Raw genomic sequence first — 57,671 nt, forward strand, 5'->3', positions numbered from 1 at the left:
TGTCGAAGGGGGAGCTTCCGGGGTGTCTTTCCCAAGCTGGAGCTTGGGAAAGAGCGTGATCAATTAACTCAAAACGGCGGCATAGCCTCTATCGAAAGTCGGAATGTGACTTTCCAACCAACTCTTAACCATTTGCCCCACTTCATCGGTTACATCGGCTTCGCCGGCATGGAATTTTTTTTGTAGATCGGCGCAAGTCCCTACTAAGGCCTCATGTTCGGCCTTATGTGCCGCCAAACCGCCAAAACCGGCCGCTTCCATTTCCTTTTCTTCATGCGCGAAATGCCCTACGACATAGGCAATCAAATCATCGAGTTGCGCGCCGATTGCGGATCTTTCAGCACCGCCTGTCGCTAAATCGTAAAGTTTATTGAGTTTGTCGAACAAAACTTTATGTTCATCGTCGGCAAAACCGACATTGGTGCCGAATTGATCGGCCGTCCAAGTGATTAAAGCCATAATTTCCTCTCCTGTGTTGATTGCCTTGTTTGAGCCTTTTCACTCGTCAAGGCTTTGAATTATGAGAATGCGGCGCTTTCGCCCTCCCCTTGCATTGCAAACTATTTTGCATGCCGAAATAACCGCAAAAGAATTATGGTTTATTTGGAAATTAATTTCAATATTTTTTATAAGGTTTTCACGAATGCCGCCGACAGCTCATCGAAGTCGGGTTCGGGCATAAAAGGAAATACTCCTAGCAAAGGTGTGTCGATCATTGCCTGAATCGTGGCGATATTTTCCTCGCGCAACAGCATGTTGTTATCGGAGCAAACGGCTATCCAACCGACGCAAGCTTGACCGGACCGCACAATCGACTCATAAGTTAATCTTGCATGATTGATACAACCTAGTCTTATCGCAACCACCATGATGATCGGCAAGCCCAGTACGCGCGCCAAATCGGAGACATCGGAATCGGCATTCAACGGAACCTGCCAACCGCCGACGCCTTCGACCAAAACGATATCGGCATTTTGTTGCAACGTTTGAAAAATCGAACATATATCATCCAAAACCGGCGGATGCTCTACTCCAGCCAAATGCGGCGAAACCGGCATGCGATAGGCGTAAGGATTAACCCATTCGTATTGCACCGGTATCGAGGCGTTTTGCTGTAATAGCAGCGCATCTTCGTTTCTCAGTTTGCCGTCGATTTCGAGACAACCCGAGGCGACCGGCTTCATGCCGATAACCGTATGCCCTTGATTTTTAAAATGACGCATCAACGCGACCGTCGCCCAGGTTTTTCCGACACCAGTATCTGTGCCGGTTATAAATAGCCCTTTAGTCATTGTTTTCTACTCTCGCCGAAACGATAAAAACCTCAAATGTCGCCTCAATATTGGCATCATTAAGCGGATAAGCTTCGATCATGCTTGTCATTTCCTGTTTTGTCGTTAGCCTTTTATTGCGTCCGGAAGACACATTATGCGCACCCATCGATTTAAGCTCTTTCATTAAATCCAATACGGAACCGTAAACCGGTCGACAGATTTCGGATTGCACCGCTATTTCCTTAAACCCGGCGTCGGCCAGGCAACGCCTGATTTCAGTTTCGCGGTAAAACTCGTTGACATGATGATAGTCGTCGACTTCGGCCCATGCCCTTTTTAACTCGCGGAGCGTTTGCGGGCCGAAAGTCGAAAACACCAATTCGCCATCGGCCTTGAGAATACGATGCAGACCGCAGAAAACCGCCGTTAAATCGCGGCACCATTGCAAGGCAAGATTGGAAACCACCGTATCGACCGCGCTCGTATTTAACGGCGGGCTCTCCGCATCGCCGCAAATATAATGCAAACGGCCTGTATCGCCGAGCTTTTGCCTTGCCGCATGCAGCATCGGCAAAGCAATGTCGAGCGCAACAATTCGCTCGATATTTTCGACATCGAGCAACGCTTTAGTCAAAAAACCAGTACCGCAGCCCAAATCGACAACTGTGCCTGTCAATCGTGCCGGTTCCACTCTTTGTAATAGATTTAAGCCAACCGTTCTTTGCAAACCGGCAACACGATCATAAGACAAACTCGCCGATCCGAACGATTCTCTGAGCTTGGTTTTATCCAGTTCAAATACCCCGCTCATGGTTGTGCCAAAAACTCGTTAAGACTCTCGATCAATTCCGGGCGATGCGATAAAAACGGCACATGCCCGGCATTTTTAATCACGCTCAAATGCAGGTCCGGGTTAATTGCCTGCATTGCTTCACCGATCCTAACCGGAACCAAAGTATCTTTTTCGCCCAACATCGCCGCGACCGGTAAGCGAAGCTCGGCAAGCGCCGGCCTTAAGTCGGCCTGCTTTAAAACGGCCAAGCCGTCCTGCAGCGTTTTTGCCGTCGGCATGCGGGATTCGCGAAGCGCTGCGGAAAGTTTTTTAGACAATTTCTTAAACTCAGGTAACCCGTTGATTTGCAGTGATAAGAAGCGTAACAGCGTCGACTCGCAATCGACACAAAGATTCTCGGCGAATAGATCGAGCTGATTTTCCGGCATACCCGGCCAATCCGCGTTTTCGACAAAACAAGGATTGCTGGCCAGCAGAACGACCGACGAGACGGCGTCCGGAAAGAACTTAGCCATTGCCAAAGCCACCGACCCGCCCAATGACCAACCGATCCAACAAGCTTTACTGTCGACGATTCGGCTCAACTGCTCGCATACCGACTCAAGCGTAAACTCGGGCATTTCGGCGCTTAAGCCGTGCCCCGGCAAATCGACGCAAACGACGCGACGGGTTTGTGCCAATTGCTCGGCAAAATCGCGCCAAATGCCTGAATGCATCGCCCAACCATGAACCAAGACGACTGGCTCGCCTTCGCCGTAAATTTGATAATGAATAGTCATTGCGATATAGATTTTGCCAAGGATTCGAGCAAACGATCGATTTGCTGCGCTTCGTGGAGCGTTGAAATAGTCACGCGTAGTCGAGCGCTGCCTTGCGGAACGGTAGGCGGTCGAATTGCGCCGACCCAAAAACCGTCATCGAGCAAACACTTGCCGATTTCGACAGCGCTGCAACTATCGCCGATTAGGATAGGCTGAATCGGCGAATTCGACGGCATCAACGGAAAACCGAGCTGTTCGGCGCCTCGGCGAAATCGCCGCACCAAATCGTTTAATTTCTCCCGGCGCCACTGTTCTTCGATAACAACGTTCAAAGCCGCACGGGTTGCTACAGCGACGGCGGGCGGCAATGCGGTCGTGTAGATATAGGTTCGAGCCTTTTGAATCAAGGTCTCGATCAGCGTTTCGGAGCCGGCGACAAAGGCGCCGAAAGTACCGAAAGCCTTGCCGAGCGTTCCGACTAATATCGGCACTTGCTGTTGCGTCAAGCCGAAATGCTCGACGATTCCCCGTCCTTTGTCGCCAATCACGCCCAAACCGTGCGCATCGTCGACCATCAACCAAGCATCCTGTTCATTTGCGACTTTCGACAACACATCGAGCGGCGCAAAATCTCCATCCATGCTGAACACGCCGTCAGTCACGATCATCGTCCGCCCTTCGGCTCTACTCAAACTGTCAAGCAACCCGTCCGTATCGGCATGTCGGTAACGTTTGAAGCGCGCGCCCGATAACAAACCGCCGTCCAGTAACGAGGCATGATTCAAGCGGTCTTCGAAAACCGTATCCCCCTTGCCCGTCAGCGCCGATATCGCGCCGATATTGGCCATGTACCCGGTCGAAAACAACAGCGCACGATCGCGGCCGGTAAACTCCGCAAGCTCTTCTTCCAAGGCATGATGGGCACGGCTATGTCCGCAAATCAAATGCGCGGAGCCGCTGCCGACGCCGTAACGATCGGCACCGTCTTGAAAAGCCTTGACGACCGACGGATGATTAGCCAAGCCGAGATAATCGTTGCTGCAAAAATTGATCAGCTTTCGTCCGCCGCACTGCAATTCGACGCCTTGAGCGGATTCGACGACTCGGCGCGATCGGTATAAATCTTCTCGCGCCAGGCGCTCGAGCTCGGCCTCCAGCCCGGAATCAATACCGATCATTGAACGTGGCAAGACCCGCCGGAACGCACGCCCAAGCGTTCGAATAACGCTAGATCTTGATTGGTCATCGGATTGTCGGTCGTTAACAGTTTTTCACCGTAGAAAATCGAATTGGCGCCGGCGAGAAAACATAGAGCCTGCATTTCGTCGCTCATAGCATTACGGCCGGCCGACAAACGCACGCGGGAAGTCGGCATTAGGATACGTGCGACCGCGATCGTTCTAATGAATACGATAGGATCCAATTTTTCGGTACCGTTCAGCGGTGTACCCTCGACCTGAACCAGCATGTTGATCGGCACGCTTTCCGGATGCTTCGGTAAATTAGCCAATTCGATCAACAGTTTCGCTCTGTCCTGTTCGCTCTCGCCCATGCCGACAATACCGCCGCAACAGACATTGATACCGGCATCCCGAACCCTCGCTAAGGTATCGAGACGATCTTGATAGCTACGGGTCGTGATGATTTCCGAATAATAGTCTTCAGAAGTATCGAGATTATGATTGTAATAATCGAGCCCGGCTTCCTTGAGCGTCGCGGTTTGAGTGTCGGTCAACATACCCAAGGTCACACAGGTTTCCATGCCCAACGCTTTAACGCCTTGAATCATTTCGACAACACGCGCGACATCTTTGTCTTTCGGCTGACGCCAGGCTGCGCCCATGCAAAACCGAGAAGCGCCTTCGTCTTTCGCGCGCCGCGCCGCCTTCAACACGTCATCGACCGGCATTAACGCTTCCGGCTGCAAATCCGCATCATAACGGGCGCTTTGCGGGCAATAAGCGCAATCTTCCGAACACGATCCGGTTTTAATACTCAATAAGCTGCTAATCTGAATTTCGTTCGGATCGAAATGTTCGCGATGAATCGATTGGGCGCGAAATATCAAATCGTTGAAAGGCAGTGCGAATAAGGCTTGGACCTCCTCAGGGCGCCAGTCATGGCGAATCGTGCTTATTGCTGGGTTTGCTGACATTCTGTTAATCTCCGGATTATAAAAATTGAGCGATATCGATCAGGCTTTTGTCGGATTCGAGCTGCACCCGGTACCGATCTTTTTCAATGACACACTGCTTGTCAACCTGACAACTTTAAAATGGTAAACAACTGGCTCGATATTATACAGAATTACTTATTGCCGCCCACCTGCATTTTATGCGGCAATCCGGGACAGGCTTCGAGGGATATTTGCGGGCCTTGCGCGGAGCTATTGATCACTAACCCGTATTGCTGTTACCGCTGCGGCATCCCTTTCGAGCACGCGCCAACCGGGCCGGTATTGTGCGGCGATTGTCAAAGACGCATGCCCGACTTCGACGAAACACATGCGCCTTTTAAACATCAAAGTGCTATCCGTTTTTTAATCTCAGGATTGAAATTCCGCCGCCAATTCAAAAATGCGCGGCTGCTAGGATTGTTGATGGCGGACTACTTGAAAATATCCGCTGAAATGCCGGACTGCCTGGTACCGGTACCGTTGCACCCTCGCCGTTACCGGGAACGCGGCTTTAATCAGTCGATCGAAATTGCTCGCACACTAAGCCGTGAACTAGCGATACCAATTGATCTCGACTGTTGCATTCGCAGTCGCAACACGCCACACCAAATCGACTTGCCGGCCAAAGAACGGCGTAAAAACATGAAAAACGCATTTACCGTCAACGGACCGCTAAGATTCGATCATATTGCAATCGTCGATGACGTGATGACCACCGGCACGACCGTTTCCGAACTGGCGCGAGCGTTAAAAAAAGCCGGCGCGGTCCGAGTCGATGTTTGGGTTTGTGCACGAGCATGAGAAATAGCGATTTCTAAAGGCTATCTTCGCGTTAATAGTCGCTCTTTCCCAAGCTCCATCTTGGGAAAGAAACCCCGGAAGCTCCAGCTTCCTGTGACCGACACAACATCCGTACATTTTCAATCAACCCTGACTCGCTTGTTCAATTTTTCTTGATTGTCGGGAAATTAGAGCTTGCTGAACAGGTTAGGAACGAGCATGAAAAACTTAGACAACTGTTGGAAGGGGCTTCGGTGGCTCGATTGACAGTTGTCGGCGGCAGGGATAGCCGTCGTCAAGCCTACATGGAAGTATTCACCCAGCACCTAAATTCCATAGTCCATTGGCTATGTTTAACTATCTTGGATAATTTAGGTGCTGGGTTCACGGCGTCCTGTCAACCGAGTCACCGAACCACCGCAAAGTCTACTAATTGTAAAAGTTATTTTGTGCATATTCCTTACTCAAGCTGGAGCTTGGGTATACCTTTCGCACTTCAAATTTCGGCAGTGCCTGAGGAGGCGCCAGGGTGTGCGGCCCCTCACCTAACGCTAGGTGAGGGGCCAGCATGGAGCTGGCATAGAGCCTACAGGGATGTATTCACGGCGTCCTTTGACGGACAACCTGGTGCCGAATTTTGATCTGCGATGGGTATAACCGCATAAAAACGACCTAGCGATAAAGAAAAGGGCCGCTTTAATACTTGGTCAACAACATTGCCCCAGCAGCGCCTCCTGCTTTTATGCTGCCAATGTTTCTACGATATTACCCCGACGCTGTAATACGGTAATGCCTTGTTCTAAAGCCATTCGCTTAACATCTTCTTCCACGGCAAAACTCGCTAATGCTAAATGAATTTTGTAGTCCCGGTATTCAGGAAATAATTTTATAAAATTAGCTCGTTTACGGCCTAATAAACACGCTATATCTTTAGGATGTAAGCGATATTTAACTTCCACAATAAATACGTCTTTACCATTGACCAGCAATAAGTCGTATTCTTCTTCAATATCGCCTTTGCTTCGCGTGACATTCTTCTCAATAAAATCAAACTGAATACCGTTGAGTTCCAGCTTGTGCTTTAGCGAATTATAATAAAACTCTTCTGCAACTTTGCCTTGATTATTGCCGACTCCCCCATACATATCGGCCAGTTTGCTCAATTTAGCATCTGTTTTTGCCAACAGCGCATCTGTCTTAGCCAGCTGCGCATCCGTCTTAGCCAGCTGAGCATCCGTTTTGGCTTGGGACAGCGCTAAATTAGCAACAATTTCCCGCAATTCATCATCGGTCATAGCTACTTACCAAAAAAATTTCATTCATTATATACCTTTCGCACTTCCAATTTCGGCGAAGCTTTAGAAGGCGCCGGGGAGCTCTGTCGCTCACCTAACGCTAGGTGGGCGACTGGCATGGAGCTGGCATAGAGCCTACATAGATGTATTCACCCAGCACCTAAATTCCATAGCCCATTGGCCATGGTTAATTGTCTTGGATAATTTAGGGCTGGGTTCATGTCGTCCTTTGACGGGCACCCCGGTGGCGAATTTTGATCTACCATAGGCATAAAGTAAGGGCGCACCTGTTACGGAGGATCAGTTAGGCATTTTTTTCACTTACCCCAATTATCTAAACACATAAACACCTGTTCCGGTTTTCAATTTAATGATTGTAAATTAAAGCCCCCCTTTCTTCTAACCAGGACCTTTTATGCTTTTGTACCGAAACAATGAATCGTAAAGTTTTTGTCATACTTGCTACCGTATCCGCTATAAACCCAGAATAGCTCAAACCATCTACGGAAATCGACTACAGTTTCAAACCAGTATTCGCCATAATTAGGGTCAAAAAAACATACGTCTTGGGCAACCCAGGCAGCTGTTGCATGAGCCCCACCTGCACTGGAAAAACTTAACTGCTTATACATCGCGCCTCCCATCTTGTAATCAGGAGCCAACACAGCAGCAATTTCTCGTCCACGACCAAGACTTGTGCCACTGGTTAATGCTTGCTGGTTGGTTGAAAGACTTCCGCCTGTCGCAGTAGTACGTGGAATTACACCTGCCTTAGCCAATTGCTTTCGCATAAATTCAACTTTGGATAGACCTGAAATCTCTCGAGTAGGAACATCACCGTGGTCGAGTCTACTGCTATAAGAACCATGTAGATCGCAAATAAACCCGGCAACCTCAACATCGACATCACCATTTGGGCCAAATAGCCATCCCCAAAAGTCCTCGTCATTAGCATGGAACGCAATCCAAAACATACATAGAGCCTTACAGACACCGCTCCATTTTACGCCCGGTGATTTCATCCGCAGATGGTAAATTGACCCTACACCTTTGTTTTTTTCATCGCTTCCCTGACTGAATTTTTTGGTACATGCGCCACCATGAGTTAGTGCAACAGCATGAATTCGTTGATGTTTAAACGGCATATCAATTTCCCAATCAATAGCCTGAGCATAGGGTAATACAGAAGTTCTAGCCATTTTTTTTCCTCATGAGTTGTTTGACATTTGCGGTTATTAAAAAAAGGGAGGGGTAGATATCAAATTTAAGGCCCGATCTCCGAGCAACTAAATTTCCCAAGCTCCTGCTCTTGCTGTTATACGCATTTCTTTGAGATACTTTGTTGGTCATCCTGCGCGAAAATTACGTAATCGTTGGAACTCCGAAGTGTACGCCGTGCGCACCATGGATACCCCTCCAATATTAATCAATGGCTACCTTACCTCCAGTATCCATGCAGTCGTCTTTTTGAAAGAGGGAGACTGAATTTTTACTTAGGAATGCTTTATATCAGTATAAAAACAAGCTTTGTATCGCTGTTTGAACGTGAAGCGGGAAAACTAAGGCGAATGCCGTTTCATTAACTATAGGCATTGTAAAACTGCTTTGCGGTTCGACCGCTTTTCGATGCCCTGAGCTTGGCAAATTCTAGGGCTTCTTGATGCAATTGTTCGCGGTCGCCGTCATAACCGGTAAACAAACTATCGACGATTTCCAGAAAGGTTTCGGTATGCGGCGGGTAAAACGACAACCACAAACCGAAGCGGTCGGAGAGCGATATTTTTTGTTCGACCGCATCGGAATAATGAACTTCGCCGTCGACCAAGCGGGTGTCGAGATTGTCGCGCATCTGTTCCGGCATCAAATGGCGCCGGTTCGATGTGGCATAGAGCAATACATTTTCCGGCGGCAATTCGATGGAACCTTCCATGACGCTCTTCAATGCGGTATACAAGCCGTTATCGGCTTCGAAGGAAAGGTCGTCGCAATAGACGATGAAACGCTGCTCTTGTTCGCGAATGTCGTCGACGATTTCGGGCAGATCGATCAAATCTTGTTTGTCCACTTCAATGACCCGCAGACCCCGATCCTTGTATTCATTGAGCAAGGCCTTGATCAACGACGATTTACCGGTACCTCGCGCGCCCCAAAGCAAGGCGTTATTGGCTGGCTTTCCGGCTAAAAAGCGCTCGGTATTGTCGATCAAGCATTGCTTTTGCCGATCGATACCGAGTAAATCATCGAGCCGAATCGTATCCAGTTTTTTGACCGGTCGCAAACATTCTTTCCGCCGCCGCCAAATGGCTGCGTAAGTTTGATTCCAATCGATCATGACAGCTCCTCCTTCGATTAGAGCTTAGGGTTTGGTCGTAAATTACTTCCCAATTTTAGGAAGGATTCGGTTGCTCGATTGGCAGGTGTCGGCGGCACGGAAAGCCGCCGTCAAGCCTACACGGACGTATTCACGGCGTCCTTCCAAGCGAGTTACCGAACCCTCAACAAAGCCCATAGTTCCAAGACGTTATTTATCACGAAATCCTTAATTCGCCGGTTGACAAAGCAATTCCAAACGCACCTTGCGCTCGCTGATGTGCTGGGTCAATTGCCTGGCCAAGTCGCCGAGCGGGTCTTCACCGCTCACTTCGGCTTCGCCGACCGTGTTCATCAATTCGTATAATTCCGTTTGCTTTTGTTCGCTGAGCTCCTGTTCGGCTTCGGACAAACGCCGGCGCAATTGTGCGATACGGCGAATCACTTTGACCAAGCGCGCGCCGGTATCGCTACCTTCGACGGCTTCCGAATCTTCGCCGAAATCGATAATCAATTGTTCGATTTCCGCTAAGTCGCCGGCCTCGTAGGCACGATTGACGCGGGCCATCATGATTGTGCGACGTTCGCGTTCGATCTCGTTGGTGGCGCGGTCGGGGTGCATCAGCTTCGTCGCTTTACGGTAGGCTTGTTTGATTTCCGGCGTAATTTTGGCCGGCGGCACCTGGTTTTCGGTTAAACCGGCTTCTTCGGCCGATCGCCTCGCCTGCTGCTCGGCGTCATGAGCCTGCTTTTGCAACTCGATATTGTCGGGATAGCGCTCTGCCTCTTCCGATGCAATTCGGGCATCCAACTCATCCATTTCGACATACAAATACCCCACCAGACGGTAGTAGCGATAATGAAACTGCGACATTTCAGTTTTTAACGTTTCCAACGCCAACTCAGAGGATGCGACCTGCTCCTCGAGCTCGGCTTCTTCGGTCTCCAAACGCTTGAGTTCTTGTTCTTCCGGTAGCATTATCGATTTTTCCAATTGATACCGAATTTCGACAGAAATTCTTGCGTTTTCACATGCCCACGACCGGCAATCTTGCGATACCAATACAAGGCTTGCTGATCGACGGTTTCAACCGCCGGACCGTTCGGATAAACTCGATGCAGCATATCTTGCGCTCTCGGCGCACCTTGCTCGGCGGCTTGTCGATACCAAAACACGGCTTTTTCATAATTTTGCGCCACGCCAAAGCCGGACCAATACAATTCGCCTATAAAATCTTGCGCATAAGGATGACCTTGCTCGGCCGCTTTTCGATACCAAAACGCTGCTTGCTCGCCATCTTGCGCCACACCGACACCGAACTCATAGAGCGCCCCCAGTTCGATTTGCGCATAAGCGTAGCCTTGCTCGGCGGCGCGACGGTACCAGAATGCGGCTTGCACTGGGTCTTGCTCGACCCCGTAACCACATTCGTAATTCAAACCAAGGTTGCATTGCGCTCCGGCATAGCCTTGATCGGCCGCCTTTCGGTACCAAAAAACGGCCTGAATTGCATCCTGCTTGACACCTAATCCGTATTCTATTTTTAAACCCAAATTATATTGAGCGCAGGCCAGACCTGCTTCGGCAGCCTTGCGGCACCATGACAATGCCTGAACCAGATTCTGTTCAATGCCAAAACCATTACCGTACATTTCTGACAGATCCATCCAAATTTCCGGATCGGCAAGCGCTTGATGAGCCGTACACCAGTTGAACGCCATGCGCATATAATATTCGGCTTTTTCGACATTTCGAGGAATCCCTTGTCCGCCCAAATACATTCTCGCAAGCGGTAAATAGGCCTTGCCGTAACCTTGATCGGCTAATTCTTGGAACGTCGAGAAATCTTGTTTCAGCTGCTGCCTCATCGAAAACAAGGGCCGCAGCGATTCGCTTTCATTGCCGTTTATGACTTTAGCCGTCGCATCGCAGTTAAATCGGATTTCATTGCCATCATCGGTAATGCGATTATAACTATCGCGAGCTAAGCGGTAACGCTCGTCCATATTGACCTCAGGCTCATTGGCTTGAGGATTACGGATGGCCTCCAATCCGCGCCCGACCATGCTTGTCGATGACGAAAAAGGGGAAGAGAGATTACGCTGCACGCTGACAGAGGGCAATCGTTCATCCATGTCTATTTCCTCGGTAATGCTTCATGATTAGAAAACTTGAGTCGTTTCGTAAAATAGGCGGTGTCGGCGTGCTCCGAGCTTAGTAATTGTTTCAAAATAATTACCCCGTTTTATCGGCCAGTATCAGGTAACGCTTCCAGAAGACGCCGTGAATATATCCCTATAGGCTTGGGCGTGGCGTCCATGCCGCGCACACTTCTTCCAGCGTTACCTGATACTAGCCAAATCGGGATATAAATTTTGGACACTTACTTAAAATGGACAATCAATTAAACTTTAGCAATTTCAAAGATTCTGCAACCCCAGTCTCTCGCCCCGGTAACTGCCGTCCAATACATTGGCCCACCAGGCTTTATTATCGAGATACCATTGCACGGTTTTTCGCAGACCGGTTTCGAAGGTTTCTTGCGGCTCCCAACCCAATTCGCGTTTGATTTTACAGGCATCGATCGCATAACGCAGATCATGTCCGGGACGATCTTGAACGAATTGCATTAAATTTCTATGCGGCCTGAAATTCGAAACAGGCATTAATTCGTCGAGCACGGCGCAAATCGTTTCGACGACTTCCAAGTTGGTTTTTTCATTGTTGCCGCCGATATTGTATACCTCTCCGATACGGCCTTTTTCGAGCACGGTCTCGATCGCGCGGCAATGATCCTCGACATACAGCCAGTCGCGCACATTCAATCCGGCCCCGTAAATCGGCAATGACTTTCCGCTAAGCGCGTTCAAGATCATCAACGGAATCAGTTTTTCCGGAAATTGATAAGGTCCGTAGTTATTCGAACAATTGGTCGTCAATACCGGAAAATCGTATGTGTGATGATAGGCTCTGACCAAGTGGTCGGACGCAGCCTTCGACGCCGAATACGGCGAATTTGGTTGATATGGCGTTTGCTCGGTAAATTTGCCTTCCGCGCCGAGCGACCCGTAAACTTCATCGGTCGAGACATGGAGAAACCGAAAATTTTGCCGGTCTTCGCTATCGAGTTGCCGCCAATAATTCTTGGCCGATTCAAGCAAGCCATAAGTGCCGACCACATTGGTCTGAATAAACGCACCGGGGCTGTCGATAGATCGATCGACATGGCTTTCGGCCGCGAAATTGACGATGGCATCGGGTTGATAACGCGCCAACAAATAATCGACCAGGCTTTTGTCGCCGATCGACCCGAGTACGAAACGGTGATTGTCGTTACCGTCCAAATCCGCCAGGGTTTCCAAATTACCGGCGTAGGTCAAGGCATCCAGATTGATGACTTTGCTAGCGCCTTTTCCCACTAAGCTGCGGACGAAATTGCCGCCGATGAAACCGGCACCGCCGGTTACCAAAATTGTTTTGTGTTGCATTAGGCGCCCCCTCCTTTTCGAGTCATCATGCCTTTCGATGGGTTATAACCCAGTATGGCCGCCGTCATGAAGATGACAAAGGCCGATAGTGTGTAGATAAAAGCCTCTTGATTGAATTGGTTATACAACGCAAAACGAATCAATTCCACCGCTTGCGAAAACGGATTGTACCGAGCAATTTCATGCAGCAATTCGCTGGACTCCTTGATTTTCCAAAGCGGATACAACGCAGTCGACATGAAAAACATCGGAAAAATGACGAAATTCATCACGCCGGCAAAGTTTTCCAATTGTTTGATGAACGACGACAGCAATAAGCCCAATGCGCCAAGCATCATTCCGGACAACAACAAGGCCGGCAATACCCACAGATAGCCTTCAAGCGGCGCCTCGATCTCATACAGCCAGGCAACGCCGAGAAAGACATAGACTTGCAAGACCGAAACGGCGGTTCCGGCAATCAGCTTACAAAACAGCAAAAACCAACGCGGCAGCGGCGCGACCATCAGAATCCGCATGCTGCCCATTTCGCGGTCGTAAACCATCGACAACGAACTTTGCATGCCGTTGAATAATTGAATCATGCCGATCAGACCGGGCGTAATGTAGACTTCGTAAAGAATGTAGGTTTCGTAGGGAGGCGCAATAGCGATGCCGAGCGCCGCGCGAAATCCCGCCGCGAACACGAACAACCAAAGCAAGGGCCGAACCAGGGCGGAAATAAAACGTTCGCGCTGCTTGACGAAGCGCAGCAATTCGCGGCCGATAATGCCCCACATCGCCCGCCAATAATGCAATAGTCTCATGCTCGTCCTCCTTGAGTCAGTGCAAAAAACGCCTCGTCGATCGACTCTTTGCCGGTCTGTTGTAAAACTTTGGGAATCGCGCCGTTCGCCTTGACTTGGCCTTGATGCAACACGACCAAATGATCGTCCGGATAAATTTCGTCGATAAGATGCGTCGCCCACAGCACCGATAATTGTCCGTCCTTGACCAATTGATGAACGTGTTCGACGATCGCCTTGCGGCTCGGCACATCGAGCCCGACCGTCGGTTCGTCAAGCAACAGCAGCGACGGTTTATGCAACAACGCCCGGGCAATTTCGACACGCCGCCGGTGCCCGCCGTTGAGTTGGCGTATTTTTTCGAAACGGCGATCGTACATATCGAATCGCTCCAGCTCTTCCTGTATACGCTGTTTCGCCACTTTACGCCTCATGCCATGCAGGGCTGTGTGGTAACGCAAATTCTGCATCACCGTCAGGTCCATATCGAGCGTGGTTTGCTGAAAAACCACGCCCAACATCGCCAAGGCCTTGCGCGTTTGTTTCTTGACATCGAAGCCGGATAATTCGATACGCCCGGAACGCGTATCGTAAAGCCTTGTAATTAACGCAAACAAGGTACTTTTTCCGGCGCCGTTCGGTCCGAGCAGAATCGTACATTCACCGGGATTTATCGAAAAGCCGACCTTATCCAGCGCTTTCTTGCCGCTGTAGGAAAAACTTAAATCTTCGACGGACAGCGCGATCGAATTCATGGCTTCGCGACCACTCCCCAGGGATAACGCCCTACTCCGACCGATTTGGTGACTTTATGGCTAGCCAAGTCGATGATCGAAATATCATTGCTGACGCCATTGGTCGTATAAAGCCGTTTTTGATCGGGCGAGAACGCCAGATTCCAGACTCTTTCTCCAACCAGTAGAAATTTTTCGACCTCGTAAGTCTTGGCGTTGATCACCGCGACCCGGTTCGCCGGCCCCAATGCGACATAGCCCCAACGATTGTCCTTGTCGATCGCAACGCCGACCGGCTGAATCTTATCGAAAGTCACTCCCGGAACTTCCAGTTTAATATTCTTGATGATTTGTCGAGTCTCTGCATCCAGTATCGTCAAGGTCCCGGCCATTTCGGATGTCGCCCAAACGAATTTGCTGTCTGCGGTAAAACTCAACGCCCGAGGGCGCGGGTCGACTAGCGTGTTATCGACGATAGCAAGGCTCTCGGTATCGATCCAGTGCAGCATATTGGTCGTTTCCGAGGCGCTGATAACCCAGCGACCGTTGGGACTGGCCGCGATGCCTTCCGGCTCTACGCCGACCTTGATTTCCTTGATCGCCTTGCGTTCTTGCACATCGATCACGGTAACTTGACTGTCGTCCTCGTTCGATACAAACATAAGGCTGCCGTCGGGACTGACCGCAAAGGTTTCGGGATCTTCGCCAGACGGCAATCGTCCGACTTCCTCAAGGGTTTCGGCATCGATGATTTTAATCGTATCATCGTCGCTGGTCGCTATGTATAGGAACTTATTATCGGGGCTGATGGCAATACCGCGAGGCCTTTGCCCGACCGGCACCGTTTTGGTTAATTTTCCGGCAATCGGATCGACGACGGCCAAGGCATTGTCTTTTTCCAGTGTGACATAAACCGTTTCGGCTTGAGCCGTAACGGCAGCGCATAGCGCCAGAGTCCATAAAATATTTTTCATAGTGTCTACCTTTTACTTACATTTGGTTTCGGGTTGATCATAACCCAGCGTATCCAATTCGGTTTTCGGGTGTAAAAACCCTTCGATCGGGGCAACCGCGACCAAGGAACGTGGCGCCGCGAGTAACAGTGGCTGTCTCAGCTGACCGTTCCAAATCCGGAACGACAATGGCCTGCCTTTATAGCCTTGCAACGTGAGTTTATCGCTCAACAAATAAGGCTTAATATCGTTTAGTTGGCTCGATTGGGTCCGGGTCGCGGCCTCGCCGACGGCACGAATCGCTAGATAAGCGCCGTAATCCGCCTCTTCCATCCAGCGGCCCTTTTGTTCTTTGAAACGGTTTTGAATTTGCACCGCGCCCCATTGTTCATGCGTTCGATGCCATGAAGTCGCGATCAAGCCTTGCGTTCCGACAACCGGTCTCGGAATCCAGGTCCGGTAATCGAGATATTCGCCGAACAAGCCTTGTTCGTCGGCAACGATCAATATATCGTAGTCAACGTCCTGCGTGAACACCGGCACATCCGATTGAGCGGTTCGTCGTGCGTCATAGGTATGATCCCAGGCTTTCTCGGCGACAATTTTCATGCCGAAACGCTTCGCCGATCGCTTGATCGCGGCGGCGAATAATTTATCTTCATCGCTCGCACCGGTCACCAAAAACCACTTGGTCCAGCGCTTTTTCAACAGATATTGAGCCAAAGCATCGGCACGCATCGCGCGGCTCGGCAAGATATGCAGTACATCAGCGCCGCAACGCTGCCGCAGACTGTCGTCCGTCGTTCCCGTATCGAAAATCAAGGTTTGCTCCGGCTGATTCGCATCGATAATTTTCAGCAAATCATCGACCGGCAAATTGGCGACAACAAAGGAGAATTTCCCGGCTATCTTGTCGTTAAATTCCTGGGCGACATCGCCGTCGATCGGCACGATAATCTTGTTCAGTTTATACAATTGACCGGTAAACTGCCCCGTAGTGTTGTTATCGTCGATCGCCAGCTCGGCGCCGAGTTCGCCCTTGTCTTTAATAAACGGATCAAGATTCGACAAGGCCGGCGGGGCTATTTTTTCTTGGGTAAAGTAAACAATTTCGATTTCCTGTTTTTGTTCCGCTTGCGCAACAAAAACAGTCAACGACAGCATACTAATACCTAACAATAAAGATCGGACGATCATTTTTCCTACTCCATTCATTTGCTGTGGCTGAAATAAAGATAAAGAAAGCAAAATGAAGACTATACAGAACCAATCCATTCAACATTCTCTGTTTAACTTAACCCAGCTTTAACATTTACCGAGCATAATCTTTTGAATATTATGATAAAAGTAATGATACGGCACTACAAAGCTATTTTTGGAATGCTTTTTAATTCTTAAATTTCAACAATATAGACCGTATGCAATACATTTGTTAAGGTTGGGTTAACAATTTCTTAGCGCTTAAGGTATTGCTCAATCAAGCATTATAAACATAACTGCGCAGGGTTTCCTTATGCATCAACACCGCCAATAATAAACTAACCACTATATACAAGCGAAAACACACTATAATTTAAAAATAGCGCCACATTATTCGATAACCCAATATTACCTCTGATTTCGTAATCTCCATGGCCGACATCAATCCCCCTTCAGAAAATCATCGCGATATTTTCGATTTAGATACCGATGATACGATTCAAGATAATGGCCGTAGATCGGTTCGCTATGTCAGAAACGATATTAAAGTCGTGTTGATTACTAAAAACCTTCTCGGGCTCGATAAAAAAATACAGGCCCAACTTCAAGACATCAGCAGTAAAGGGTTACGCGTGAGCGCCAAAGAAAAACTGAGCATTAATAAAAAAATTACTGTGGCGCTTAAATTCAAAGACGGCAGACGATTTAATATGAAAGCCAAAGTCGTCCGCCAATCCAGCAGCAATAAGTTTGACTACGGTATCAAGTTCGAAGAACGACAAAACGATCTTGGTGATCATTTACTTGAAACTCAAACGGATTTACTGCTTAAATGAACGATCAAAGGAAATTATTGCCAAATTAATAGCTAGGCATTGCCATTCCTGCCACAGAATTCTGGCAATCCCTAGCTGAATGACGCGCTTTTCCTTGAACTGGCGTTTATTGCCGGAAACCTTTACATCTTGAGCAACCCGATACCGGCAATTTGATGCCATATCGGTACCAATGAATACTTTGTTAGTCAGGAATCTTTTCGAATGAGGAATCCAAAATGGAAATCCAAGCCATAACACCACGCATCGACAATACTGTACCGAACGATACCACTCAGCCGGAGCTAAATCGCAGACTGACTGAAGAGCAAAAGCAAGACGTCGCCGCACCAAGAGCGCCAATTGTCAGCGACGAACAAAATCTCGAATTATCGGATAACGCACTGCAACTTTCCGAATCGTTTCGTAACCGTGAAGCGCAAAACGTCAATACAGCCCCTCCCGTCACCGAACCGGAACAGGCCAACGAGATTGCCAGACAAACCGCCAACTTGATTAATCAATTCCCAGTGGAAAGTCTAGCCGCTCAGAGCAACCTGACATCGACCGTCGTGAAAGGACTGCTTGGCTAAATGATGCCTTCGCCACTCCTAAGCGAAATTTATATCTATCCGGTTAAATCATTGGCGGGTATCGCGGTCGACCGCTGGCCTGTGACTGAAAAAGGTCTGCGCTATGATAGGCAATGGATGTTGGTTGATAAAAACAGAAAATTTTTATCCCAACGACGCCTGCCTAAAATGGCATTGATTCGCACCGCTTTGTCCGAAAGTTGTCTGACTCTTTCGGCGCCGGGTTTGGACGATTTGGTGCTACCGCTGGAGGCAACAAACGGTGAATCGCTCGAATGCGAAATATGGCATGACCGCTGCCTAGCGCACGAGGTTTCAACACAAGCAAACCGATGGCTCAGTGCTTTTTTACATATCGACTGTAAATTGGTCTACCAAGCGGAAAAAACGATTCGCCCGGTTGATCCGAATTACGCACGGCCCGACGACAAAGTTTATTTTTCGGACGGCTTTCCATTCTTGATTCTTTCGGAAAGCTCTCTGGCCTCACTCAACCGCGCCATGAATCTGAATTATCCAATGGCCCGTTTTAGGCCTAATTTGGTCCTTTCAGGCTGCGATAGCTACGCCGAAGACAACTGGCGAACGATAAGCATTGGCGAAATCAGCTTCAGATTACCTAAACCCTGCGCGCGCTGCTCGGTACCGACCATCGATCCGGAAACGGCAGAATCCGGACAAGAGCCGCTGCTCACACTAAGCAGAATCCGCAAATGGAATCAAAAAGTTTATTTCGGACAAAATGCCTTGCATGACAATACCGGGACATTAAACATCGGCGATCAAGTGAGCATCTATAAAACCGGACCTAAACAACCCCCGATAGTCTAAAACTAAATATTGATGCAGCCATGATCACGCTCAATAGAATGGCAAAACTATTAAAATTAAGACGTCGCGTTTTACTGAAACTTCCTAAGCCTACTTAAAAGTTTTTTAGTCCTTATCTCAAAAGTACGATGCAAAAAATTTTCCTGATCCTGGGCATTCCCTTATTGAGTATCGGCTTTTGGCTTAGCGAAGAATTTAAAGGCATCGCGGCCGGCGTTGCTATTTTTTTGTTCGGCATGATGTCGCTCGAACAAGGCTTCAAGGCATTTACCGGCGGCACGCTAGAACGCATTCTGCAAAAAACCACCGATACGCGACTCAAAAGCTTGACCTTCGGCATCGTCGCCACAACCTTGATGCAATCGAGCTCGCTGGTTTCGATCATCACGATATCCTTTCTAAGCGCCGGTTTGCTCGATTTGGCCACGGGCATCGGAATAATCTTCGGTGCAAACCTCGGCACTTCGACCGGTGCCTGGCTAATTGCCGGTTTCGGGCTTAAAGTCGATATCGCCGCATACGCGCTGCCTATACTGGTTTTCGGTATATTATTTATTTTTCAAGCCCGGAAAAAAGTCAAGGGCATAGGTTTCATTCTGACCGGACTCGGCTTTCTGTTTCTGGGCATCGACTATATGAAGGATAATTTCGAGCGCATCAAGGAAACCATCGATCTAGTCGAATTCGCGATGCCGGGCATCAAGGGCTTGTTAGTTTATACGGCGGTCGGCGTTGCCGCCACGGTCGTCATGCAATCGAGCCATGCTACGATGGTCTTGATTATCACGGCGCTAGCGGCACAACAAATCACTTATGAGAATGCCTTAGCATTGGCGGTCGGCTCTAACATCGGCACGACCATCACGGCCATTATCGGCGCACTCGGCGCCAATATCGACGGCAAACGTTTAGCCTGGGCGCATTTAATTTTCAATTTTTTGACCGGCATCGTCACGCTTATATTTATTCCTTATTTTGTCGTGTCCGTGGATTGGCTTAGCGATAAGATCGGAATAAACCCCAGCGACTACACATTAAAACTCGCCATCTTTCATACCTTATTCAATTTTGCGGGAATCGCGCTATTATTCCCGTTTATCGGATACATGGTCGAGTTTTTACAACGCTTCATCAAGGAAAGAAAAATCAGTATTTTCATGCCGAAATATTTAAATAGCTCGGCGGTCGAATTTCCTGAAACCATGAACGAATCGATACGACTGGAGACGCTGCATCTATACGACAATGCCGTTTATGTCATTCTAAGAACTTTCGGATTAAACCGCCGGGATCTTCAGGATAATGAACAATTACTTCAAACATTGATGAAGCAAGAAAATCCGGCCGAATACGATATCGAAAATGCCTACGAAAAACGCATTAAAGGTATTTATAGTGCCATTATCGCCTTCATCAGTCGCGCTTCTTTTTCGCCGGAACATAAACCCACTGCAAAACTTTATTGGCTGCGCGATGCGAATCGGCATATCGTTGAAGCGATCAAAGATACCAAGCATTTGCAAAACAACTGGCTACATTTCGCGACTTCGCGTTACCGCTACGCCCGCGATGAATATCAAAAAATCGCTTATCAAATCGCATTATTGATTAAGCAAATCGATGAATTCATGAAAAACATCGAGGCCAATGAACTCCCTTTCGTTTCGCTCGACGCACTCAAGGCTAAGATCGAGGACGACGACCAACAGATCACACGTAGCATCGAGACATTGATTCGCGAAAATAAAATCACCGCCGAAACCGGCTCGTCGTTGATCAATGACAGCGCTTACATGTTCAGTATCAAAACCAATCTGGTGAAAGCCGTCGAAACCTTGTTTTTGCATAACATGCAACAACTTGAGCCCGAACCTAATCTGGCATTGAATGAAGCGGAAATAAAAACGGTCGTGGAAACAGTCAACCCCTAAGTTAAAGGCACCGGATCATGAAGGCAAAATTTTTAACCCAATTGGAACATTTCTTCGATCCGGAGCATAAAAAAACCAAACACTATGGCAAGGAACTAAAAACCGTTCTCCGCAAACTGAAAAAAAAGGAACGCAAATTGACCGAAGCGCTCGAACAAACCACCGATCAGGAACTGACGAAGTTGTATAAAACCGAATTGGAAATCATCCGGATTCAACGCAAAAAAGGACTGGATATTTTGCAGGCCATTCGCAAGGAACGTCAGAATAACCAATAACTTAGGAAAAATCGAATGGAGTGCAAACGCTGACCGAATAACGCAACTTTAGTCAACATTGCATTATGACGGGCAAAAAAAAGCGGACAGAAACTGTCCGCTTGGGAAACTCTTAAAACCCTTTAGGAGGAAAGCTTGCATAACGCAATTAATCAAGAGTTGTACGCATTATAAAGAGCGTAAAAACCCTTGAAAATATGACCAATTGACGCGCGACAGCTTGTCGCAGCGAGAAAAGCAATAATCTATAACTTTCGTTCTTCAAATTTCGACAGTGCCTAAAAATTTGGTCGTAAATAACTTCCCTTTATTTATGGGGGACACTCGGTAACTCGATTGGCAGGTGTCGGCGGCAGGGCAGATTTTTGCTCCTGCATTGCCCTAATACACGCCATCCATGGCGTAATGCAAATCTGCATTCACCAGCACCTAAATTCCATAGCTCGTTGGCTATGGTTAACTACCTTTGATAATTTAGACGCTGGGTTTACGGCACTCCTCGACAGGCATGCCCCACATCCTGAATAAGGCGAAATTTTTCAAACTGGAAATCGCTGCGGTTGATCAGCTCGCTTTACGAAAATCGGGAATTGCAGTAGTATTGCCCGTCATTTTGTGCCTATTTATTTCGTTAATACTCCTAATTTTAGAAGTATATGGTTTATTTGGTAAGAATGTTCGCCGCAAGGAGCTATCATAAACCTAAATTCGGCAGTTTAACCATGAAACACATGAAGTTTATCAATTATTTCAACAAATTACCTAATAATTCTCGCTAACCTTTTTGGTGAACGAAAGTTCTATGCAAACATATAACAAGTTATTGAATTAACTCCATGATCTTCATGGTGAATTGTTTTTACTAGGATAAAGCTTTTACGGATCGGGTTATCCATACGCCCTAAATCCCACCCGCCTTCCTTTTCAGATTGCATTTTGCTGATTTAGAAGCCGGATTTCTCGACAGATAAGACCCGAACCTTAAACGAAGCTAATCGATTTTCAGTTCGAAATAAGGAAATTGGCCATTAAGGATATGGTCGAAAATAACTTCCCTATTTTATGGAGGGTTCGGTAGCTCGATTGGCAGGTGTCGGCGGCAGGGGAAGCCGCCGTCAAGCCTACATGGACGTATTCACCCAGCACCTAAATTCCATAGCCCATTGGCTATGGTTAACTATCTTAGATAATTTAGGTGCTGGGTTCACGGCGCCATGTCAAGCGAGTTATCGAACCCTCAACAAAGCTCATAGTTCCAGGATGTTATTTATCACGAAATCCTAAACGCGATATTTTCAAATCCGAATTCGGCATTACTATTACCCATCACTTATTTGACCGCTCATGTCATCAAACGAAACGCTGCCTTCCAATTTCATTCGCCAGATCATCAATAACGATCTGAAACAAAACAAAAATAACAGCAAAATCGCCACGCGCTTCCCTCCGGAACCGAACGGCTATTTACACATCGGCCATGCCAAATCGATTTGCTTGAATTTCGGCATCGCGGGTGAGTATCAGGGCACCTGCAACCTTCGTTTCGACGATACGAATCCCGAAAAAGAAAGCATCGAATACATGGAAGCGATCGAACGCGACGTGAGTTGGCTAGGCTTTCAATGGCACGAACTGCGCCATGCCTCCGATTATTTCGAAAAGCTTTACGATTACGCCGTTGAGTTGATTCAAAAAGGCTTAGCCTATGTCGATAGCTCGACGCCCGAACAAATGCGTCAGAACCGGGGCACGCTAACCGAACCCGGCAAGGAAAGTCCGGACCGCAACCGATCCATCGAAGAAAACTTGGACTTGTTCACGCGCATGCGCGCAGGCGAATTTGCCGATGGGCAATACGTCTTGCGGGCGAAAATCGACATGGCTTCGCCGAACATCAACATGCGCGACCCGGTCATTTACCGGATTCGCCGCGTGCATCATCATCGCACCGGCGATAAGTGGTGCGTCTATCCGATGTACGACTACACGCATTGCATTTCCGACGCAATCGAAGGCATCACGCATTCGCTGTGTACGCTCGAATTCGAAGACCATCGACCGCTCTATGATTGGGTGCTCGACAACATTACGATAGACTGTCATCCGCAGCAAATCGAATTCGCGCGACTGCAACTCGAATACAGTATCGTAAGTAAGCGTAAACTGAATCAACTGGTTACCGAAAAACATGTCGGCGGCTGGGACGATCCGCGCATGCCGACACTCGCCGGCCTACGCCGCGCGGGCGTGACGCCGGCCGCGATACGAGACTTTTGCGAACGCATCGGCATCACCAAAAAAGATTCGTGGATTGAAATGGCCGTTCTGGAAAACTGTATCCGCGAAGATTTGAATGAAAATGCCCCACGCGCGATGGCGGTGCTACGCCCGTTAAAGCTGATCATCGATAACTATCCGGACGACAAAGTCGAAGCGCTCGAGCTCGGCAATCATCCGCAAAGACCGGAACTCGGAACGCGTAAAGTCGAGTTCAGCAAGGTTTTGTATATCGAACAGGACGATTTCACCGAAAATCCGCCGCCTAAGTACAAACGCCTAGTCGAAGGCGGCGAAGTTCGTCTACGCGGCGCCTACGTGATCCGTTGCGACCATATCGTAAAAGACGAAAACGGCTCAATCATAGAACTGCATTGCAGTTACGATCCGGACACATTAGGTAAAAACCCGGAAGGTCGTAAAGTCAAGGGCGTGATTCATTGGGTCAGCGAACGCCATTCCGTACCTGCTGAAATACGCTTGTACGATAGGCTATTCAGTCAGCCGAATCCCGATTCGCTCGATAACTTTCTGGACGCTTTGAATCCGGATTCGCTGGAAATCCTAACCGAATCGCGCGTCGAATCGAGCCTTGCCGATGCGCCGCCGGAAAGCCGTTTCCAATTCGAGCGCATGGGTTATTTCTGCCTCGATGCGACAGACAGCACCCCCGACAAGCCGGTCTTCAACCGAACCGTCACGCTACGAGATACTTGGGGAAAATAAACCAGCCGATCAAGCATTGAGATATACCTTTCGTACGTCAATTTACGGTATTGATTTAATGGAGTATTAGGGTTTGGTCGTAAATAACCTCCCTATTTTATGGAGGTTTCGTTTGCTCCTCGGCAATTGCTGAATTACAGGGATGGCATGAATGCAGATTTTGCATAAAGCAAAAATATGCATTCATGCCGACACCCTCGCCAAGCATGCTCCACACCGTTTTTTCACTCAAATAGAAAATTGCCGCATACATAGCCAATTCCCCCCCATCAAACCCGAAGCAAATCGAACGCAAGCGCCTGCCTTGCTTTAAAATCGATGCTTCCTAGCCGTAGCCTTTTGCTATACTTACCTCATCATCACACTCCTGACTGTATGACTCGTGGCTTCAATCAAACCACCCTCGGCACCCGTATTCGTCGATGGACGCCTCAATTACTGACTAGTCTAATGCTGCTTGCCGGACTCAGCACTACCGCTTTTTCTTGGCGACACGCAAGCCAGGCAGACTCGGATAATATTCGCACCGCTTTCGAATTATCGGCAAATCAAATTACCCATATTATCGACAACAGAGTCAATACCTATAAAGTCGTCATGAAAGGCGTCAAAGGCTTTTTTGATGGTTCGGACGATGTCACTTTAGAGGAATTCCGCGATTATGTAAGCGCGCTGCAAATTCAAAACAATTTGCCCGGCATTCAGGCAGTGGGGCTGGCGATACCTGTCGCACATGCCGACAAAAGCCGTCATATCGCCAAGATTCGACAACAAAACATACCGAACTACCAGATCAAACCTGATGGCGATCGAGAAAAGTACGCACCCATTATCCGCCTCGAACCCTCGACAGCGGAAAATCGGAAAGCCTTAGGCTTCGATATCTACACCGAGCCCGCCGCACGAGAAGCCTTGCAACGGTCGCGCGACACCGGCGAAGTCATCATTACTTCAAGAATTGTTCTCATACAGGATGCCGATAAAACCGATTCATACGCCTTTGTGATGTATTTACCTATCTACAACAAAAAGGAGAGCCTCGAATCGATAAGAGACCGTCAATCCGCCATTTCGGCCTGGGTCGACGTACCTTTTCGTATCAACGATCTGATGGCCGGATTGCACGAAGAGCTCAATCCGAATATCGAACTCGAAATTCATGACGGAGAACCTCAATCGAATCAAACACTAATGTATCACTCGAATGAATTAGCCACAGATCGGCTATCCGGCGACAGCAGACTGGAAACACGGCGTCAAATCAATATCGCGGGTCGTCAATGGACCTTGGTAATGCGCAGCACTCCGGCTTTCGAAGCCGGCGTCTCTCAACATCACCCTGCATTCATCGCCAAGACAGGTATAACGGTAACGCTGTTACTCGGAATGCTAACTTGGCAACTAGCCAAAGGCCGCACAAGCGCTCAACAGCGCTACCGGCAACTCTTCGATCAATCGGGAGACGGCTTACTACTGATTCGCCAAACCGATCATGGCTTCATCGACGCCAACCCTTCCGCATTAAGGCTATTGGGTTATCGCCATGAAGAACTGTTGGACTTGCAGCTACAAGACATATTGACTCACGATGAATTGCCGAAATCGACTCCCTGCGCCGATAAAATCATCTCCGATACGGCGCATGCTGAAGAATGGACTTGTCAGCGTAAGGACGGTTCTAAGTTTACGGTCGAAGCCTGTGTTCACGCTCTTGATGGCCGACATTATTTTGCGATCTTACGCGATTTAACCGAACGCAAAAAAGCCGAACAACAATTACGGCTACATGCACAAGTCTTTGAATACAGTCGCGAAGGCATCATCATTACCGACTCTGAAAACAACATTATTTCGGCTAATCCCACCTATATCGAACTCAGTGGATACACAGCAGAGGAAGCGCTTGGCAAGAATCCTCGTCTGATCTCGTCAGGTTTACAAGATAAGTCATTCTATGAAAACATCTGGCAGGAAATTCATCAACGCGGACACTGGCAAGGCGAAGTTATTAATCGCCGAAAAAACGGCGATCTGTATCCACAGTGGCTCTCAATTTCGGCTATTCGGAACCCGCAAGGCCGAATCATTCATCATATCGGCATCATGAGCGACCTGAGCGAACATAAAGCAGCCGAGGAGCGCATCCGATTTTTGAGCCATTTCGACACATTGACTCAATTACCTAACCGCAGTCTGCTCCGCGATAGAACCGAACTGGCAATAAGCGGCGCCAAAAGAGCGCATGCACGCATTGCATTGATGTTTATCGATCTCGACCGTTTTAAAATTATTAACGATTCGTTAGGTCCCGCTATCGGCGATCGATTGCTGGTTAAAATTGCTGATCGGCTAATCGATCATTTACACCCTAACGATACCTTATGCCGACAGGGCGGCGATGAGTTTATTTTATTACTGCCGAACACTGATACCGAAAGCACAGCCCATGTTGCCCAGACCATTCTACAACTGATCACCCAGCCGTTTATTATCGAAGATCAACGTTTGATCCTGACAGCTAGTATCGGTATTGCCGAATTTCCACAAGACGGCAACAGCTTCGAGCAACTGTCGCAAGCCGCCGACGCCGCCTTATTCCGAGCAAAAGAAACGGGTCGTAACAATTTTCAATTTTTCACTCGTCAATTGCACGAACAAGCCAACCGTTTATTACAAATCGAAAACGAACTGCGTTTGGCTCTTGAGCAAAATGAACTGCGGCTCCATTATCAACCACTGATAGATATAAAAACTTCGAAGATAATTGGTTGCGAAGCACTGGTTCGCTGGCAGCATCCCGAAAAAGGCATGATTCCGCCGGGACAGTTTATCCCTATCGCCGAAGAAAGCGGCTTGATTTTAAAAATAGACGACTGGGTGCTGAAAACCGCAATTCGCCAAGTCGCCGATTGGCAGGCTGAAGGACTGCCTGTCGTTCCGGTTTCTGTTAATCTATCGGGACTACAATTTCAAAAAGCTTCGCTCTATGAAAAAGTCGCCCAACAATTACAGATGAATCGGCTCGATCCGGCAATGCTGGAACTCGAATTAACCGAGGGTATAGCCATGGATAATTCCGAACGCACGATCAGCCTACTCCGTCAATTTCATCAGCTCGGCATCTCACTTTCGATCGACGATTTCGGAACCGGTTATTCGTCGCTCGCTTATCTCAAACGATTCCAAATAGACAAGCTTAAAATCGACCAATCGTTTGTACGCGAACTGAGCCGCGACCCCGAAGACGAAGCAATCGTCACTGCCATCATTAGCATGGCTAAAAGCCTGGGTTTTAAAACTATCGCCGAAGGTGTTGAAACAAGGGAACAACTGGAGTTTTTACTAAAGAATCAATGCGATCAAATACAAGGCTATTATTTCAGCAAACCGCTACCGGCAAATGAGTTTGCCGAACTATTGCGCGGTAAGGATTTATTTATAGGTCAATCAAGATAAGTCGCTCAAGAATACCCATCGTAGATCAACATTCGGCACTAGCATTTGGAGGCATCTAAACTTAATGTCCGAGAAGTATGACTTTATTGCATTTTCCAACCTGATATAATTAATACTTAAATCTTTCGATAAATTTCTTTAAGATATAAGCCTGCATATATCTGTAAAATCCAATTCCAGCCCTCAATTCCCATCCTAATTTCGGGGTACGTCTAACCTATGTTACGTAAAATACTGATTGCCAACCGCGGCGAAATCGCCGTGCGCATCATTCGCGCCTGCGCCGAAATGGGCATTCGCTCCGTCGCGATCTATTCGGAAGCTGACCGTTTCGCCCTTCACGTTAAAAAAGCCGACGAATCCTATTGTATCGGCAGCGAACCGATGTCCGGTTATCTCAATATTTATGCTTTGGTCAATCTGGCTGCAGCGACCGGCTGCGATGCCATTCACCCGGGCTACGGATTTTTGTCCGAAAATGCCTTATTCGCGAAAGCCTGCAAGGAACGTGGCTTGATCTTTATCGGTCCCGAGGCAGAAGTCATACATCGTATGGGTGATAAAACCGAAGCACGCAAAGCGATGGTTGCAGCCGGGATTCCGGTCACCCCTGGCTCGGAAGGCAATCTCGAATCGGTTGAAGAAGCCTTAGAGGTGGCCAAATCGATTGGTTATCCGGTCATGCTGAAAGCGACTTCCGGCGGCGGCGGCCGTGGCATTCGCCGCTGCGATAATGCCGAAGAACTGCAACGTAATTACAGCCGCGTAATCTCAGAGGCGACCAAAGCCTTCGGCAGCGCCGATGTTTTTCTTGAAAAATGCATCGTTAACCCGAAGCATATCGAAGTACAAGTTCTGGCCGATCACCACGGCAATGCGATTCACCTCTACGAACGCGATTGCTCGATTCAACGCCGCAATCAAAAACTGATCGAAATTGCGCCTTCACCTCAACTCGACGAAGCGCAGCGCCAATACATCGGCGGCTTGGCCGTGATCGCGGCAAAATCGGTCGGCTATACCAATGCCGGCACCGTCGAATTTCTGCTCGACGATAACGACCGATTCTACTTTATGGAAATGAATACGCGCGTTCAGGTCGAACACACGATCACCGAAACCGTGACCGGCGTCGATATCGTCGAGGAGCAAATCCGTATCGCAGCTGGTTTGCCTTTGCGTTTTAAACAACATGAAATCGTTCGTCGCGGTTATGCCATCCAATTTCGCGTCAATGCCGAAGACCCGAAGAACAGTTTTTTACCGAGCTTCGGCAAAATTACGCGTTATTACGCGCCAGGCGGACCGGGTGTACGCACCGACACCGCGATTTACACCGGCTACGAAATTCCGCCGTTTTACGACTCGATGGTCGCAAAAGTCATTGTCAATGCATTAACCTGGGAAGATGCCATTCAGCGCGGCGAACGTGCGCTAAAAGACATGGGCTTATTCGGCATCAAAACGACGATTCCGTATTATCTACAAATCCTGAAACACCCCGAATTCCGCACGGCTTGTTTCAATACCGGCTTTGTCGAAAAACATAGTGAATTAATTAATTATTCGAATAAGCCTCGCCCGGAAGTGCTCGCAAGTGTCATCGCCGCTGCGATGGCTTCACATACCGGCTTGTGATTTCCTGATTCAAAAAACTGACTGCCGACAAGATTCAATAGGATACAAAATGCCAAAAGTTCAAATTACCGATGTGATATTGCGTGACGCCCACCAATCACTGATCGCAACGCGACTGCGTACCGAAGACATGCTCCCAGCATGTGAAATGCTCGACAATATCGGCTACTGGTCTCTTGAATGTTGGGGCGGTGCGACTTTCGACGCATGCCTAAGATTCCTTAAAGAAGATCCGTGGGAACGCCTGAGTCAACTGAAAGCCGCATTACCGAACACGCGCCTGCAAATGCTGCTAAGGGGGCAAAACCTGCTCGGTTACCGCCATTATTCGGACGATGTCGTCAAGACTTTCATCGAAAGGACCGCCGCGAACGGAATGGACGTCTTTCGCATTTTCGATGCGTTAAACGACGTACGCAATCTGCAAACTGCGATAGAAGCCACCAAGGCGACCGGTAAACATGCACAGGGGACGCTATGCTACACGACCAGTCCCGCGCATGATGTAAACAGTTTTGTGACATTAGCCAAGGAGCTGTCCTCGATGGGCTGCGACTCGATCGCAATCAAGGATATGGCCGGCTTGCTAACGCCCTACGCGGCTTCGGAACTGGTCAAAGCACTGAAAGATACGATTGATTTACCGTTGCATCTACACACACACGCCACTTCCGGACTCGCCGAAATGTGTCAAATCAAAGCAGTCGAAGCCGGCTGCGAGCACATTGACACCGCATTGTCGTCCTGGTCCGGCGGAACGAGCCATCCACCGACCGAAAGCCTCGTCACGGCTTTGAAAGGCACTGATTACGACACCGGTCTCGACCTCGATAAACTGCAAACGGTCAACAACTACTTCGCCGAAGTGCGCAAGAAATACCGCCGCTTTGAGAGCGAATTCACCGGCATCGACACGCGTGTGCACGTCTTTCAGGTGCCGGGCGGCATGATCTCGAATCTCGCGAACCAATTGCGCGAACGCAATTCATTGGATCGCATCGAGGAAGTTTACAAAGAAATTCCCGAAGTTCGTAAAGATTTGGGCTATCCTCCGCTGGTCACGCCGACATCGCAAATTGTCGGCACGCAAGCCGTATTGAATGTATTGACCGGCAAACGCTATGAAACGATCACCAACGAGGTCAAACGTTACCTGCAAGGCGGCTACGGCAAGGCCCCGGCCCCGGTCAACGAGAGTCTACAAAATAGAGCCATCGGCAAGGAAGAGCCTATCGACTGCCGCCCGGCCGATCTACTCAAGCCCGAGTTCGAACATTTACGCTCGGAAATCGGCCATTTGGCTTTGAGTGACGAAGACGTACTCAGCTATGCGATGTTCCCGGAAGTCGGCAAACAATTTCTAGAGCAACGCTCGAACGATAACTTGGTTCCCGAACCGTTGGAAATTGAAACTCAAGCAACCGACGCCGTACAAAAAGCGGCGACCGAATTCAATGTCGCGCTGCACGGCGAGTCATATCATGTCAAAGTGACTGGCGCCGGACCTAAAAATCAAAGTCTTCGCCACTTCTATTTCATGGTCGACGGCGTACCTGAAGAAATCGTCGTAGAAACACTCGACGAAATCGTCCTGGACGGCGGTACGCATGGAGCGGTAAAAAGCACAATTTCGAGTAAACGTCGCCGCCCATCTTCGGAAGGCGATGTCACAGTCAGTATGCCGTGCAACATTCTCGAAGTCTTGGTTAAAGTCGGCCAATCAGTTACAGCCGGCCAAGCTGTTTTGATCACCGAGGCAATGAAGATGGAAACGGAAATCACTGCACCGATTTCGGGTACCGTAAAAGCCGTGCATGTCGTCAAAGGCGAACCGGCCAATCCGGATGAAGTGTTGGTGGAAATCGAGGCCGCATAAGAACATGACCGAAACGGTTTTTGCCGACGATGCCGCAATCGCTAAAGCGGTTGAATTGTTGAATCAAGGCCGTTTAGTCGCCTTCCCGACCGAAACAGTTTACGGTCTTGGCGCCGACGCCGGCAGTGCCGAGGCCGTAACCGGCATATTCAAGGCCAAAGGCCGACCGGTAGATCATCCTCTGATTGTCCATATCGCAAGTTCCACCCAGTTATCGGACTGGGCAAACATGGTCCCGGAAACAGCTCAACGACTGGCAAAACGCTTTTGGCCGGGACCGCTAACTTTAATTTTAAAGAAACGTCCCGAAGTACCGAATGAAGTCACCGGCGGACAAGATACAGTAGGGCTGAGAATTCCCGATAATCCGGTTGCCTTGCGACTCTTGCGAGCATTCGGCGGCGGCATTGCCGCACCTTCAGCCAATCGATTCAAGCGCGTAAGCCCAACGCAAGCCTCGCATGTGGCCGAAGAACTTGACGGGTTGGTCGATTTGATTCTAGACGGCGGACCTTGCCGAGTCGGAGTCGAATCGACCATCATCGATTTAAGCGGTGCAAGCCCCTTGCTGCTAAGGCCGGGCAGCATCTCTAAAGCCGAAATCGAACAGGTTCTGCAATGCGAATTGACCGAGATAAGCACCACGAACAACGATACGCCCCGTGCGCCCGGACAAATGGCCGTGCATTACGCACCATCGACCCCAACCCGTTTGTGCCCATCCGAGCAACTGAACGACACGATAAGGCAATTGGCCGAACAAGGAAAAAAAATCGGTTTACTGGCTTATCGCTTCGAATGGAATTCATCGATGACTATCATTCAGTTACCTGAAACTGCCGAAGCTTATGCACAAGGTTTGTACGCAGCGCTACGCGAACTGGATCGCCAAAGATTGGACATCATCTTGGTCGAGCAACCACCAGAATCCAATGAATGGCATGCAATCAACGACCGACTGAAAAAAGCGGCTACGGCATTTTAGGCTTAGCCACACTGCTATCGATATCCACAAACTATTGAATAAGTCCTTCAATTCGGTTTTCAATCGTTCCCACAAAGCACCCATCGTTATAAACAAATCGTAGGGTACGCTGCGCGTACTTCTATGCCGTTAAGCACGGAATCCCTGCTCAGATCAAACCATAAGGGCTTGGTTAGCATGGTGGGGTTACCATGGTACGCATAGCGTACCCTACGCCAGGGCAAACGCATTAAAATAATCAACATATCAATATGTTAACCTGTTTCTTAGAACGCTTAGTCAATTCGGCTTAACTTATGGCACCCCTCCCTGGGCCCCGTTAGGCCGCGCCGAGCACTGGCGATTTTGCCGAGAATAGCCCGTTAGGGGAGCGGCAGGGATGCCGCTCGTTTTCGGAGGGCTAGGGATAGCCCTTCCGAAAGGCTATGTTCGCGTTAATAGTTGATACTTTATGAACTGAAAGCCAACATGAAACCCAAGGATACAACTCTTAGTCACTTTCCTTTTTTCAATATCACGCCAATGGTTGAAAGGAGGGTACGGTTGCTCGATTGACAGGTGTCGGCAGCAGGGAGCTGCCGTCAAGCCTACATGGACGTATTCACGGCGTCCTGTCAAGCGAGTAATCGTACCCTCTGCTACGCTCAGTGTATCGGAAAGCAATCATTGGCTATTTCCTAATGGGTTTATTTAGAGTAGGAAAGAGGACCGTTTCAACTGCTAACGCGAACAGAGCCTTCCGAAAACCCTCGGAAAAATCGTCAGCGCGCAGGATGCAGCGGCCTCCGGGTGTCTGCTGACTCGCGCCATCCGGGCGCTCGCACTTCGTGCGCCTTTGGCGTCCCAATCCGCTCCCGGCGGATTGGTCTTTTGGATACTTTTCTTTGGACAAGCAAAGACAAAATCGCCTGGAGCGATTTTGAACAGCTTTAGCTGGCCCGCAGGGCGAAACCCATGGATGGGTTTCGTAGCAGTATCGCGGCTGTCGGTCCGCGAACCGACTACACATAAGCGTCGCGATAGCGACACAAAGCCTTATTTAGGTTTCAAACTAAATCTTATAGTTAACCAGGAAAAAAGGATTATTTTAACTATTTGATTTTCTATAGTGTTTTAATGCGTTTGCCCTGTACCCTACGCGCCTCATGATTCCAGAAAGTTATTTGTCACGAAATCCTCAGTCTTAAACACACGACTACGGAAAATCCCTTAACTTAATGACAATAATCCTAAGCCTTCGGTTTTCGACCGGTTTCTTGAGCCTGTATCGCCGTGATCACAACTGTATTGACGATATCGTTTACGGTACAACCCCGGCTTAAGTCGTTGACGGGTTTATTCAAGCCTTGCAAAATAGGCCCGATGGCAATCGCACCGGACGAACGCTGAACTGCTTTATAAGTATTGTTGCCGGTATTCAGATCGGGAAAAATAAATACATTCGCTCGCCCCGCCACCTCGCTGTCCGGCATTTTGGTCTTCGCAACACTGCTATCGATCGCCGCATCGTATTGAATCGGCCCTTCCAGTTTCAGCTCCGGCTTCAAGCGTTTAGCCAGCTCCACTGCCGACCTAACCTTGTCGACCGCCTCGCCTTTTCCGGAAGCGCCGGTTGAATAAGACAGCATCGCAACGCGCGGTGAGATATTGAACATTGCGGCGGTTTGCGCTGAACTAATCGCAATATCGGCCAGTTGCCTGGAATTAGGATTCGGATTGACCGCGCAATCCCCGTAAACCAACACCCGATCTTCCAAACACATAAAAAAAACGCTAGAGACGATCGATGTTCCCGGTTTGGTTTTGATGATTTCAAAGGCCGGCCTGATCGTATGCTGGGTCGTATGTATCGATCCGGAAACCATGCCGTCGGCAAGATTATGATGTACCATCATGGTCCCGAAAAAACTGACATCGGTCATGAGATCAAACGCCAATTCGTAATGAACGCCCTTGTGCTTGCGTAACTCGAAATAAGTTTCGGCAAATTTCTGACGCAGTTCGGAAGTCATCGGGTCGATGATCTCGATGTCTTCCAATTGCAAAGCCATCGCAGCGATTTTTTGCCTGATCGTTTCTTCATTACCTAGCAACGTTAACTTGACGGCTCCCCTTAGTAAAAGAATTTCGGCCGCTCTTAAAATGCGTTCTTCCCCACCTTCCGGCAATACAATGTGCTGCGGATTAGCTTTAGCGCGCTGTAAGATTTCATATTCGAACATGATCGGCGTCACGCGCGGCGTTTTGCTCGTAAACAGGCGCTGCTGTAGCTCCTGCATGTTGATATTATCTTCGACCAAACTCAAGGCCGTAGCGATCTTGCGTTCATTATTGGAATTTAAACGCGCATGTACTCGAGTAACGTTCATCGCCGTCGTGAAGGTGTCGGTGGCGACACCTAAAACGGCAAACGGCAAAGCGCCTAATCCCTCGATTAAGTATTGCACCTGCGGCGCGGGCTCTTGCTCTCCAGTCAACAGTAAACCGGCAATTTGCGGATAACTTTTCGAGTGATAAGCCATCAAACAAGCCAGAATGATATCCGAACGATCCCCGGGCGTAATGATCAAATCGCCTTTCTCAATGTAGTCGAGAAAATCCGAAACCAACATCGCTGCAACCTTGTAGTTGTAAACTTCAAGATTGAGTGTTTCGAAATCATGTGATAAAAACTTTGCATTCAATGATCTGGCAATATCTCCCATGCTGGGCTTTTCCAGTGACGGTTCGGAGGGCACGACATAAACAGGAAAGTTGGATTGCGGATCGTGTCCGAATTGGTCTCTGAGTTCGCCAACCTGAGCCGCCGGAACACTATTGATCACCGTTGCCAATAGGGCTGCATTTTTTTCCTGAACATCATGTCTGATCCCGGCCAAAGTATCGATTATCTGATCATTGGATCGGTTACCACCTTGAACGATCGGCATCAAAAGACAATCCAGATTATTCGCGACATCGGCATTAAAATCAAATTCAAAAATCGACTCTCCGCTTTTATAGTCGGAACCAACACAAATTACATAATCCGATTGAATTTTTAAGCTTCGGTATTTCGCGAGAATCAGTTTGATTAAATCGTCATAACGATCATGAGCCAGCAGGCGCCTAGCATCCTCATCGGTGCACCCGTACATCGATTCGTAAGGCCATTCGAGCTGATAACGGTAGCTTACCAGCTCAATCAAGTCGTCTTTTTCCTCTCCGGCATGAATAATAGGGCGAAAAAAACCGATCTTTTGGGCAAAACCGGAAAACATTTCCATCATAGCCAACATGATGACCGACTTACCGCTGCCCTGTTCGGCACCGGTGATATAAATATTTTTAGAGACTTGGGACATTTTTGTTTAAAGAATCAATTATGGGGAAAGAATTATTTCTGGTTCACACAGTCCTCCGTGGGAACCCATATATTGGTTGTCGAGGCAAGATCGGTATGCATCCCACGCAGGGGCGATAGAAACTATGAAAGAGGCAGAATGATGTCGACAGTCTTTAGGATTTCGCGATAAATAACTTCCTGGAACTATGATTTTTGTAGCGACTACGGCAACTCGCACAAGACTTTATCGTTTTGCTATATTTTACAAGCACCTGCTTTTTTAGGTTCCTAAACGCCCTCCCCGGATTTATCATAATGCTAATGCGACAGTAGCGAGTTAATATATTCCAAATCATTTTCGCTCAAACTGCTGGCCGCTTGTTTCAGACGAATACTGTTGATCAGATAATCGTAACGCGAGCGCGCATGATCTCGTTTTGCACGATAAAGGTTTCTTTGTTCGGCTAATGTTTCAACCATGGTTCGAGTACCGACTTCCAAACCGGCCTCGGTTGCTTCCAACGCGCTCTCCGCCGACTTAACGGCCGATTTCAATGCGTCGACGCGACTGATACTGGCATTCACGCCTCGGTAGGCATTGTTCACCTGTCGTATGACGGCGCGCTTTGCCGCGATCAGATTTTGTTTGGCTGCCTCAAACTCTTGCCTTGCTTGCCGAGTTCGCGAATTCACAGCACCTCCCTCGAATAGCGGCACATTCAATTGCAAACCGATGCTTTGCGTATCGCCGCGAAAACCGAAAGTACTGGTATTATCCGACACGCCATAGGAACCGACGATATCTAATTGCGGTAGATGACCGCTATTTTGCAAATCGACCGATTTCCTGGCGAACTCGGCCTGATTAAATGCCGAAATGATCGAAAAGTTGCCGTTTAGCGCCGCATCGCTCCATGCCTTCATCTCATTGGGCTCGGGGACAATCAACGGCAACTCTTTTCCTATGGGACTAAGCTCCCCGTCAAATTCGCCGATGATTTCACGTAAAGCTTCCTTTTGATTATCGAGATTATTATCCGCTTCGATTTCATTGGCCAAGGCTAAATCATAAGCAGCCTTCGCTTCATAAACATCGGTAATCGCGATCAAACCGACTTCGAAACGCTGTTGAGCTTGTTCCAGTTGACGATCAATCGCATTTTTTTCGGCAATAGCAAAGTCTAAACCATCCTGGGCAGACAACACATTGAAATAAGCCTCGGTGATTTTAACCATTAAGTTCTGCAGCTCAGCCAAATATTCGGCCTCGGTCTGAGCAATTTGGTTATCCGACTGACTTAGTTGTATCCAGTGATCCCAATGAAAAACCGGCTGCACAAAATTAAGACTAAAAGTGTTATTCCAAAACTCTTGATTAGTCTGCGGACCTCGAAAATCGAAGCCACCGGCTTTTTTGTTGTGAAGCCATTCCCGGCTACTGGCACCGGTCGCCGAAATAGTGGGTAGTAAACGTGCAATACCTTGATCCTTGAATTCCGCGTTGGCATACTGCCGTGCAAGCGCTTGTTTTAATAGCGGATCATTTTCCAGGGCTTGCGTATAAACTTCAATAAGATCTTGCGCAAAGGACTGATTTTGAACAAGTAAAGCAAATAGAGCCACGATGGCGCTTTTAAAAAAATAAAGCCTACTACTATTCATTTGTGGATAAACCCGGTTTTAAACATATTAGTTCGACTCTTGTCTCCATTCTGAATCACATAAGATATAAGTTTAAGACTATGTTAGCGTTAATAGTTGAAAGTGAAGACTGCAAGGGACGCTGTACATGCCACAGCAGTCCTACCCGTAGTTTAAAACGCCCTTATGTGCTACCTTGTGCTGACATTAGGTACGCGCAGCGTACCCTACAATTCACTTTGGATTGATAAGTGTTTCCGGTAGTGGCGGGGTTTTCAACTAATACCGCATACTGAGCCAATTCTAACACCTACACCCTAAAAAATTCGTTACTATTTATTTTCTCAACGCCCCATTATAGACTCGACAATAAAAGTGAAATTAGAAGTTTAAATAACTTATTTAAAGTAGACTTTGTTTGTAATTATTCACAGCCCCTATCGTTCCCACGCTCCGACGTGGAATGAAGACCGAGACGCTTTAGCGTCTCGTACCGCTGGAGCGGTACTCAGGCGTTCCCACGCAGAGCGTGGGAACGCTAATTGCCAGGGGACTGAATAGTTACCTTTGTTCTGTAATTTATATTAATGTTCTTCAAAACCTGTTGCCATGAAAAAAATCGCCCCTCTTCTCATTATTCTCATTTTCAGTATACTTTCCAGCGGTTGCGCCAGTTTCGGACGAGGCATCGCCGAAGCTTATTTCGAAAAACAAGAAGCCGCCGATACCCGATTATGTGAAGTTACCGGCAGCCCTTTTGAAGGCATCAAGCCGCATCTAAATAATGCGGGCGGTAAAATGAAAGTGCTGATGGTCCATGGAGTCGGCGATAGACTGCCGGGCTATTCAACGCAATTTCTCGAAAAGCTCGCCAAATCACTGAACCTAACTGTCAGAGCTAAACGTAACAAAGACATTTTTCTGCGCGACCCCTTGGACGAATCGAAAAAACTCGGCAATTTGAGAATTCATCGTTTACTCAACAAGACACGCGATCAAGAATTATTGTTTTACGAGCTAACCTGGTCCGAAATCACCGCTCAACAAAAAGCGATTCTGGCCTATGACAACTCCGGCGAGTATTCCTTTCGCCGTGCCGAAGTCAACGATTTATTGAAACGATTTTCCAACGATACCGGCCCCGATCCGATTATCTATCTCGGCGATAGCCGAGAAGACATTTTGATTTCGTTTACGCAATCGTTTTGCTGGATGACCAAGGGCTTATGGGACGATTTACCCGATCAGCAAGCGAAAAGCTGTACTTTCGACGATTTAGCGGCGGTTGAAAATTTAAAAAACGACCAATACGCTGTCGTATCGCATAGTCTCGGCAGCCGAATCACAATCGACGGATTGCAACGGCTTGCCCGGTTTTTTAGCGATAGCAGTTTCAGGCCCGAGCTCGACCGCCCGAAAGATTTGGTAAAAGCCCTGCAACAAAAAGTCATTCCGATTTACATGATGTCGAATCAGTTGCCGATGTTGCAACTAGGCCGTCAAGTACCGGAAATCAATAGCCAACAGAACGCTTATTGCAACCCCGAAGGCGAACATTACGATAAAAGAATTCTGAGCGGAACGCCAATCATTGCTTTCAGCGACCCGAACGATTTATTGAGCTATGCGATACAGCAGAATTTTGTCGATAAATATATTGACTCGAGACTGTGCGCCGATGTCACGAATATCAACATCAACGTCGCGAAAATTTTTGACGCTTTCGGTTTAGGAAAATTTGCCAATCCGCTCGATGCTCACATCGGCTACAACACCGATAAACGGGTCGTAGCTTTGATCGCTAAAGGCATCGGCAACGCCAATACCTCTAAACTTGTCAAAAAGCGTTGCCAATGGACCGAAACAATTGATTGAAAGACTATGCTAGCTATGCTATAAATTATTATATTAGAGTTCACTAATATTAAACCAAATTGACTACTTCTTCCGCATCCTTCAATCACCCGCTAGACCGCCTTGTCGCTTACGCGCTGCAAGGCGGCCTGCCGGTATTCTTTTTTACGCTGTCCTTGGCGCTCGGCGCGATTGCGCTGACGTTTACGCCGCGCGAGGAAGAACCGCAAATCGTCGTGCCGATGGCCAATGTCATCGTTGCTGCTCCGGGCCTATCCGCAGGACAAGTCGAAAAGCAGATTACTTTGCGCTTGGAAAAACTACTGACTCAAATTACTGGTGTCGAACACGTTTATTCGAGGTCGAGCAATGGTCAAGCCATCGTAACTTTGCGGTTTTTTGTCGGCGAGGACCGGGAAGATGCCTTATTAAATACTTATAACAAACTCTATTCGAATCAAGATCAAATTCCGGCGGCGGTAACCGAATGGCAAGTCAAACCGGCCGAAGTCGACGACGTGCCGATCGTATTGGCTTCGCTCTGGAGCCGGGCGCCGGACTTGTACAGCGACTATGAATTGCGCCGCTTTGCCGACGAAATTACCGTGCAATTGCAGCAAATCACCGACACCAATCAAATCAACGTGGTCGGAGGGCGCGCCCGAACGATCAATGTCATGCTCAACCCGCAAAGCATGGCAACCCGGAAAACCACGGCTATCGAAGTGGCAGGCGCCATTCGACAAGCCAATCAATTGCATAATGCCGGACTCGTCTCGGCCAACAATCGCTCGATTCAATTGGAAGCGGGCGACTTCGTCAGAACGGTCGAACAATTAAGCACGCTGGTCGTCAATACCGTCGACGGTATTCCGGTATATCTGCGCGATGTCGCCGAAATCACCGACGGCCCGGAAGAACCGGATCATTACAGCTGGATTCAGTTTGCCGACGGGCACCCCTTATCCGCCGATTTCAAGGACGATTACCCGATGATCACGATCGCGGTCGCGAAAAAACGCGGCGCCAATGCGGTCGCGGTCGCCGAAAATGTGCATCGTAAATTGGCGCAGTTGCAACAAGAATTGCTGCCGCCCGAAATTGGCATCGAAGTTTTGCGCGATTACGGCCAAACCGCCGATGAAAAAGTCAACAACCTAACCACGAGCCTCGCATTCGCGGTCATCACGGTCGTGTTATTCATCGGTATCTTTCTCGGCTGGCGCCCTGCCCTGGTGGTCGGTTTAGCGATTCCGGTCTGTTACGGCGCCACCTTGGCGCTGGATATGTTTTTCGGTTATACGATCAACCGCGTGACCTTATTCGCGCTGATCCTGTCGCTCGGGTTGCTGGTCGACGATCCGATCACCGGCGTCGACAATGTCGAACGCTATATGCGCCTCGGCCAAGGTAGTTTGAATGAACGTATCGTCGCGGCGATCGCCGAAATCCGGCCGGCGCTGCTGATGTCGACGATCACGATCATCCTGGCCTTCATTCCGCTGGCCTTCATTACCGGCATGATGGGGCCTTACATGGCGCCAATGGCATTCAACGTGCCGGTAGCGGTCATTCTATCGACGGTTACGGCGTTCATCGTGACGCCGTGGCTAGCCGGCAAGGCTTTGAAACCGGCCGAAGACGATCTTGAAACGACAACCGGGCCTAGCCGTTATGAAAAACTGATCGAACCTTGCATCGCCAATCGCAAGTCAGCCTGGATCGTCATCATCGCGATGCTGGTCTTGTTCGTTTTGACCGCACTACTGCCGGTATTGCGCCTAGTACCTTTAAAATTACTGCCTTTCGACAATAAGAACGAAATGCAGATCATCGTCGACATGCCGGAGGGCAGCACGCTCGAACATACCGCCGCCGTTACCCGTTCGGCCGCCGCGATTGCCGCGCGTTTGCCTGAGGTCAAGGCGATCGCGGCATTTGCCGGCACGCCGTCGCCGATCGACTTCAACGGCTTGGTCCGGCAATACGATTACCGCATCGCGCCGCATTTGGCCGATATCCGCCTGACCTTGGCGCCTAAGGAAGAACGCGAACATCAATCGCATGCCGTACTCTTAAGACTCAGAGCTTTGCTGGCGCCGCTCAATTTCGACCGCATTTCGGTCAAGGTCGTCGAAGTTCCGCCCGGCCCGCCGGTCATCAGCACACTGGTCGCCGAAATTTACGGCGGCACGCTAACGCCTTACGAACGGCAACGCCAGGCCGCTCAAGCCGTCATGGCTAGAATGGCGAAGGAACCCTTTGTCGTCGATATCGACTCGAGCGTTGAAGACAGCCAACCGCGTTGGCGTTTCGAAACCGACAAAGAAAAAGCCGCGCTGGCCGGAATTTCCACCGAAAACCTGGCCATGAACTTAGGCCTTGCGAATCGAGGCCATATTCCCGGCTATTTCCATCTCGAACGCGAAGTCCGCCCAGTCCCGATTAAACTCAGGCTTGCGCAAAGCGCTCGCAGTAGCCGGCGCGATCTGGGCGTATTACCGATCAAGCCCGATAGAAACCCGGCCGCCGAAGCCTTGATGCTGGCCGAATTGGGCTCCTTCGTCGAATCCGAAACCGATAAATCGATTTATCACAAAGACTTGAAACCGGTCGTCTATGTCATGGCCGAACTGGAAGGCCGCACGCCCGCCGAAGTGATCGCCGATATCAATGCCGATTTGAACGGTACGAAAACTTCGGCACCGGATTGGGATAGCCGCACGTTTCTAAATTCCGGCGGCGGCATTCCCTGGCAATTACCCGACGACATCACGATCGGTTGGACCGGCGAAGGCGAATGGAAAATCACGGTCGACGTATTCCGCGACATGGGCATCGCCTTTGCTTTCGCGCTGGTCGGTATCTTTTTCGTATTGCGGATACAGACCGCCTCGACCACCTTGTCCCTGATCATCATGTCATCGATTCCGCTGACCGTGATCGGCATCATGCCCGGCTTCTGGATGTTGAATCAATTCGGCGAACGTTTTATCAACGGCAGTCCCGACCCGGTCCTATTCACCGCAACCGCGATGATCGGCATGATCGCTCTGGCCGGCATTGTAGTCAGAAACTCGTTGATTTTGGTCGAATTCATCACACAAGCCAGAAACGAAGGACTGGGATTGAAGGACGCCTTACGGCAAGCCGGCAACATCAGAATGCGCCCAATATTATTGACCGCCGGAACTACCTTACTCGGTAACCTCGTTATCGTGCTCGACCCGGTATTCAGCGGCTTGGCGATAGCGATTATCTTCGGCATCATCGCCTCGACATTGTTTACGTTGTTCGTGATACCTGCCGTTTATTATTTGATCTATGCCAAAAGCGAGAATGCCACAACATGACTCTACCGAATAATATAAAAACGCTGGCTTTATCGGCTGTAACTCTTCTAATATTGTTATTGATGATTCTGTGGATGGCAGGCGCCTTTCAAAGCAAAATCAAACCCGAAACCTTAGCGAGCGGTCCGGCTTATCAAGGCCCGAGCCTAACGGTCGAAAGAGTGACGGTACCGGTCTTCGAAAAGGCCACCGGCACTCTTGAATCGAAGCAGTCCGGCGATATCAGCGCACAGATTCAGGCTCGTATCAAATCGATTCATGTTAAATCGGGCGATAGCGTCAAGCCTGGCGATTTACTGATTACGCTCGACGATGAAGCCATTGCCGCCCGAACCGCGCAGGCGAGACAAAACATTAATGCGCTGAACGCGCGCCTAGCCGGCGCCGAGGCGCATTACCAGCGCACCCGAAAACTGTTCGCTCAAGAAAGCGCGACGCAAGCAGCGCTGGATGCGGCCAAGAGCGATTATGAAAGCCTCAAATCGCAACGCGCGGCGGCCGGATCGCAGCTACAGGAAGCCAGATCCATTCAGGATTTCAGTAAAATTCGGGCGACCTTTCCGGCCCGAGTCATAGATCGGCACGCTGAACCCGGCGAAGTCGCCTATCCGGGCAAAAAACTGCTGACGCTGTACGACCCGGCGGCACTCCGTGTCGAAGCCTATATCCGCGAATCGGTCGCAATCGGGCTACAAACCGGACAAACACTCGAAGTCGGCATTGACGCGTTGAAACTGACCTTACCTGCGGTCATCGAGGAAATCGTCCCGGCTGCCAACCCCGGCGCGCGTAATTTTTTAATCAAAATGCGCATCGACAGCCGCCCCGGCTTGTACCCCGGCCTGTTTGTCCGAATCCGCATTCCGCAAGGCGAAGAGCGATTGCTTTCGATTCCGCAAGACTATGTGCATCAAGTCGGTCAACTCGATGTCGTCTGGATACTGAATAACGGCCAAATCGAGCGCCGTTTCGTCCGCCTAGGCCGCACCTTGCCTGACAATCGTATCAAAGTCGTGTCCGGTTTATCCGGCGGAGAACAATTGGTTCCGCCGGAACACGCATTGGCTGAAGGCGATTGATGTTTATCATAACGTTCATGTAGGCTTGACGGCAGCTCCCTGCCGACACCTGTCAATCGAGTTACCGAACCCTCCATAAAATAGGTAAGTTATTTGCGGCCAAACCCTACATTGCAACCTCATTATACCTGTCGCACTTCAAATTTCGGCATTAGCGTAGGAGGTGCCATGGTGTTCGATAAAGGCTTTGATAGCATGGATGCTATCATAGAGCCTACATGGACGTATTCACCCAGCACCTAAATTCCATAGCCTTTTGGCTATGGTAACTATCTTGCATAATTCATCCAGCACCTAAATAAGCCATGATTTTGAATCATTGCCAATGACCTATGGAATTTAGGTGCTGGGTTCACGGCGTCCTTTGACGGGCACCTCGGCACCGAAATTTGACTAACATAGAAAAGTAGAAAAGGGGTCCTAGAAAAGGGGTCCGAGAAAAGGGGTCAGGTTACTTTATTACCTAAAAAAATAACTCTTTTTCTACCTTTTCTACTTTTCTGTTTTATTTTCCCAGTGAAGCGCCATCGAAACGTAGGAGGCATTTAAATAGGTCATTTCACCTAATTTAGGTGTTTCATATCACACAGTTTCCGTTTTCATTTTTTCGGTCCTTAAAAAATAGATAACCATTCAATGAGTTATAAACTGGCATGCCGTTTGCTTTATACGGTTAGACCAACCAAGTTGGTTCCTGTCAAGGAGACGCATAGCTCACGATGAGTGAATAAAAGGAGTTTTAGAACATGGGGAAGGACCACCCCACTCTGCTGTTAGGTTCTGGTATAGCCAAAGGCAGCGACTTCGTTAGCGAAACTTAAAACACTAACTAACGAATATAAGCTCTGGATTGTCCTTTCCGGGTTCCACGCTGGAGTGTGGGAATCCAAATGAAGGAAAGTTATCCTCATACCTTTGCGCAGGCGTAGGAATGAGGGATTTATTTACACTTACACTGACATTCGAAACTTTATGAATAATAGCACTTTACTTTTCACCGCACTGCCCTTGTTACTTGCCGCGAGTGTGGCTAACGCCATGCAGCCACCTGCGCCTATCGTCATCAACCCGTTCGGAAACCAAGGCAATGGCGCTTGCAATATCTCATCGGAAGCGGGCGATAGCGTATATCACGGCCCTGCCAGCGTTAAAGTCACCGTCAACAAAAACTTTGCGATCGCTTCTTGCACCGTCACTCCGGATACCGACAGCGACGTGCAACCGGCTTTCGTCGAACGTGATGACGTGCCTTGCCGTATTAAGTACGATCATCCTGGTCCATACTTTTATACCGGTTTCGGCGGCTTCACCGCCACACCCAGCGGCAATGTCATTGCCCGTTGCAAGGCCGAATTAACCTCTGAATAAGTCGCGTAGATCGGGGGACGATGGAGCGTCTCCTATCAAATGGCTCACACGCTCCGGCGCTCATCGTTATACATAAGTCAAAAATTACGCTTTTGCAACCCTAGCCAATGACGCCTCGATACCATTCATTATCACTTAACACTCTAGGCTTCGAAATCGCGATCAGGGGATCGCTCCCACAGAGCATCCTCCGCTCTGCGGTACAACACTTTCGTCGTCCTTCACCTAACGCTAGGTGAGCCTCGTAGGCTTGCTTCTCGGGGCTATGTGTCGGATTCAGGGCATCCTCCCTTCACCTCGTTGCACTCGCTTGTCTGTCTCCTCGGCTTTCGCCTCGCAGTCATTACACTTCCGAGCGGCTGACTAGGCCTTACTCGGGAGAGCTTCCCGCTTACGCGGCTCTCTCACAGCTGGCAGCATTGCCAGCTTACCTAAGCCTTACATTTGACAGCGCCTCTTCCCTTTTCCGTCTGTTTCACTGCGCGGCTCACTGTAGAATAACTCACGCCAAAATATTCGCCCACTTGAGCAAGCTCTAATATAAGCTCTCCATCAATGCCACCAGTGGCGAATCGAAGCCGCTCGTTCAATCTTCGTTGTTGTCGGGAAGCTAGAGCTTCCTGAACAGGCTACCCAAGCTGAAGCTTGGGTAACAGTATATTCGGGGAAGTGCCCTAAATGAAACTTTGGCAATTCAGTAAGTTAATTTTAGCGACATCCTTAGCTTGATGCGTATGGACCGCACACCCCGGCGCCTCCTAAGGCACTGCCGAAATTTGAAGTGCGAAAGGTATAACTCATCGGCATGGTGAACCCTTCAGCCTTCGATATGACTCCCCTGAGCGCAGCCGAAGGACTACCAGGATTGCACTTATAACTTGAATCCAAGGATTATGAATTGTCCATTAACAATGAATGTTCGGTTTATTGCATTAAAGCCTTAAACTCCCGGTGCCAGCGGGCCAGTTGCTCATGATAATGATGGGCTTCGTATTTCGGTCCGTTGTAATACCTGGCGACACTCCGAAAATCGGCTTCTTCAGGCTTTGTTTTTTTAACCGCATCTTTTCTGCCGGTTAGGAATCTCGCGACAAATGCCACCTGTTGCTCGGCCGGCGCGGTGAAAAGCTCCGTCGCCGATTTCGCTCCGACCATTTTGAAATTAGCTCCCATGATCTGCCCCAATCCGAGACTCATCGATTGCATGCGCAACTCTTCCAACGGCGCGTCGGGGTGCTGTTTGTTCAATCGCGATAAGTAATGCTGTTCGAATCTCGGCCTTATGACGCCGGCGGTTTCTTGGCGAATGATCGCTAAAATCCATTCGGGGCGGACGGCAACGCCTTTTTCTTGCTCGATTTGTTTCGAAGCCTGTTGCGCCATTTCTCCATAGCGGTCGAGAATGCCTCGGCAATCCAAAAAACGCCTTTTATGCAATGCATTCAAATGAAAGATCGCATCATCGAAGCGCCCGGTCATGATATGTCCGGCGTCAATTCTATCAAGCGCGGCTTTGAGCATTTTTTCCAACGTAGTCAAAGTCAATTTGGCGTCCGGTATCACTGTTATCAGAGTCCGCGCGGTATTCCATCGACACTCGTAGCAAATCGTTTTTCGGCTAATCGCCGGATTCAAACCGTGCTCGAACTGAAACTGCGCGACCGCACGATTGGTACCGCGACCGAAATCGCCGTCGATCGTGAACGCGCCGGTCGATGTCGTCGAATATCCCAAGAAAATCAGCACACGCTGAATCGCCTTGATACCGCTTTCGCCGGCCGAGGCTCGCGTCAATGAAGCATCTCCGTTCAAAAAACGCTGTAGATCGTCTCTCCATTGGTCGTCATGATCATTTGCATCTGCGATAATCCTTCCGATTCGCGCATCATTCATTAAGGTTGTTATAGTCATGGCATAAAACTCCAAAAATGAAATAAACCAATCATCGTTAGCATGCTTTTCAATTCATGCGGTCAATAAAGGTTTCAAAATTTTCTGCGAGAACTCAGAGTCGCTCTTCGCATCGCTGTCTATCCAATCAATTTTTGTAAGACTGTTTTTCAGTAAATGCTCGGCCGTTTTTCTATCCGTCTGTTTATCGAACAAAATGACCAGCCTGCGTAAATGCGGCATAGCGGCGAGGACACTCAACTCATAACTACAGCCTTGCCGGTCCGAGCAATACCCCCTCAAATCCATCAAAACACAATTCGCTCGATGCGCCAACACGGACAGTACCCTCTGCCAAGTACCGTCGAAGCAAAAAAACTCGTTGATACGAAACCGTCCATCTAGGTCAGGTAACAAATCCAAATCCTGCAAAGCTTGTTGCAATCGCGTCTCGCTGCTAATGAAACGTTCTTGTAAATGTCCGCTCAAAAACGTAAACAATTCGTCGGGCTCAAGCGTGCGCAATGATAAATCCTTACCCGCTATCAACAAAGTTTTGCCGGAATAACGCCACCGCTCGACGATTTGATCGAATAAGGATTCAATACGATTATCCGACCGAAACACGCGCAACAGCAACAATGTCGGCGCTTGATGGCGTTGCCGCAACACTGGGGCCAACACAACAAACGACAGAGGAATAATAACCCAGGCAAATAAGACTACATACGCCTCAAAACCGAGCGAATGACTAAGCACCATCGCATGAAAAAGCAAGGCAATAGCCCATAAACCGGAGAACAGGTATAAGGGTTCTGAAAATAGTTTTTTACGATATGCCGTAGCAACGCCTCTCGCCAGCAGGCGAACCGGATAATAAGCCAACAGCCATGGCGCAACACTGAACAAGATAAAAACGAAATAAGCATTCGTTGCCGAAACCCAATCCATTACCCAAGAATCCGGTTCGTCCCCCAGCGCTTGTTCGAGAATATTTAATCCGGTCAACGATGACGCGGCCAACAAAAAAAACACGATCAACAAATACGGTCCGACGGCGCGTAATTTCGGACCGGTCATAAAAAACACAAAGACTAATAACGGCACCTGCTGACCGAATAACCAGAACATCATTTCGACCGAAATCTGTCTGTCGTAAGAGCTTACAATGACCAACAGGCCGGCCAATAACATATAAAACACAGATACGATCAGAATTTTCCATCGCAACCAACGCTCCAACAATCCTATTCCCGGCACTAACGGCCACGCATAAACCAAAGTCAGAATCGTCGTCCGGCGCCAACTATAGGCCTCTTCCACATAAGCAGTTTGAGCGCTAAGAGCAACAACTATTGCAACGATAGCCGAAACCAGCGTAAATGCGATGCGTAACCGCCAAAGTGCATGGGAATTCTGACGAAACAAATCGATACCTTCGACCGAAAACCGGTCACCCTCACTATCGGCCGAAAACGTTGAATCGGCCTTAGGGTTTCGTGATAAATAACGTCCGGGAGCTATGAGCTTTGTTGAGGGTTCGGTAACTCGCTTGACAGGACGCCGTGAAATAGGAAAGTTATTTACGACCAAATCCTTAGCAACCGAGTCATCAGGCGCATCGCCAACCATCATCAGCTCGAGTACTTTATTGCGATAACGCCGAGCAATAAGCAGGCCCGCAACCCAAGACAATATCAGTGCGGCGATTAATGCAAAAAAAAGCTGCCCGTCCAGTAAATTCATAAGACCTCACTTTATCTTTGGCCCTTAATTTCGCATTGCCGGCCTGTATTGCAAACGGTTTGTTTATTTCAAACTTAGCAATCGCGCCAGTCGACCTCGTTTCAAAAACAAACGATCGAAAAGCAGCAAATGCAGCTTGGCCATGAGGTAGCCAGTCAACGCAATCGCAACCTTGATTACGATGCTTCTCACCTCTTCCTTTGGATTCAACCATTTTATCGCCGGAAGAAATAATGCCGCCAATAAACCCAGAAGCACGACAATCAAACCGCCGACCGACATCGAAAACACGACACTATTCCATTGTGCGGCAACGAGCTCGATCATTACCCATAGCAAGAAGACGATAGCGCCGAATGCCGCAATCTTTAAACCGGAGACCAAATGCCAAGCTTTAAAGAACAGACTCCCGCCGACCTGCAATTGTAAAGCTAAATCCATTCTTTGCTTTGTCGCCTGTTGACCTGGTTTCTCGGCCAGAATGGCTTTCAATTTCAAGAATTCCCAATCTCTTTGGGGTGCTGTATGGATGTCGAAATCGCCCCAGGTACCTGGATTACGCTCCGCCTTGTGCCGTTGATCCAAATCCTTTAATTGCCGGTCTGCCATCAAATAGCCGCTGGCCATCAGCGAATACGCTTCTACTTCGGTAAACGAATCGAGATCGGTGCGAAGCCCTGCAATTTTTTCTTGCAGATCCTTCGAAACACCGTAGGATGTCAGGTGCTCTTCGTCAGTCTGTCCGCCGGGATTGTCGCAACCTATCCAGTCCAAAGGCTGAGGCGCCAAACCCTTTCGGGTATGAACGAAAAACACACTTTCCAACGCCTTGCTATCCAAGCGGACTTGTAAATCTTGATATTGAGCTTCCCGAATTCTATCCTGCAACACAGATACGGTTCGCAAAACCACACCGCCCGGATCATCGGCCGGATCATGCGAATCGTTCAACTGCCCGCTGGCATCGCTACATAAAATCAGCGTGCATCCTTCCGCAAGCAGGCCCTGAATGCCTTGATTATCATAAACGCCACCATCGACTAATTTGACGGCACGCTTCGGATACAGGCCGCTCAATACGAGCGGTTCGAACAATCCGGGCACACAAGACGAGGCCGCTGTGGCATAGCCCAATCTGAAATTTTTGAGGCTGTCTTCCGGTGCTTGCCTATAATACAGCCGGCGATAGCGTTCGTTGCTATCGATGTCGATCATTCCTGGCGGTTCACCCATCCAACTGGCGGTGAAGAACCAATTATGGCCGGAATTCAGCGATGTGGTATTCAACATCAAAATCGGCACCTTGGCCCGACGCCGCCAGTTATGGAAATTCGGCCTGAAATCTTTTCCCTGGTACCTTCCGTGCGCGGGCTCTACCATTAAATCCGGCATTTTGCGCGGCAGGTAGGCTTTACCATCGTCCACTTGAGAATACAGTTTGCTTTCATAAAGCTCGCCCAATTTATGACTGCGCGTGTAACGCTTGGAAAACAACATCGTGACATTATCGATAAAATCGTTGAATGCCCTCATACGGATGTTGCTTTGCACGCCCTGCAAAAAACCTTTTTGCAGCTTTTCGATGACATCCAAGTAATCATCGCGATCCAACTTCTTCGACGAATCTTCCAGCAATTTCTGCACTTCCAAATAATACTGAGTACCCAAAATACTGCCGCCCGAAACGGTCGACATTACATCGACACCGCGTAGCGCATCGACCTCTGCCAGCCTAGCCATCACCCCCAGATGAAAGAATGAAGCGCGGAATCCGCCGCCCGACAAAGCCAACCCGACCTTGCCGCGATAACACATCAACGCATTGGCCGTTTCGTCGCCCAGCAGTCGATGCAATGCTCGCCAGGCTTCATGCCAAGTTTCCGGTTCTTCCGTTTCATCGGGGACATCGAGGCCCTGATTTTTCGCCAATCTTACCCATTGCCGAAAAGTTGATTGAAGTTCCCATTCTTTCGGTTCCGGTTCTGAATCTCGTGCCTTGGCCAACCATCCACCCGCTTCGGCATAATCTGCTAGACCGAAATAAGCCTCGCCGATTGTGACCGAAAACCAATAATTTTTGGACAGCTCGGGATCGTTTTGCCGAGCCAACAAATTTTCCAAACTCTTTTTGCGCAAGTCCGATGCTTCTTTTCGGAATTTTTGCGCTTCCTTGGTCTTAATGCCGTTTCGTTGCTCCAGGCTTTCGGCGCGCGCCGCGAGCAAGTCTAAAAGATAAGCCGCATTATTCGCAGCATAACCCAAATCACGATCCGGATTGGTTTCAAAAGCTGCCCGGTAAAACGACAGGCTTTGATAAAGGTGATCGATTTGTCCGCAAAATTCCCAAAGCTTTTTATAAATCGCGCCGCCCAACGACAAGGTTTCTGAGTCTCGGTTTTTCGAGTCGCGTAAACCAATCGATTCCAGCAATGTCAATGCTTCTTCGAAGCGATGTTTGGGATAGCGTTCTTCGTCCTTATAGGTGCATAAGGCCAACTGTTGAACGACCCAAATGTCTTCGGGATGAATGTCACGAGCCCTTTCCAAAACCCTGCGCGCTTTACCGAATTCCAGCTCACCTTTCAGAACTCCGATCAATTCTTTTAAGTCGGGTAAATCCGGAAATTCGCTTCCCGATAAAATGTTGTCGGCCGTTTCGATTGCGTTCATCATCCCACCTCTAATTGTTATTGTTGGTCAACTCTACATATTGCGTGAGCAAATCTTTCAATTTTATCGCTTGAGTTTCGCGGGTTTGCTGCATCCAATTCGGCACGTCCATGGCTTTGGCCTGGGCGTCCCATTTAGCTGCCGCCTGTTTGTCACCAAGCCCTATCGCCGCTTCAAAGAGCGTGGCGATCACCCAATAACGACCATGCTTATCTTCCAACTTGTCGACTAACGGGCTCGCGAATCGAATGACATCTTTACGCACGCGTTTGGCGTGGACAAAATCCGCTAAAGCCTCTTCGCGATTACCGTCTTGCAACGCATGAACGGCCCGCTGATTCAACAGGTAGGCTAGATTGATACCGTTGTAATGGTCCTGTTTGATATAAAAACCGCGTTCATAAGCGGATATGCTCTTTTCCAGGCATTCCGGACGATCGCACTCCTCCCACATGCGTTTATGTATCGCGCCCCATAAACCCAGCGTCTCCGGATTATTGGAAGTTTTCGGTTTCAATACTTTGAGAACCTCGCAGGCTGATTCCAATGCTGCGAGGACGGAAGGTTGCTTGCTTTTATAAGTCGCCAAGGCCAATTGCTGAACCACGAACGAGTCCTCGGGGCGCATTCTGTTGATTTCTTGCAGCAATATTTTGGCCGTTGAAAAGTCGTCGTTTTTGATGCTATCCATCGCCTTGTCGAGCATCTTTTTGGCACTGGGATTATCCTCGCCAATGATTTCTGCGACCGGACTCGGCGAAGTTCCGGCTAACGTAATGGACGGTTTCGGTGCGGAAGGCGAAACCGCCGATTTAAACAGTTGCGGTACTAGTTGCGGAGGCTTCAATTGCGGCAGATAGGTATAGACGGGACTGTCGGTTACGGGGCTGCCGATAATTTGTTTGATCGCCTCCTCCAACTCTTTCATAAGGCGCTGAGCTTCTTTGTAGCCAATTTCTTCACCCAAATGTTTATAGCGCCGAATCACGATATGCGACATATCGAAAGGGCTTTTAAACTGCTCTTCGGCCAAAACGATCGTCGTATGCGGCCGCAAAGCATAACGCACGCCGAGTTCGAAAGCCGCATTGACGTTGTAAGTGGACAGATCGGCGATGACCAGATCGGCATTCAACAGCCGCTCGTACATCGGCACATCGATCGTGCCGGAATGAACGATTTCATCGGCACGAATGCATTCCAGCCCGGCCGATTCCACCGCAATTTTAATGATTTCGTACGATGCATCGAGATCCAATTCGCGGCCGTTGGTGTAATCGGTTTTCTTGCCGTAGCCTTGAATGACAAAACATTGTTTCATGATAGATATCCTTCGAAATGTTTCGGTTTGCAGTATTTAGCCGCGAATTCGATACCGGCTCGGCTGATTTTTTTCGATACGTAAAATCGGATCAAGAACCAGAGCATCGGCGGGATTAATGTCGTTCATGCCTCGGGACCGAACCGCCATCCCGTATACCTGAAATTACCGATAATGTTTTTCACCACAATTCCCTGGTATTCAACCAATACACCTGGCCTGTCTTCTCATTGACTTCCCGGAACATATGCGCTGTTCCGCCCGGCGCATCGCCGCCCTCGCCGTTCCACAAACAAATAAAATGAACCTTTTCGGTACTATAGGCCATTGCCGAGTCTAGCAACCAACGATTGCAGCGCTCGTAAGGATTGACGTCTTCGGGCGGAGCACCTTGCACGGCCGGCGCGGATTCGATTCGCGCATGCGGCTTGATCTTATAGTATCGGTTCCTCCAGGATTCTCCGCACGGAAGCACCGATTTCTCAATGAATAACGGTTCATCGAAGGGCTGTAGCAGAATCAGTCCGACACCGCGTTGCAGACAGGCTTCCGCGAACAGTATGTCACCGCCGCAAGCACCCTGGGTCATCGCCAAATCTTCCGGACCGGCTTCGAGTTTATCGAGCGTTTCTGCTATTTTCTGCGCGGCGACGACTTCCTTGTCGGGTGGAAATCTCGGTTGGTTCCGATCGGGCGCATCGATCATGTGGCCGCTGAACAATAAAACCTGACGCGGGCGCCATTGGCCTTTGGGCTTTCGAAACTGATTCATGGCATACCCCGGAGTATCGATGGCGGTTCGGATATTCTTTGATTCAAATCCCGGCTATCTCACCGAACTCAATATGATAAAGATCGAATTCGGTACTTAGGATTTCGTGATAAATAACTTCCTGAAACTATGCGCTTTGTTGAGGGTTCGGTAAAAGGGGGAAGTTATTTACGACCAAACCCTTATCGGCACTAATCGACGATAGCGTGCAGCCTCTGTCCAATACTAAACCGGTCTTGTCAAATCGGTCAGGAAAGAAAAACCGGCAACGATACCGACTTCGATGGACGAAGCATTCGATTGGCTTTAATTCCAAACGATAGAAACCCATTAGTGGCATAAAAGGATCTGAACAGATCTTCAGTGTAGATTCGAAACAGGCACTTGTAAACATTGAAGCCCGTCACATTTTTTCTTTAAGACTTAGAACACTGAACCTCTGCGATAAACTTCGATGGTGGGCTACGATAACGGCCTGGAGCTATGAACTTTGTTGAGGGTTCGGTAACTCGCTCGGCAGGACGCCGCGAACCCAGCACCTAAATTATCCAAGACAGTTAACCATAGCCAATGGGCTATGAAATTTAGGTGCTGGGTGAATACGTCCATGCTTGAAGGCGGCGACTGATTGCCAAGGATGGCATGAATGCAGATTTTGCAGGAGCAAAAATCTGCCCTGCCACCGACACCTGCCAATCGAGCAACCGCACCCTGTTCGATTCGAGTACTTTCACAGTAACTCATGCACCAAAATAGGGAGCCAGCATCGAAAAAACATAACTTTTGTGCATTAAAAGCCATTGTTTTGTCTTAATAGCGATTTTCGTGATTTAACTGCATTTCTAAATAAAGATATTTCTTATTTAATATCAGAATGTTATTGTATTTTTAAAAACTTTGGCATAGGAAATGCCTTAGTATTAACAAGCAGAAATGCTTTCGTTGTGTGTCCTCCTTTGTGATTGTTTGTTAAGGCCTTGGCGCTTTATTCTTTCGAATAAAGCGCCTTTTTTTATGCGGCAAATGACTTGTTTTTTTAGGCCTGTTGCGGCATTTCAGCCTTACGCTCTTCGCCTTTGCCGATCGTTAGCAAGTCCCAAACCAACAAGACTAACCCGCTTGCAGTGATCAATCCGAAAAACAAACGCCACGTCATCGCACTTTGGAAAGCCGGCTGAGACTGCGCAGCGAAATAGCCGCCCCAAGTCGATCCTTCGACGGCGCGTTCGACGAACGATTGTTCGTAACCGGCAATCAATAAGGCAATCGTCATCCCAAGGACGCCAACATTCAGTAGACCCAAGGCCCATTTCCAGCGCCAGGCATTCTTGATGCCTCCAGCCATCCAGACATCACCTCGCCAGTGCTGTATCGCCAAATAAAAGAATGCGATATTGATCGTCGCATAGGCGCCGAAAAAGGCCAAATGTCCGTGCGAAGCCGACCATTGCGTGCCGTGCGTGTACAAGTTAATCTGCGGCAGCGTATGCATAAAGCCCCAAACGCCCGCTCCGAAGAAGTTACCGAAGGCTTGCGCAATGATCCAGGCTAATGCCGGATGATTGCCGGTCTTGAACGAATGCGCCCCGGAGTCGTAAACCGCATGCACGACCATTGCGACCAACGGTATTGGTTCAAGTGCCGAGAAAAAACCACCGATCGTGAGCCAATATTCGGGCGTGCCGATCCAAAAATAATGATGCCCCAAACCCAAGATGCCAGAACCGAACATCAGCGCGACTTCGATATACAGCCAGGTTTCGACGATTTTTCGCCGGACGCCGAGCAGTTTCATCAACGACCAGGCCATGATCACGCCAACCAAGACTTCCCATGTCGCTTCGACCCAAAGATGAATGACCCACCACCACCAATATTGTTCGTGCGTGATATTGGTCATATAAAACATCCCAGCCACATACAAACCGGCCAAGGCAACCAAGTCCAATGTCAACACACCTGCGATTCCGGACCACTTACCTTTACTGAAGGTCACAACGACGTTATAAAAGAACGTCAACACAACCGCGACGATACCAATATCGGCCCAGCGCGGCGCTTCGATGTATTCACGGCCTTCATTGATGAACCACAAACTGGAATCTTTGCCCGGCCCGATTTGCACGAGTAAATAAACCAATACGACAAGCATTACCGCGCTTGTCAAAATCCAAAAAGCCCAAACCCCGTACTTTAAACCGACGATTTCAGTGCCGCTTTCATCTTCCAACAACCAATAGATGCAACCGAAGAAGCCGTATAACATCCACACAATCATCGCATTGATATGCACCATGCGGTTGACGCTGAAATCCAAAAATTCGTAGAGAAATCCTGGAAAGATAAATTGCAGCGCGGCCAACAGTCCGAACAGAATCTGCGCACAAAACAAAATCACCGCAACGATGAAATATTTTACCGCCAGTTGTCTGCCGGGACTTAAGGTACTACTATCCAGTTGCACCCAGTTCTGAAAATCCTGCCAATAACCGCGCGATCGATCAACTAATACGCCCGCGTTTTCAATCACACCCGCTAATCCACCCGATTTCATGATCAATCCTCCGCGTACAAGGTTTTAAAGTTATAGGGAAAGCCGTTCGTGTCGATACTCGACATCCATTTCAAAAAGGCCACAACGCCTTTAGCTTCGGCTTCGGTAATGCCCAAGTTCGGCATCTTGCGTCCTGTACCAAAAGTACGGGCGTTCTTTTCCGGGTTCATTAAAAACTGCAACATCATGTCCTCGCGCATCTCAGGACTGATCCAGCCTTGATCCAACCAGGCTTTGGTCAAATCCGGCGCGTAATAAGCACCGTTGCCGAGCAAGGTATGGCAATTCATGCAATTTTTAGCTTGCGTGGTTTTTTTACCTAAATCGACTAACTCTCTCGCTTCTTCTTCGGTGAATTCCTTACCGAATAACAGCTCTTCTCCGCCGATGACCGGCATAAATTTATTCAATTCTTTATCAAATTGATAATCGATTTGTTTATTGATCACGTCATAGGCAGGAACCCTCTGCGTTCCTGCCGTAGTTTTTTTGAGTGAATCGAATGTTAAGACAACTAATATTAAAAACGACCCGGCCGTTACCCAGATCGCGGTTTTTTTCCAGAATGACTCCGATGCCCACAACGGTGTTTCATTCATCGCTCCTCCTCTTATTTATTATTATAGCGGCCTCTTCATTATGATGCGTTTTAACACATAGATGCCAGATGCCTATCGGTGCAAAAAAATAGCCGATGATCATCAAAATGGTGACAATCAGCCAGTAACCCGAAAAATTGGCGGCACTCGACAATACGCCGACCGATATGACCAACACGGCGTAAGAAAAATAAGCGGCAATTTTGATTCGGGAATTCGGGTTCACTTTAGACCAAGCATAGAGCAGCGCATAGCTTGCGCCGGCCAGAATGATCAAAGCGGATGAAAAAAACGTGATGAAAAAATCTTTTAAGGCAACGGGTTCGATCATAACCTACTCAAAAAATTGCGCAGCAAAATCCGGCCGGCATGAATGAAAATGATAGTCTCGCCGTATGACGAAATCCCCAAAATAACCGAAAGAGGCTCGGTTATTTTTGATTAGGAACGGGGACTAAGGATTTGGCCGTAAATTACCCCCCTATTTTAAGCAGGGTTCGGTTGCTCGATTGGCAGGTGTCGGCAACAGGGCAGATTTTTGCTCCTCGGCAACTGCTCCTGCGTTGCCTTACCTCCTGCATCCTTGCAGTCGTCGGCAATTGCTGAGTTACAAAGATGTAACGAATGCAGAAAATGCAGGAGCATTTTTCTGCCCTGCATCGCCTAAAGCGCCTACTGTTGGTGCTCTAATACACGCCATCCATGGCAATCAGTCACCGCCGTCAAGCCTACACGGACGTATTCACCCAGCACCGAAATTCCATAATCTATTGGCTATGGTTAGTCCTCTTGGATAATTTAGGTGCTGGGTTCACGACGTCCTGCCAAGCGAGTGACCGAACCCTCAACAAAGCTGGACGTTATTTATCACGAAATCCTTAGGCTCAACGTGAGGCGTCGAACCATTGACAAACGTAATAGAAAAAACAAACCTCGAAATAGGTGCGCGATTCGTACCCTACGAAAATCCGAATATATATCAGTCCAGTGTAGGCGATGCGACATGAAATGCATCGGAATAAATATCTTGTAGCGAAGCGCCGTTTAAGTAAGCCATTCTTTTCGCATGATTTACCATGTCCGGATGCCCGCATAAATAAACACGCCAGCCTTTTAAATCGGGAATGTTTGCCATTGCTACATCGTTAGCACGGCCTTGCGCGACGCCTTCCGGCGCATCGCCTCTCGATACGCAAGGCGTATAGTGAAAGTTCTCGTATTTATCAGCGAGTTCACGCATCTCGTCGATCCAATAGAGGCCATCCACGTCTCGACTGCCATGATACAAATGGATAGGACCGGTATGCCCCTCCTCCAAGGCTTCATGGATTATCCCAGCCAACGGCGCCAAACCGCTACCGGTGCCGATCAATAACAGGCTTTGTTCCATTTTATCGGGCAAATAGTAACAAAGTCCCTGAGGGTCGGACACGGCAATCGTATCGCCGATATTTAATTCCTGATGCACCCATTCGCTGAACTTTCCGCCCGCCAACCGGCGAATATGAAAAGTCAGTTTTTCGGCATGCCTTCGGCTATTGGA

General features: G+C 48.8%; 42 protein-coding genes (1 of these 42 running past the window's edge). 15 read left to right on the forward strand and 27 right to left on the reverse strand.

Going from position 1 to position 57,671, the window contains the following annotated elements; translation table 11 throughout:
* Positions 1-63: 63 nt before the first annotated feature.
* The 6 genes from ACRJJO_RS12500 to bioB all read right to left on the reverse strand — a co-directional run bounded on the left by ACRJJO_RS12500 (position 64) and on the right by bioB (position 4,983).
* Positions 64-459 carry a bacteriohemerythrin gene (locus ACRJJO_RS12500; protein WP_431066053.1) on the reverse strand — a complete coding sequence of 132 codons (396 nt, stop codon included), beginning with the start codon at positions 457-459 and terminating at the stop codon, positions 64-66.
* A gap of 167 nt (positions 460-626) precedes the next feature.
* Positions 627-1,292, reverse strand: coding sequence for a dethiobiotin synthase (bioD, locus tag ACRJJO_RS12505; protein ID WP_431066054.1), 666 nt, complete (start codon positions 1,290-1,292; stop codon positions 627-629).
* A complete protein-coding gene (bioC, locus tag ACRJJO_RS12510; RefSeq protein WP_431066055.1) occupies positions 1,285-2,085 on the reverse strand; it encodes a malonyl-ACP O-methyltransferase BioC in 801 nt (266 codons plus the stop codon). Before bioC ends, bioD begins: the two co-directional genes overlap by 8 nt.
* Positions 2,082-2,846: a pimeloyl-ACP methyl ester esterase BioH gene (gene bioH, locus ACRJJO_RS12515; RefSeq protein ID WP_431066056.1), complete on the reverse strand. Its 765-nt coding sequence runs from the start codon at positions 2,844-2,846 to the stop codon at positions 2,082-2,084. Before bioH ends, bioC begins: the two co-directional genes overlap by 4 nt.
* On the reverse strand, positions 2,843-4,006 hold the full coding sequence (bioF, locus tag ACRJJO_RS12520) for an 8-amino-7-oxononanoate synthase (RefSeq protein WP_431066057.1): 1,164 nt from the start codon (positions 4,004-4,006) through the stop codon (positions 2,843-2,845). The genes bioH and bioF overlap by 4 nt, the downstream gene beginning before the upstream one ends.
* Positions 4,003-4,983: a biotin synthase BioB gene (bioB, locus tag ACRJJO_RS12525; protein ID WP_404360651.1), complete on the reverse strand. Its 981-nt coding sequence runs from the start codon at positions 4,981-4,983 to the stop codon at positions 4,003-4,005. The genes bioF and bioB overlap by 4 nt, the downstream gene beginning before the upstream one ends.
* Positions 4,984-5,103: 120 nt before the next feature.
* Here bioB and ACRJJO_RS12530 point away from each other — a divergent pair, with 120 nt between their 5' ends.
* Positions 5,104-5,805, forward strand: coding sequence for a ComF family protein (locus tag ACRJJO_RS12530; protein ID WP_431066058.1), 702 nt, complete (start codon positions 5,104-5,106; stop codon positions 5,803-5,805).
* Positions 5,806-6,524: 719 nt separating this feature from the next.
* Here the strand turns inward: ACRJJO_RS12530 and ACRJJO_RS12535 are convergent.
* From ACRJJO_RS12535 to ACRJJO_RS12580, 10 genes are all read right to left on the reverse strand, one after another.
* Positions 6,525-7,079: a hypothetical protein gene (locus tag ACRJJO_RS12535; protein ID WP_431066059.1), complete on the reverse strand. Its 555-nt coding sequence runs from the start codon at positions 7,077-7,079 to the stop codon at positions 6,525-6,527.
* 413 nt (positions 7,080-7,492) lie between these two features.
* On the reverse strand, positions 7,493-8,278 hold the full coding sequence (locus ACRJJO_RS12540) for a YopT-type cysteine protease domain-containing protein (protein ID WP_431066060.1): 786 nt from the start codon (positions 8,276-8,278) through the stop codon (positions 7,493-7,495).
* Positions 8,279-8,658: 380 nt separating this feature from the next.
* Positions 8,659-9,411, reverse strand: coding sequence for an ATP-binding protein (locus tag ACRJJO_RS12545; RefSeq protein ID WP_431066061.1), 753 nt, complete (start codon positions 9,409-9,411; stop codon positions 8,659-8,661).
* A 207-nt stretch (positions 9,412-9,618) separates the two neighbouring features.
* Positions 9,619-10,368, reverse strand: coding sequence for a J domain-containing protein (locus ACRJJO_RS12550; protein WP_431066062.1), 750 nt, complete (start codon positions 10,366-10,368; stop codon positions 9,619-9,621).
* Positions 10,368-11,525, reverse strand: a complete 1,158-nt coding sequence (locus ACRJJO_RS12555; protein WP_431066063.1) for a tetratricopeptide repeat protein — start codon at positions 11,523-11,525, stop codon at positions 10,368-10,370. The genes ACRJJO_RS12550 and ACRJJO_RS12555 overlap by 1 nt, the downstream gene beginning before the upstream one ends.
* Before the next feature lie 285 nt (positions 11,526-11,810).
* The gene (gene rfbB / locus ACRJJO_RS12560) at positions 11,811-12,878 is read right to left on the reverse strand and encodes a dTDP-glucose 4,6-dehydratase (protein WP_431066064.1); all 1,068 of its coding nucleotides are present in this window, start codon (positions 12,876-12,878) and stop codon (positions 11,811-11,813) included.
* Positions 12,878-13,684, reverse strand: coding sequence for an ABC transporter permease (locus ACRJJO_RS12565; protein ID WP_431066065.1), 807 nt, complete (start codon positions 13,682-13,684; stop codon positions 12,878-12,880). The genes rfbB and ACRJJO_RS12565 overlap by 1 nt, the downstream gene beginning before the upstream one ends.
* A complete protein-coding gene (locus ACRJJO_RS12570) occupies positions 13,681-14,418 on the reverse strand; it encodes an ABC transporter ATP-binding protein (protein WP_431066066.1) in 738 nt (245 codons plus the stop codon). The genes ACRJJO_RS12565 and ACRJJO_RS12570 overlap by 4 nt, the downstream gene beginning before the upstream one ends.
* Positions 14,415-15,371 (reverse strand): PQQ-dependent catabolism-associated beta-propeller protein, encoded by a 957-nt coding sequence (locus ACRJJO_RS12575; protein ID WP_431066067.1) that lies wholly within the window; start codon positions 15,369-15,371, stop codon positions 14,415-14,417. Before ACRJJO_RS12575 ends, ACRJJO_RS12570 begins: the two co-directional genes overlap by 4 nt.
* Before the next feature lie 12 nt (positions 15,372-15,383).
* The gene (locus ACRJJO_RS12580) at positions 15,384-16,547 is read right to left on the reverse strand and encodes an ABC transporter substrate-binding protein (RefSeq protein ID WP_431066068.1); all 1,164 of its coding nucleotides are present in this window, start codon (positions 16,545-16,547) and stop codon (positions 15,384-15,386) included.
* Positions 16,548-16,981: 434 nt separating this feature from the next.
* On the opposite strand from ACRJJO_RS12580, the gene ACRJJO_RS12585 reads away from it, so the two are divergent.
* The 10 genes from ACRJJO_RS12585 to ACRJJO_RS12630 all read left to right on the forward strand — a co-directional run bounded on the left by ACRJJO_RS12585 (position 16,982) and on the right by ACRJJO_RS12630 (position 31,956).
* Entirely contained in the window at positions 16,982-17,386 is a 405-nt protein-coding gene (locus ACRJJO_RS12585) for a PilZ domain-containing protein (protein WP_431066069.1), read from the forward strand.
* Positions 17,387-17,604: 218 nt separating this feature from the next.
* The gene (locus ACRJJO_RS12590) at positions 17,605-17,958 is read left to right on the forward strand and encodes a hypothetical protein (RefSeq protein WP_431066070.1); all 354 of its coding nucleotides are present in this window, start codon (positions 17,605-17,607) and stop codon (positions 17,956-17,958) included.
* Positions 17,959-17,961: 3 nt separating this feature from the next.
* Positions 17,962-18,789 carry an MOSC domain-containing protein gene (locus tag ACRJJO_RS12595; protein WP_431066071.1) on the forward strand — a complete coding sequence of 276 codons (828 nt, stop codon included), beginning with the start codon at positions 17,962-17,964 and terminating at the stop codon, positions 18,787-18,789.
* Between the two features lie 128 nt (positions 18,790-18,917).
* Entirely contained in the window at positions 18,918-20,720 is a 1,803-nt protein-coding gene (locus ACRJJO_RS12600; RefSeq protein ID WP_431066072.1) for a Na/Pi cotransporter family protein, read from the forward strand.
* A 17-nt stretch (positions 20,721-20,737) separates the two neighbouring features.
* Positions 20,738-20,998 carry a hypothetical protein gene (locus ACRJJO_RS12605; RefSeq protein ID WP_431066073.1) on the forward strand — a complete coding sequence of 87 codons (261 nt, stop codon included), beginning with the start codon at positions 20,738-20,740 and terminating at the stop codon, positions 20,996-20,998.
* A gap of 1,344 nt (positions 20,999-22,342) precedes the next feature.
* On the forward strand, positions 22,343-24,001 hold the full coding sequence (locus ACRJJO_RS12610) for a glutamine--tRNA ligase/YqeY domain fusion protein (RefSeq protein WP_431066074.1): 1,659 nt from the start codon (positions 22,343-22,345) through the stop codon (positions 23,999-24,001).
* 375 nt (positions 24,002-24,376) lie between these two features.
* On the forward strand, positions 24,377-27,457 hold the full coding sequence (locus tag ACRJJO_RS12615; RefSeq protein WP_431066075.1) for a bifunctional diguanylate cyclase/phosphodiesterase: 3,081 nt from the start codon (positions 24,377-24,379) through the stop codon (positions 27,455-27,457).
* 219 nt (positions 27,458-27,676) lie between these two features.
* Entirely contained in the window at positions 27,677-29,095 is a 1,419-nt protein-coding gene (locus ACRJJO_RS12620; protein ID WP_431066076.1) for an acetyl-CoA carboxylase biotin carboxylase subunit, read from the forward strand.
* A gap of 49 nt (positions 29,096-29,144) precedes the next feature.
* The gene (gene oadA / locus ACRJJO_RS12625) at positions 29,145-30,971 is read left to right on the forward strand and encodes a sodium-extruding oxaloacetate decarboxylase subunit alpha (RefSeq protein ID WP_431066077.1); all 1,827 of its coding nucleotides are present in this window, start codon (positions 29,145-29,147) and stop codon (positions 30,969-30,971) included.
* 4 nt (positions 30,972-30,975) lie between these two features.
* The gene (locus ACRJJO_RS12630; RefSeq protein ID WP_431066078.1) at positions 30,976-31,956 is read left to right on the forward strand and encodes an L-threonylcarbamoyladenylate synthase; all 981 of its coding nucleotides are present in this window, start codon (positions 30,976-30,978) and stop codon (positions 31,954-31,956) included.
* A gap of 1,229 nt (positions 31,957-33,185) precedes the next feature.
* Here the strand turns inward: ACRJJO_RS12630 and pta are convergent.
* Both pta and ACRJJO_RS12640 read right to left on the reverse strand, forming a co-directional pair.
* Positions 33,186-35,300 carry a phosphate acetyltransferase gene (pta, locus tag ACRJJO_RS12635; RefSeq protein WP_431066079.1) on the reverse strand — a complete coding sequence of 705 codons (2,115 nt, stop codon included), beginning with the start codon at positions 35,298-35,300 and terminating at the stop codon, positions 33,186-33,188.
* A 299-nt stretch (positions 35,301-35,599) separates the two neighbouring features.
* Complete coding sequence (locus ACRJJO_RS12640) at positions 35,600-36,943, reverse strand: TolC family outer membrane protein (protein ID WP_431066080.1); 1,344 nt, start codon at positions 36,941-36,943, stop codon at positions 35,600-35,602.
* 588 nt (positions 36,944-37,531) lie between these two features.
* On the opposite strand from ACRJJO_RS12640, the gene ACRJJO_RS12645 reads away from it, so the two are divergent.
* The 4 genes from ACRJJO_RS12645 (at position 37,532) to ACRJJO_RS12660 (ending at position 44,576) form a co-directional block, all read left to right on the forward strand.
* Positions 37,532-38,797, forward strand: a complete 1,266-nt coding sequence (locus tag ACRJJO_RS12645) for a hypothetical protein (protein WP_431066081.1) — start codon at positions 37,532-37,534, stop codon at positions 38,795-38,797.
* A gap of 59 nt (positions 38,798-38,856) precedes the next feature.
* Positions 38,857-42,129: an efflux RND transporter permease subunit gene (locus tag ACRJJO_RS12650; protein WP_431066082.1), complete on the forward strand. Its 3,273-nt coding sequence runs from the start codon at positions 38,857-38,859 to the stop codon at positions 42,127-42,129.
* Positions 42,126-43,208, forward strand: coding sequence for an efflux RND transporter periplasmic adaptor subunit (locus ACRJJO_RS12655; protein WP_431066083.1), 1,083 nt, complete (start codon positions 42,126-42,128; stop codon positions 43,206-43,208). The genes ACRJJO_RS12650 and ACRJJO_RS12655 overlap by 4 nt, the downstream gene beginning before the upstream one ends.
* Before the next feature lie 972 nt (positions 43,209-44,180).
* The gene (locus ACRJJO_RS12660; RefSeq protein WP_431066084.1) at positions 44,181-44,576 is read left to right on the forward strand and encodes a hypothetical protein; all 396 of its coding nucleotides are present in this window, start codon (positions 44,181-44,183) and stop codon (positions 44,574-44,576) included.
* A 924-nt stretch (positions 44,577-45,500) separates the two neighbouring features.
* On the opposite strand, the gene ACRJJO_RS12665 is transcribed toward ACRJJO_RS12660, so the two are convergent.
* From ACRJJO_RS12665 to ACRJJO_RS12705, 9 genes are all read right to left on the reverse strand, one after another.
* On the reverse strand, positions 45,501-46,487 hold the full coding sequence (locus ACRJJO_RS12665) for an N-acetylmuramidase domain-containing protein (protein WP_431066085.1): 987 nt from the start codon (positions 46,485-46,487) through the stop codon (positions 45,501-45,503).
* Between the two features lie 54 nt (positions 46,488-46,541).
* The gene (locus tag ACRJJO_RS12670) at positions 46,542-48,212 is read right to left on the reverse strand and encodes a hypothetical protein (protein ID WP_431066086.1); all 1,671 of its coding nucleotides are present in this window, start codon (positions 48,210-48,212) and stop codon (positions 46,542-46,544) included.
* Between the two features lie 63 nt (positions 48,213-48,275).
* Positions 48,276-50,882: a tetratricopeptide repeat-containing protein gene (locus ACRJJO_RS12675; RefSeq protein WP_431066087.1), complete on the reverse strand. Its 2,607-nt coding sequence runs from the start codon at positions 50,880-50,882 to the stop codon at positions 48,276-48,278.
* 10 nt (positions 50,883-50,892) lie between these two features.
* Entirely contained in the window at positions 50,893-52,203 is a 1,311-nt protein-coding gene (locus ACRJJO_RS12680; protein WP_431066088.1) for a TRAFs-binding domain-containing protein, read from the reverse strand.
* Positions 52,204-52,384: 181 nt separating this feature from the next.
* A complete protein-coding gene (locus tag ACRJJO_RS12685; RefSeq protein WP_431066089.1) occupies positions 52,385-52,975 on the reverse strand; it encodes a hypothetical protein in 591 nt (196 codons plus the stop codon).
* A gap of 1,036 nt (positions 52,976-54,011) precedes the next feature.
* The gene (locus ACRJJO_RS12690; protein ID WP_431066090.1) at positions 54,012-55,529 is read right to left on the reverse strand and encodes a cbb3-type cytochrome c oxidase subunit I; all 1,518 of its coding nucleotides are present in this window, start codon (positions 55,527-55,529) and stop codon (positions 54,012-54,014) included.
* 2 nt (positions 55,530-55,531) lie between these two features.
* Positions 55,532-56,128: a c-type cytochrome gene (locus ACRJJO_RS12695; protein ID WP_431066091.1), complete on the reverse strand. Its 597-nt coding sequence runs from the start codon at positions 56,126-56,128 to the stop codon at positions 55,532-55,534.
* Positions 56,121-56,459 carry a hypothetical protein gene (locus ACRJJO_RS12700; RefSeq protein ID WP_431066092.1) on the reverse strand — a complete coding sequence of 113 codons (339 nt, stop codon included), beginning with the start codon at positions 56,457-56,459 and terminating at the stop codon, positions 56,121-56,123. Before ACRJJO_RS12700 ends, ACRJJO_RS12695 begins: the two co-directional genes overlap by 8 nt.
* Positions 56,460-57,107: 648 nt before the next feature.
* On the reverse strand, positions 57,108-57,671 hold the 3' portion of the coding sequence (locus tag ACRJJO_RS12705; protein ID WP_431066093.1) for a 2Fe-2S iron-sulfur cluster-binding protein. It continues 423 nt past the right edge of the window; the window shows 564 of its 987 coding nt (coding positions 424-987); its start codon lies beyond the right edge, outside the window; it ends in the stop codon at positions 57,108-57,110.

The organism is Methylotuvimicrobium sp. (assembly GCF_050611805.1).
Taxonomy (GTDB): domain Bacteria; phylum Pseudomonadota; class Gammaproteobacteria; order Methylococcales; family Methylomonadaceae; genus Methylotuvimicrobium.

Coding starts and splice junctions, on each gene's coding strand:
- ACRJJO_RS12500 (WP_431066053.1), bottom strand. CDS start 459: ATGGCTTTAATCACTTGGACGGCCGATCAATTCGGCACCAATGTCGGT.
- bioD (WP_431066054.1), bottom strand. CDS start 1,292: ATGACTAAAGGGCTATTTATAACCGGCACAGATACTGGTGTCGGAAAA.
- bioC (WP_431066055.1), bottom strand. CDS start 2,085: ATGAGCGGGGTATTTGAACTGGATAAAACCAAGCTCAGAGAATCGTTC.
- bioH (WP_431066056.1), bottom strand. CDS start 2,846: ATGACTATTCATTATCAAATTTACGGCGAAGGCGAGCCAGTCGTCTTG.
- bioF (WP_431066057.1), bottom strand. CDS start 4,006: ATGATCGGTATTGATTCCGGGCTGGAGGCCGAGCTCGAGCGCCTGGCG.
- bioB (WP_404360651.1), bottom strand. CDS start 4,983: ATGTCAGCAAACCCAGCAATAAGCACGATTCGCCATGACTGGCGCCCT.
- ACRJJO_RS12530 (WP_431066058.1), top strand. CDS start 5,104: ATGGTAAACAACTGGCTCGATATTATACAGAATTACTTATTGCCGCCC.
- ACRJJO_RS12535 (WP_431066059.1), bottom strand. CDS start 7,079: ATGACCGATGATGAATTGCGGGAAATTGTTGCTAATTTAGCGCTGTCC.
- ACRJJO_RS12540 (WP_431066060.1), bottom strand. CDS start 8,278: ATGGCTAGAACTTCTGTATTACCCTATGCTCAGGCTATTGATTGGGAA.
- ACRJJO_RS12545 (WP_431066061.1), bottom strand. CDS start 9,411: ATGATCGATTGGAATCAAACTTACGCAGCCATTTGGCGGCGGCGGAAA.
- ACRJJO_RS12550 (WP_431066062.1), bottom strand. CDS start 10,368: ATGCTACCGGAAGAACAAGAACTCAAGCGTTTGGAGACCGAAGAAGCC.
- ACRJJO_RS12555 (WP_431066063.1), bottom strand. CDS start 11,525: ATGGATGAACGATTGCCCTCTGTCAGCGTGCAGCGTAATCTCTCTTCC.
- rfbB (WP_431066064.1), bottom strand. CDS start 12,878: ATGCAACACAAAACAATTTTGGTAACCGGCGGTGCCGGTTTCATCGGC.
- ACRJJO_RS12565 (WP_431066065.1), bottom strand. CDS start 13,684: ATGAGACTATTGCATTATTGGCGGGCGATGTGGGGCATTATCGGCCGC.
- ACRJJO_RS12570 (WP_431066066.1), bottom strand. CDS start 14,418: ATGAATTCGATCGCGCTGTCCGTCGAAGATTTAAGTTTTTCCTACAGC.
- ACRJJO_RS12575 (WP_431066067.1), bottom strand. CDS start 15,371: ATGAAAAATATTTTATGGACTCTGGCGCTATGCGCTGCCGTTACGGCT.
- ACRJJO_RS12580 (WP_431066068.1), bottom strand. CDS start 16,547: ATGATCGTCCGATCTTTATTGTTAGGTATTAGTATGCTGTCGTTGACT.
- ACRJJO_RS12585 (WP_431066069.1), top strand. CDS start 16,982: ATGGCCGACATCAATCCCCCTTCAGAAAATCATCGCGATATTTTCGAT.
- ACRJJO_RS12590 (WP_431066070.1), top strand. CDS start 17,605: ATGGAAATCCAAGCCATAACACCACGCATCGACAATACTGTACCGAAC.
- ACRJJO_RS12595 (WP_431066071.1), top strand. CDS start 17,962: ATGCCTTCGCCACTCCTAAGCGAAATTTATATCTATCCGGTTAAATCA.
- ACRJJO_RS12600 (WP_431066072.1), top strand. CDS start 18,918: ATGCAAAAAATTTTCCTGATCCTGGGCATTCCCTTATTGAGTATCGGC.
- ACRJJO_RS12605 (WP_431066073.1), top strand. CDS start 20,738: ATGAAGGCAAAATTTTTAACCCAATTGGAACATTTCTTCGATCCGGAG.
- ACRJJO_RS12610 (WP_431066074.1), top strand. CDS start 22,343: ATGTCATCAAACGAAACGCTGCCTTCCAATTTCATTCGCCAGATCATC.
- ACRJJO_RS12615 (WP_431066075.1), top strand. CDS start 24,377: ATGACTCGTGGCTTCAATCAAACCACCCTCGGCACCCGTATTCGTCGA.
- ACRJJO_RS12620 (WP_431066076.1), top strand. CDS start 27,677: ATGTTACGTAAAATACTGATTGCCAACCGCGGCGAAATCGCCGTGCGC.
- oadA (WP_431066077.1), top strand. CDS start 29,145: ATGCCAAAAGTTCAAATTACCGATGTGATATTGCGTGACGCCCACCAA.
- ACRJJO_RS12630 (WP_431066078.1), top strand. CDS start 30,976: ATGACCGAAACGGTTTTTGCCGACGATGCCGCAATCGCTAAAGCGGTT.
- pta (WP_431066079.1), bottom strand. CDS start 35,300: ATGTCCCAAGTCTCTAAAAATATTTATATCACCGGTGCCGAACAGGGC.
- ACRJJO_RS12640 (WP_431066080.1), bottom strand. CDS start 36,943: ATGAATAGTAGTAGGCTTTATTTTTTTAAAAGCGCCATCGTGGCTCTA.
- ACRJJO_RS12645 (WP_431066081.1), top strand. CDS start 37,532: ATGAAAAAAATCGCCCCTCTTCTCATTATTCTCATTTTCAGTATACTT.
- ACRJJO_RS12655 (WP_431066083.1), top strand. CDS start 42,126: ATGACTCTACCGAATAATATAAAAACGCTGGCTTTATCGGCTGTAACT.
- ACRJJO_RS12660 (WP_431066084.1), top strand. CDS start 44,181: ATGAATAATAGCACTTTACTTTTCACCGCACTGCCCTTGTTACTTGCC.
- ACRJJO_RS12665 (WP_431066085.1), bottom strand. CDS start 46,487: ATGACTATAACAACCTTAATGAATGATGCGCGAATCGGAAGGATTATC.
- ACRJJO_RS12670 (WP_431066086.1), bottom strand. CDS start 48,212: ATGAATTTACTGGACGGGCAGCTTTTTTTTGCATTAATCGCCGCACTG.
- ACRJJO_RS12675 (WP_431066087.1), bottom strand. CDS start 50,882: ATGAACGCAATCGAAACGGCCGACAACATTTTATCGGGAAGCGAATTT.
- ACRJJO_RS12680 (WP_431066088.1), bottom strand. CDS start 52,203: ATGAAACAATGTTTTGTCATTCAAGGCTACGGCAAGAAAACCGATTAC.
- ACRJJO_RS12685 (WP_431066089.1), bottom strand. CDS start 52,975: ATGAATCAGTTTCGAAAGCCCAAAGGCCAATGGCGCCCGCGTCAGGTT.
- ACRJJO_RS12690 (WP_431066090.1), bottom strand. CDS start 55,529: ATGAAATCGGGTGGATTAGCGGGTGTGATTGAAAACGCGGGCGTATTA.
- ACRJJO_RS12695 (WP_431066091.1), bottom strand. CDS start 56,128: ATGAATGAAACACCGTTGTGGGCATCGGAGTCATTCTGGAAAAAAACC.
- ACRJJO_RS12700 (WP_431066092.1), bottom strand. CDS start 56,459: ATGATCGAACCCGTTGCCTTAAAAGATTTTTTCATCACGTTTTTTTCA.